This window comes from Psychrobacter sp. AOP7-C1-14 (assembly GCF_052376135.1).
GTDB lineage: Bacteria > Pseudomonadota > Gammaproteobacteria > Pseudomonadales > Moraxellaceae > Psychrobacter.
The window spans coordinates 1-57,671 of the sequence record NZ_JBQSVH010000020.1 but is presented as its reverse complement, the minus strand read 5'-3'; the positions used below and the strand labels follow the sequence as shown (position 1 = coordinate 57,671).

At 42.3% G+C, this 57,671-nt stretch carries 45 protein-coding genes and 1 tRNA gene (1 of these 46 running past the window's edge); 20 read left to right on the top strand and 26 right to left on the bottom strand.

What is annotated here, in order from left to right; translation table 11 throughout:
* The 11 genes from ACT3QN_RS11745 to ACT3QN_RS11695 all read right to left on the bottom strand — a co-directional run.
* Positions 1-1,772: the 5' portion of a YfjI family protein gene (locus ACT3QN_RS11745; protein ID WP_444529218.1), read on the bottom strand. 499 nt of this gene lie to the left of the window's left edge; 1,772 of the gene's 2,271 nt are visible here — the first part of the coding sequence; its start codon is at positions 1,770-1,772; its stop codon lies beyond the left edge, outside the window.
* Complete coding sequence (locus ACT3QN_RS11740) at positions 1,765-2,034, bottom strand: helix-turn-helix transcriptional regulator (protein ID WP_444529217.1); 270 nt, start codon at positions 2,032-2,034, stop codon at positions 1,765-1,767. Before ACT3QN_RS11740 ends, ACT3QN_RS11745 begins: the two co-directional genes overlap by 8 nt.
* A 112-nt stretch (positions 2,035-2,146) precedes the next feature.
* Positions 2,147-3,082: a hypothetical protein gene (locus ACT3QN_RS11735; protein ID WP_289057227.1), complete on the bottom strand. Its 936-nt coding sequence runs from the start codon at positions 3,080-3,082 to the stop codon at positions 2,147-2,149.
* Positions 3,083-3,098: 16 nt separating this feature from the next.
* Positions 3,099-4,295, bottom strand: coding sequence for a tyrosine-type recombinase/integrase (locus ACT3QN_RS11730; RefSeq protein ID WP_289057225.1), 1,197 nt, complete (start codon positions 4,293-4,295; stop codon positions 3,099-3,101).
* A gap of 149 nt (positions 4,296-4,444) precedes the next feature.
* Positions 4,445-4,521: transfer RNA gene (locus tag ACT3QN_RS11725), tRNA-Ile, on the bottom strand.
* A 94-nt stretch (positions 4,522-4,615) separates the two neighbouring features.
* Positions 4,616-5,428 carry a pteridine reductase gene (locus ACT3QN_RS11720; protein ID WP_444523509.1) on the bottom strand — a complete coding sequence of 271 codons (813 nt, stop codon included), beginning with the start codon at positions 5,426-5,428 and terminating at the stop codon, positions 4,616-4,618.
* A gap of 37 nt (positions 5,429-5,465) precedes the next feature.
* Positions 5,466-6,647 (bottom strand): tRNA nucleotidyltransferase, encoded by a 1,182-nt coding sequence (locus ACT3QN_RS11715; protein WP_444520865.1) that lies wholly within the window; start codon positions 6,645-6,647, stop codon positions 5,466-5,468.
* A 169-nt stretch (positions 6,648-6,816) separates the two neighbouring features.
* Positions 6,817-9,135 carry an NADP-dependent malic enzyme gene (locus ACT3QN_RS11710; RefSeq protein WP_444523510.1) on the bottom strand — a complete coding sequence of 773 codons (2,319 nt, stop codon included), beginning with the start codon at positions 9,133-9,135 and terminating at the stop codon, positions 6,817-6,819.
* A gap of 350 nt (positions 9,136-9,485) precedes the next feature.
* Positions 9,486-10,952 carry a protein adenylyltransferase SelO gene (locus tag ACT3QN_RS11705; protein ID WP_444523511.1) on the bottom strand — a complete coding sequence of 489 codons (1,467 nt, stop codon included), beginning with the start codon at positions 10,950-10,952 and terminating at the stop codon, positions 9,486-9,488.
* Between the two features lie 334 nt (positions 10,953-11,286).
* Entirely contained in the window at positions 11,287-12,465 is a 1,179-nt protein-coding gene (locus ACT3QN_RS11700; protein ID WP_444523544.1) for an acyl-CoA desaturase, read from the bottom strand.
* Positions 12,466-12,936: 471 nt separating this feature from the next.
* Complete coding sequence (locus ACT3QN_RS11695; protein WP_444523512.1) at positions 12,937-13,665, bottom strand: glycerophosphodiester phosphodiesterase; 729 nt, start codon at positions 13,663-13,665, stop codon at positions 12,937-12,939.
* Between the two features lie 333 nt (positions 13,666-13,998).
* Between ACT3QN_RS11695 and ACT3QN_RS11690 the strand changes: the two genes are divergently transcribed.
* On the top strand, positions 13,999-14,928 hold the full coding sequence (locus tag ACT3QN_RS11690; protein ID WP_444523513.1) for a hypothetical protein: 930 nt from the start codon (positions 13,999-14,001) through the stop codon (positions 14,926-14,928).
* A gap of 179 nt (positions 14,929-15,107) precedes the next feature.
* Here ACT3QN_RS11690 and ACT3QN_RS11685 read toward each other — a convergent pair whose 3' ends face one another.
* Entirely contained in the window at positions 15,108-15,704 is a 597-nt protein-coding gene (locus tag ACT3QN_RS11685) for a cob(I)yrinic acid a,c-diamide adenosyltransferase (protein WP_444523514.1), read from the bottom strand.
* A gap of 230 nt (positions 15,705-15,934) precedes the next feature.
* Between ACT3QN_RS11685 and cysS the strand changes: the two genes are divergently transcribed.
* The 5 genes from cysS (at position 15,935) to pdxH (ending at position 23,617) form a co-directional block, all read left to right on the top strand.
* On the top strand, positions 15,935-17,395 hold the full coding sequence (gene cysS, locus ACT3QN_RS11680; protein WP_444523515.1) for a cysteine--tRNA ligase: 1,461 nt from the start codon (positions 15,935-15,937) through the stop codon (positions 17,393-17,395).
* A gap of 164 nt (positions 17,396-17,559) precedes the next feature.
* Positions 17,560-19,554, top strand: a complete 1,995-nt coding sequence (locus tag ACT3QN_RS11675; protein ID WP_444523516.1) for a mechanosensitive ion channel family protein — start codon at positions 17,560-17,562, stop codon at positions 19,552-19,554.
* 267 nt (positions 19,555-19,821) lie between these two features.
* Positions 19,822-21,294, top strand: a complete 1,473-nt coding sequence (guaB, locus tag ACT3QN_RS11670; protein ID WP_444523517.1) for an IMP dehydrogenase — start codon at positions 19,822-19,824, stop codon at positions 21,292-21,294.
* A gap of 212 nt (positions 21,295-21,506) precedes the next feature.
* Entirely contained in the window at positions 21,507-22,874 is a 1,368-nt protein-coding gene (gene glmM / locus ACT3QN_RS11665) for a phosphoglucosamine mutase (RefSeq protein ID WP_444523518.1), read from the top strand.
* A 71-nt stretch (positions 22,875-22,945) separates the two neighbouring features.
* Entirely contained in the window at positions 22,946-23,617 is a 672-nt protein-coding gene (gene pdxH / locus ACT3QN_RS11660) for a pyridoxamine 5'-phosphate oxidase (protein WP_444523545.1), read from the top strand.
* A gap of 130 nt (positions 23,618-23,747) precedes the next feature.
* Here the strand turns inward: pdxH and ACT3QN_RS11655 are convergent, their stop codons facing one another.
* The 7 genes from ACT3QN_RS11655 to ACT3QN_RS11625 form a co-directional block, all read right to left on the bottom strand.
* Entirely contained in the window at positions 23,748-25,010 is a 1,263-nt protein-coding gene (locus ACT3QN_RS11655; RefSeq protein WP_444523519.1) for an HlyD family secretion protein, read from the bottom strand.
* Positions 25,011-25,095: 85 nt separating this feature from the next.
* Positions 25,096-26,784, bottom strand: a complete 1,689-nt coding sequence (locus tag ACT3QN_RS11650; protein WP_444523520.1) for an MFS transporter — start codon at positions 26,782-26,784, stop codon at positions 25,096-25,098.
* A 390-nt stretch (positions 26,785-27,174) separates the two neighbouring features.
* Complete coding sequence (locus tag ACT3QN_RS11645; RefSeq protein WP_444523521.1) at positions 27,175-27,804, bottom strand: glutathione S-transferase family protein; 630 nt, start codon at positions 27,802-27,804, stop codon at positions 27,175-27,177.
* A gap of 30 nt (positions 27,805-27,834) precedes the next feature.
* Positions 27,835-28,512, bottom strand: a complete 678-nt coding sequence (locus tag ACT3QN_RS11640) for a type 1 glutamine amidotransferase domain-containing protein (protein ID WP_444523522.1) — start codon at positions 28,510-28,512, stop codon at positions 27,835-27,837.
* A 255-nt stretch (positions 28,513-28,767) separates the two neighbouring features.
* Positions 28,768-29,817 carry an NADP-dependent oxidoreductase gene (locus tag ACT3QN_RS11635; RefSeq protein ID WP_444523523.1) on the bottom strand — a complete coding sequence of 350 codons (1,050 nt, stop codon included), beginning with the start codon at positions 29,815-29,817 and terminating at the stop codon, positions 28,768-28,770.
* Between the two features lie 168 nt (positions 29,818-29,985).
* Positions 29,986-31,197, bottom strand: a complete 1,212-nt coding sequence (locus tag ACT3QN_RS11630; RefSeq protein ID WP_444523524.1) for an iron-containing alcohol dehydrogenase — start codon at positions 31,195-31,197, stop codon at positions 29,986-29,988.
* Positions 31,198-31,556: 359 nt separating this feature from the next.
* Positions 31,557-32,156, bottom strand: a complete 600-nt coding sequence (locus ACT3QN_RS11625; RefSeq protein WP_444523525.1) for a TetR/AcrR family transcriptional regulator — start codon at positions 32,154-32,156, stop codon at positions 31,557-31,559.
* A 429-nt stretch (positions 32,157-32,585) separates the two neighbouring features.
* On the opposite strand from ACT3QN_RS11625, the gene ACT3QN_RS11620 reads away from it, so the two are divergent.
* Positions 32,586-34,064, top strand: a complete 1,479-nt coding sequence (locus tag ACT3QN_RS11620) for an aldehyde dehydrogenase family protein (RefSeq protein WP_444523526.1) — start codon at positions 32,586-32,588, stop codon at positions 34,062-34,064.
* A gap of 107 nt (positions 34,065-34,171) precedes the next feature.
* On the opposite strand, the gene ACT3QN_RS11615 is transcribed toward ACT3QN_RS11620, so the two are convergent.
* Complete coding sequence (locus tag ACT3QN_RS11615) at positions 34,172-34,420, bottom strand: hypothetical protein (RefSeq protein WP_444523527.1); 249 nt, start codon at positions 34,418-34,420, stop codon at positions 34,172-34,174.
* A 198-nt stretch (positions 34,421-34,618) separates the two neighbouring features.
* Here ACT3QN_RS11615 and ACT3QN_RS11610 point away from each other — a divergent pair, with 198 nt between their 5' ends.
* From ACT3QN_RS11610 to ACT3QN_RS11595, 4 genes are all read left to right on the top strand, one after another.
* Entirely contained in the window at positions 34,619-35,977 is a 1,359-nt protein-coding gene (locus tag ACT3QN_RS11610; protein ID WP_444523528.1) for a DASH family cryptochrome, read from the top strand.
* 97 nt (positions 35,978-36,074) lie between these two features.
* Complete coding sequence (locus ACT3QN_RS11605) at positions 36,075-36,512, top strand: DUF3429 domain-containing protein (RefSeq protein WP_444523529.1); 438 nt, start codon at positions 36,075-36,077, stop codon at positions 36,510-36,512.
* Between the two features lie 199 nt (positions 36,513-36,711).
* Complete coding sequence (locus ACT3QN_RS11600; RefSeq protein ID WP_444523530.1) at positions 36,712-37,959, top strand: NnrS family protein; 1,248 nt, start codon at positions 36,712-36,714, stop codon at positions 37,957-37,959.
* A gap of 99 nt (positions 37,960-38,058) precedes the next feature.
* Complete coding sequence (locus ACT3QN_RS11595; protein ID WP_444523531.1) at positions 38,059-38,574, top strand: Rrf2 family transcriptional regulator; 516 nt, start codon at positions 38,059-38,061, stop codon at positions 38,572-38,574.
* 110 nt (positions 38,575-38,684) lie between these two features.
* Here the strand turns inward: ACT3QN_RS11595 and ACT3QN_RS11590 are convergent, their stop codons facing one another.
* Positions 38,685-39,431, bottom strand: a complete 747-nt coding sequence (locus tag ACT3QN_RS11590) for a hypothetical protein (protein ID WP_444523532.1) — start codon at positions 39,429-39,431, stop codon at positions 38,685-38,687.
* Between the two features lie 206 nt (positions 39,432-39,637).
* Positions 39,638-40,567: a dienelactone hydrolase family protein gene (locus ACT3QN_RS11585; protein WP_444523546.1), complete on the bottom strand. Its 930-nt coding sequence runs from the start codon at positions 40,565-40,567 to the stop codon at positions 39,638-39,640.
* 525 nt (positions 40,568-41,092) lie between these two features.
* Here ACT3QN_RS11585 and ACT3QN_RS11580 point away from each other — a divergent pair.
* The 8 genes from ACT3QN_RS11580 (at position 41,093) to mmsB (ending at position 52,843) form a co-directional block, all read left to right on the top strand.
* Complete coding sequence (locus ACT3QN_RS11580) at positions 41,093-42,283, top strand: MFS transporter (protein WP_444520953.1); 1,191 nt, start codon at positions 41,093-41,095, stop codon at positions 42,281-42,283.
* Between the two features lie 183 nt (positions 42,284-42,466).
* A complete protein-coding gene (locus ACT3QN_RS11575; RefSeq protein ID WP_444523533.1) occupies positions 42,467-44,137 on the top strand; it encodes a fatty acid--CoA ligase in 1,671 nt (556 codons plus the stop codon).
* Between the two features lie 308 nt (positions 44,138-44,445).
* Positions 44,446-46,467 (top strand): propionate--CoA ligase, encoded by a 2,022-nt coding sequence (locus tag ACT3QN_RS11570; RefSeq protein WP_444523534.1) that lies wholly within the window; start codon positions 44,446-44,448, stop codon positions 46,465-46,467.
* Between the two features lie 342 nt (positions 46,468-46,809).
* Positions 46,810-48,294 (top strand): CoA-acylating methylmalonate-semialdehyde dehydrogenase, encoded by a 1,485-nt coding sequence (locus ACT3QN_RS11565; RefSeq protein ID WP_444523535.1) that lies wholly within the window; start codon positions 46,810-46,812, stop codon positions 48,292-48,294.
* A 219-nt stretch (positions 48,295-48,513) separates the two neighbouring features.
* Positions 48,514-49,674 (top strand): acyl-CoA dehydrogenase family protein, encoded by a 1,161-nt coding sequence (locus ACT3QN_RS11560; RefSeq protein WP_444523536.1) that lies wholly within the window; start codon positions 48,514-48,516, stop codon positions 49,672-49,674.
* A gap of 32 nt (positions 49,675-49,706) precedes the next feature.
* A complete protein-coding gene (locus ACT3QN_RS11555; RefSeq protein WP_444523537.1) occupies positions 49,707-50,489 on the top strand; it encodes an enoyl-CoA hydratase in 783 nt (260 codons plus the stop codon).
* A gap of 54 nt (positions 50,490-50,543) precedes the next feature.
* Positions 50,544-51,791 (top strand): enoyl-CoA hydratase/isomerase family protein, encoded by a 1,248-nt coding sequence (locus ACT3QN_RS11550; RefSeq protein WP_444523538.1) that lies wholly within the window; start codon positions 50,544-50,546, stop codon positions 51,789-51,791.
* 107 nt (positions 51,792-51,898) lie between these two features.
* On the top strand, positions 51,899-52,843 hold the full coding sequence (gene mmsB / locus ACT3QN_RS11545; protein WP_444523539.1) for a 3-hydroxyisobutyrate dehydrogenase: 945 nt from the start codon (positions 51,899-51,901) through the stop codon (positions 52,841-52,843).
* A gap of 159 nt (positions 52,844-53,002) precedes the next feature.
* On the opposite strand, the gene ACT3QN_RS11540 is transcribed toward mmsB, so the two are convergent.
* Positions 53,003-53,761 (bottom strand): IclR family transcriptional regulator, encoded by a 759-nt coding sequence (locus ACT3QN_RS11540; protein WP_444520896.1) that lies wholly within the window; start codon positions 53,759-53,761, stop codon positions 53,003-53,005.
* 595 nt (positions 53,762-54,356) lie between these two features.
* Between ACT3QN_RS11540 and ACT3QN_RS11535 the strand changes: the two genes are divergently transcribed.
* Entirely contained in the window at positions 54,357-55,205 is an 849-nt protein-coding gene (locus ACT3QN_RS11535; protein WP_444523540.1) for a hypothetical protein, read from the top strand.
* Between the two features lie 135 nt (positions 55,206-55,340).
* On the opposite strand, the gene ACT3QN_RS11530 is transcribed toward ACT3QN_RS11535, so the two are convergent.
* From ACT3QN_RS11530 to ACT3QN_RS11520, 3 genes are all read right to left on the bottom strand, one after another.
* Complete coding sequence (locus tag ACT3QN_RS11530; protein WP_444523541.1) at positions 55,341-56,159, bottom strand: 4'-phosphopantetheinyl transferase family protein; 819 nt, start codon at positions 56,157-56,159, stop codon at positions 55,341-55,343.
* 216 nt (positions 56,160-56,375) lie between these two features.
* A complete protein-coding gene (gene pal, locus ACT3QN_RS11525; protein WP_444523542.1) occupies positions 56,376-56,894 on the bottom strand; it encodes a peptidoglycan-associated lipoprotein Pal in 519 nt (172 codons plus the stop codon).
* Positions 56,895-57,035: 141 nt separating this feature from the next.
* Positions 57,036-57,644 (bottom strand): DUF6231 family protein, encoded by a 609-nt coding sequence (locus ACT3QN_RS11520; RefSeq protein WP_444523543.1) that lies wholly within the window; start codon positions 57,642-57,644, stop codon positions 57,036-57,038.
* Positions 57,645-57,671 lie beyond the last annotated feature (27 nt).

The window sequence follows — 57,671 nt, the reverse complement described above, 5'->3', positions numbered from 1 at the left end:
GCAGTGTTGTGGTCATACCATTGTAAAAAGTGTTCGGCTGCTTCTTTAGTAAAGCGGTAATGTGGCCTATTGCAAAATTGGTCAGGCTCACAAGCGCCATACCTTAGAAAGTCGCCTATAGTCATATTGTCTATATTCTCAAACAAGTCATATACTGATTGGCGTGTTCCTTTATCGACGGCTATATCTTTTTCTTTACGGCCTTTGATATGGTCAGGATAAACAGATAATTGAAAGCGTTGCATTAATCCATCGTTACCCAATCCCTTAATTGAGTTAGATAGATAGTGCTCTAATTTATCAGGTTGTATGCCACCTACTACCGATAAGCAATGATTTTCAATGAATATTGATCCTCTCATCACTCTATCCATTATCTTACTGCCTGTACCGTTATAGGCTTCTAAGTAGAAGTTTCTTGCTTGTTCATTTTGTTCACCTTTAAGCGCTGCCAGTAAGCCTGTCAGTTCGTCACGTTCTACCAGTAAGCCGTTATGGGTTTGGCTTAGTAGTTCGCCTAACTTTTGATAGGTACTATCATCAGTGATATAACGCTTTAGCATGGGCGTTGTTTCATCTGCTTCACTGGCTTCTGCTATGCTTTGAGCTTTAGCCTTTAAATCATCATCTGTTATAGGGTTTTCGGTGTCGTCTGCCTGTTTTGCCTGCTCTTTAGCGAGTTTTTTCAATTCTTCTCTAGCCGCTTTGGTCTTAAATTCGTTTACCTCTTTTTGGGTGGCAAACTCTTTTTTAAAATGTTCATACTGCTCTTTCGCTTTAAAGGTCAGGTTATGTAATGGCTTCACGCCAGCAGATAGAGCAGGGCTTTTCTTAGTTGATGGATTGCCAATAATAGCGCCCCATAGGTTGGGTATAGTTTCCCAATCATCTAGCATCTTAGGAAATATGCTTACCTTTGTGCCTATGGTACTGGCTAGTCCAATTACTAAAGGTACGCCTATATATTCATGTGGTGTGCTTAGCCTGTGGGCTTGGTTATCGGTATAACGCCATAAAGTCTCGGGTAGCATATCGCTGGTAATAGTTTTAACGGGTGGTAAGGTTTGGGTTATCGGTGTGGGCTGTGGGTGTCCTACGCCTTTAAGGTCAATAATGTCAGCATCAGCTATTAGATCGTTATAGCTTTCACCATAACTTAGGGCTTCATATATAGGCGTATGCTCACTGACAATAGCAGTTACGTTTAAACCTTCAAGCTGTTTTAGCTTGAGTTTATCGGCTGGTAAGGCGGTCACAATAACGGTTATGTGTCTTACTTGTTCAAACTCTTCTACCATCTGTTTAAATAGGCTCGGCACAATACTGGTTATAACGGTTACTGACACATCAGCACTTATATAAGCGGTATAGCAGTTTATGGCGTCGGTCAGGTTATCAGTAGCGATAATCACATCATCAAAACCCATAGCCCCTAATATGAAGGCGCTAGGTTGGGCTGTGTCTGCTATGAAGGGTGCTCCCTTACCATCTAGAGGTATGCTGGCAAGATTGACTGTTTGGGCTTTGCTATTGTACATTAATAGCCCCAGCGTACCAGCAGTGCCAAGTTGTATTTGCCCTTCTAGTTGTCCAGAAAAAATGGTAATATTACAGTGTAGTTTATAGATATCAGTATTTTCATGAGTATTGATTAGAGTTGCTAGAACTTCGTTATCTGCTACGTCTGCAAACGTAGCGGGTAAGAAGTCAGCCATATATTGAGATAAGCCTATGCCGCTAGCATAGGCTTTTTCTTTGATATATTTAGTCATTAGTCACCTCCTGACTATCAGAAGGATATAAGCTCTGGCGCTCTAGCCACTCTAGAACCTCAGAGTTTTTCCAAGCCACTATGGTTGGCGACAATCTAATACTAGCAGGGAATCTACCGTCTCGTGACCACTCATGAAGCGTAGTGCGTCCAAATGGCAAAAGTGGCAGGATGTTTTTAGCGCGTGACATGCCTTGAAGTGGCAATAGTTTTGCTAAATCTTTGTTCTTATGGGTTTTAGTGGGGGTGTCAGATTCTAACATTCTATGTCTCCATATGAGCCGTGACGGGATGTCACGGTATGGATAGAATGATAGTTATATAAGTTGTAGGAAGGTTGAAGGTTGAAAAGATAGATTGAACCTTCAATCTATTTTAATGTTTAGAATCATTAGTTGTAAAAAAGAATTCTGAAAATTCTTCTAGGCATTGTTTAATACGCTGATCAGGAGCTTCAAGCCCATAAGTATGTGCATGGTCAATTTGCAATTCATCAGTAAGTTTTTTAATTTCTCTTTTTATAGCTGATTTATTAGGTTTGTTACCATACTTAAACTGTGAGGATTTTTTAGAAAGCATGATAGCCATTACAGCAATTAATTTAGAGTCCTGGCTCCTAGTGCTTTTATTATTTTGTTCTACTATACTTAATGAAGAAATATTATCAGATATTTTGTGCTGAGTGTTTATTGCTTTGAATAAGCACTCAACGTTCAGTCTATCAAATAGCAATTTACAAGTTTCGTTTATATTTAATCTTGGAGTGTTAACTTGGTCAGAAGGGTACAGTTGATATCCCAAAAACTCATATTCATTGTTTTCTATGGGGTCATCAATAAACCGCTTTATATGAGCAACTGGTTTAGTAAATCCAAGCTCAACTTGTATTCCTTGTGGAGTATTCAGAATACACAAAGGCGATAATCTAAAAATGGCATGAGTTTTATTTTCTTCACGTGGTGGTTTAGTACAATAGCCGTGTTCAAACGTCTTAATGAGATTTTTTATAGAGCTTATAGTAGGACTATATTCATATAGGTGATAAAGTTCTTTCTTATTGCTACTAGATTCGGGTTTTTCTAGAGCATCAAGAAGAGTCTCAGTGATTTCAAATGAAGCGAGAGGTATGACGGATTCTACGATACCCGCTAATCCTTTATACTCTAAAAAAGGTACTAAATGATTATCTGAGACTAAGTGGAAAATAATTTCATTTAACTCTTCTGTATTATTTGTATCAATATCTAGATTTTCAGCCAATAATACCTCTAATTCACTTAGGGTATAAAATTCTTTAAGTTCGTTATTCATAACTCCTCTACTTCTGTTAGTTGTTAATTTTGTTATTAATAGCATTACGAATAAAATCAGCCCATTGATCCATCATGTCTCTACGATAGTCTAAATGCTGAGCGCCATTATAAGCTCGACTAATCTTGCTCTCTTGTTCATGTGCAAGCTGTAACTCAATCGCTTCGTGCATAAAACCCTGTTCATGAAGTGTTGTACTAGCTAATCCCCGAAAACCATGCCCCGTCATTTTGTATTTATAACCCATCTGATAAAGCGCGTTAATAAAAGCATTTTGACTATAAGGCTTGCGAGTGGATGGGTTATAGAATACATATTGATCAGAAAAATTTAGCTCTTTGATTTGCATTAATATATCTATAACTTGTGGAGCAAGAGGCACAATATGAGGCCTATCCATTTTCATTTTATCTGCAGGTATGCGCCAAACTTTATCGTTCCAGTCAATTTCTGCCCATTCCATGAATCTAAGCTCATTAGTACGCACGAACGTGTAGCATAGGAACCATAGACCTAGTTTGACTGGGATATGGCCAGTGTAGTTATCAATGTCACTTAAAAGCTGAGGTAACTCTTTTGATGTAATGCGGCTATGATTTTTCGTTTTATGTGGTTTAATAGCTCCCGATAAGTCTGCTGCAGGGTTTGATGTGGCCATGCCGGTGCGAATAGCATGTTTAAATATTTGTCCAACCTCTGCCATTATGCGGCGAGCCATTTCATTAGCGCCGCGTGCCTCGATACTTTTACCAATCGTCAAAATATCAGGCGATGTAATGTCGTCGATTAGTTTATGACCGATAACTGGCTTAACGTCACGTATGTAAGCTGAATAGTTGCGACTAAACGTACTTGGCGCTAAAAAGGTTTTACGGTCTGCATACCAAGTCTGTGCAATACTATCAAAAAGCCTCGAGCCATCTTGCTCAGCGCGCTTTTCTTTTTTCTTGTCTTTTGGGTTAATACCTTCACTAATAAGCTGCTTTATTTCTAGGTTACGCTGGCGTGCTTGTTGTAATGTAATTACTGGGTATTTACCTAAAGTGAGTGACTGCTGCTTTCCTTGCCAGCGATAAGCGCTGACCCAGACTTTGTTTCCAGTATGTCTTACCCACAGCTGCAGACCGTCACCATCACTGTGTTTATCGGGCCGGCTAGGGGTGCATTTTTCACTTGGAGTTAGTTTGTTAATTGTAGTATGAGTTAATGGCATGTTGGTATATCTCCGCATTGGTATAATCTATACCAACAAATATACCAATATTCTATATGGTTCGCCATACACCAAGGTATTCTTAAATACTGTGAAACCCCATAAAAAAAGGCTTGCCGCATCGCTGCGAACAAGCCTGATTCAAAATGTGGTGGGCCCAGTAGGACTTGAACCTACGACCAAAGGATTATGAGTCCTCTGCTCTAACCAACTGAGCTATGGGCCCTAACGTTAGACGCACAATGATACCTGATTTTTTTAATTTTTCAAGTAGAAAATGAGTAGTAATAAAGATATTTTTACTGACATGCTATTTTTTATCAAAACTGACTACCAGCTAAGGTCAGACTACGGCCTCCATCGATTGTAATGATCTCGCCAGTGACATAATTTGCCTGCACAAGATATAGCACACTATGAGCAATTTCGTCAGGTTGGCCTATGCGCCGCATGGGTATGGCATCGATGATATTTTGTTGTTGCTCGTTATCAATAGCTTGGTCGCTAGTAGGGTCAGGTAAAATATTGACCCCAGGTGCAACCCCGTTGACACGCACTTCTGGCGCCATCTCTAGCGCTAGCGACTGCACCATCATTCGATGAGCAGCCTTTGCCATGTTATAGACAGTATAATTGCTAAACGGCCTATCATGAGCATGTATGTCCAATAAACTGACAATACAGCCTTGTCGCTGCTTAAGATATGGCAGTAACGCTTGGCTTAGTAATAAAGGGGCTTTGGCATTGGTTAAAAATAACTCATCCCACTGTGCGCGATCGATACTACCGAGCGGGCTAGGGTAAAACCGCGAGGCATTATGCACCAGCACATCAAGCTGTCCAAATGACTCTATGATATTTTTAACAAGGCTGTCTAAAGCCGTCTCATCGTTGACTATCGTTAAGTCAGCCACGATAACTTTTGCACTATTAGCACGGATGTCGTTTAACTGATTAGCTAAGTTATCCGCATCTTGTTCACTACGGTGACAATGGATGATAACGCGGTAACCTTGACTATGAGCCGCTTTAACAATAGCCGCCCCAATGCGCCTAGCACTACCTGTGACCAGCATCACGGGCGTTTGGTTACTTGTGTTTTCTGCGTGGCAGACATTAGTTTTTTGGTTCATCGCAATACTACTTTTTTCTCTAGGGTGCTTGTCTATATCATTGTTGCGCTTGCAAGTGTTCAATCCTACTTTGGCGTAAGGCGGCACCAATGGCTGGACCTTTGAGGTCTGGATCAATATCGGACATACCGATAGCGTGGAAGCTATTGAGTGCGAGCATCATTTGACGATGCTGTGTGGCCAGTTGTAAGACATGACTGCATACCAGTAATTGAGAGAGCTTATCAGGTTCCTTATGCGCACCGCAGGTTTGGATTAGATCGATTTTTTCAGCTGCACTTATACTATTTATTGCGCTTAATTTTTCAGCCTGTTGAACGAATAAAGTCGCGAACTGCGTATGTGTTTTCGGGACTTTGGCTTTATTACCGATAGTATTAATACTTTTTATAGCAGTTGATAGGTTAAAAGTAGACTCAAAGTTTTCGCTATTAAATAATGATGGGATTAAGCTAGTCATTAGTAGTGCCCAACGCTGCGATAAACTCAGCTGCATCTGACCTGTAAAATATAACGCTGTCTGCACCGTTTCCCTTATATGAACATCATTCCAAGCATGATGCAAGGGCGCGAAATACTCTGTCAGTGCACCAATTTCAAATAGTTTTTGCCAATAGACTTGCGGTGATAGTTGCAGAGTTGCACGGCTTGATTCTTGCCAGATACGCTCTGCACTCAAATGAGAAAGCTCTTCTGAATCGACTAGCTGACGCATTAACACCAAAGTGTCATTCGCAATGGTAAAGCCCAAGTCGTAGTAACGGCTATAGAAGCGTACTGTTCGAAGTACACGTAATGGGTCTTCGCTGAAAGCAGTGGACACATGACGCAACGTCTTGCTTTTTAAGTCTTGTAGTCCGCCATAATAGTCGATGACTTGTCCGTTAATGGGAGTGTCATCGGTTAAGCTGGTAACTTCAATTGCCATCGCATTGATCGTTAAATCACGACGGCGCAAATCATCCTTTAGACTAACATCAGGACTGGCATGTACGCTAAAACCTTTGTAGCCTGAGCCTTGCTTGCGCTCTGTACGTGCTAATGCATACTCTTCATGACTGGTCGGATGCAAAAACACAGGGAAGTCTGCCCCAACTTGTTGAAACCCTGCATCAATCATCTCTGCAACCGTAGCACCAACGACGACGAAGTCCTTGTCCTTAATAGGACGCTTGAGTAGTCGATCGCGTACAGCACCGCCCACAAGATAAATTTGCATAGAAGCCTCTTATTATTTAGTTTTATATCATCAGCTCAATTTTTATGAGTCAAAAAAACAGCCAATGCTTTATAAGTTGCATTGACTGGTTTTAGTATAGCAGAAGGGCTCTGTCAATGGATGACAGAGCCCTTCTTAATCGTGCAGTCACACTATGTATGATATATGACTATTTTTCGTTTTCTAGGTCTTGAGCTTCAGTGACGGCCAGAGCGGTCATATTGACGATACCACGTGCTGTCGCTGATGGCGTCAAAATATGTACCGGCTTGTTAGTACCTAATAAGATAGGTCCAATAGAAGCACTGCTAGTAGCTGTTTTAAGCAAGTTGAAGGCGATGTTTGAAGCATCGAGTGTTGGTAGGATGAGCAGGTTTGCTGCACCTTTTAGTGGGCTTGATGGCATATGATTGAGACGAATACTCTCATTTAGCGCGGCATCACCTTGTATCTCACCATCGAACTCAAAGTCGACATTCATATCTGTTAGTAGCTGATATACCTTGCGCATTTTGACAGCGCTAACGCGATCTGAAGCACCAAAGTTAGAATGAGACACTAGCGCGACACGTGGAGTAATGCCAAAGCGACGTAATTGCTCAGCTGCTAAGACTGTCATTTCAGCCAATTGTTCAGCAGTTGGATCTTCGTGGATATAAGTATCCGCAATGAAAATATTACGATCTTGCATGAGTACAGCATTCATCGCATAAAAATCGTTCATATCTTCTTTTTTACCAATGACACTTTCAACATATTTTAAGTGCAATTGATAATGACCAAATGTACCACATACCATACCATCAGCCGCACCGTTTTCGACCAGTAAAGAACCAATCAAAGTCGTCTTACGGCGCACATCACGACGCGCAAGCTCAATACTCACACCGCGGCGTTTATTTTTCTCGTAGTAGCCCTGCCAGTAGTCTTTGTAGCGTGGATCATCATCAACGTTGACAATGGTAATATTCTCGCCATCTTTGAGACGCAAGCCCAGTTTTTCGATATTCGCTGCAATGACTGAAGGACGACCAACCAGAATAGGGTCTGCCAGTTTTTCATCAACAACCACTTGCACAGCAAGTAGGATATTGTTGTCTTCACCTTCACAGTAAACAATACGTTTTGGAGCAGATTTTGCACGAGCAAAGATTGGCTTCATGACAAACGCTGAGTTGTAAACAAACTCTGATAGACGCTGACGATATACTTGCATGTCATCGATAGGTAGAGTAGCAACGCCTGAATCCATTGCTGCTTTGGCGACAGCAGATGCAATTTCAATAATTAGGTTTGGCTCTAGAGGGCCTGGAATTAGGTAGTCACGCCCAAAACTTTGCATTTTTTCAATGTTTCTAGCGCTGGTCGTTGGCGTTGCTTCAACATGTGCCATCGCAGCGATTGCTTTTACGCAAGCGACTTTCATCTCTTCGTTGACAGTAGTCGCACCAACGTCTAATGCACCGCGGAAAATATATGGGAAGCATAGCGCGTTGTTTACTTGGTTTGGATAGTCTGAACGACCGGTTGCCATAATGACGTCTGGACGTACCGCATGTGCCAACTCTGGCATGATTTCAGGTGTTGGGTTAGCAAGTGCAAAGACGATGGGGTCTTTTGCCATACGGCGAACCATATCTTCTGATAGCGTACCTGGCATTGATAAGCCTAGGAACATATCAACATCGTCCATTACTTCTTCGATAGAAGTAGCCGTGGTATCACGAGCATAACGTTGTTTGGTTTCATCAAGGTTTTCACGGCTAGTACTGATGATACCGCGTGAGTCCGAAACAATGATGTTGTTCTTATTAACACCAAGTGCGCAAATAATATCTAAGCAAGAAATAGCTGCTGCACCTGCACCTGAACAAACAATTTTAATCTCTTCGATTTTTTTACCAGTAATCAACAAAGCGTTTAGCATCGCTGCGGCAACGATGATTGACGTACCATGTTGGTCATCATGGAATACAGGAATGTTCATGCGCTCACGTAGCACACGCTCAATTTTGAAACATTCTGGTGCTTTAATATCTTCTAGGTTGATACCACCAAAGGTAGGCTCAAGTGAGGCGACCGCTTCGATGAACTTATCTGGATCATTTTGAGCAATCTCAATATCAAAAACGTCGATACCTGCAAACTTCTTGAATAGGACGCCTTTACCTTCCATAACTGGTTTTGACGCCAATGGACCGATATTGCCCAGACCCAGTACAGCCGTACCGTTAGTGATCACACCAACTAAGTTGTTACGTGCTGTGTATTTAGAAGCAAGCTTTGGATCCTTTTGGATCTCAAGACAAGGTACCGCAACGCCTGGAGAGTAGGCAAGCGCTAAATCGCGTTGGTTGGCTAGCTGCTTAGTAGGGGTTACTGAAATTTTACCTGGGCGTGGAAACTCATGGTAATGTAGGGCAGCTTGTTCAAACTGCTCTTTTTCTGTACTGAGGTTATCCGTATTCGAAGTGGTATCGTCATTCATAATAATTGCCATGGTTGGAATAAATTGGAATAAATTAAATGGTGATAAAAAATAACGTCTAACCCTCTAAAAATCATTGAATGATAACAATTAAAAGGTACAAAGACGTTAAACGACTTATGACCACCAGAATCATGGTCTGCGATCGAAGATCAAATCAAAAAAGCAAACTGGCTAAAATATTCATTCTAGCACTATTGATAATTCACTGCCTAGTCAACAACAGCAAATTGTGCGAATAATATAATAAAATGATATCCGTTATTTATCTCGTTGATAATGCCAAAAAATGTGGTCAGATATCAACCTTAATTTCATAATGTTTCAAAATATTACAGAGTTGAAAGATGCTAAGACGAGCAGCTAATAGGCATCTGCGGTGTATCAGCTGCAGGTGCATTAGTATCTAAGTCGACTGCGATATCTTGTACGCTGTAAGGATTGGCCAATAATCGAAACACTCGATCAACTTCTTCAAACTGACCTTGCTCTGCGGCAGTAATTGCACGTTGCGCCATACTATTACGTAAGACATAGACAGGATTGTTGGTCTTCATGTCACTGATTACTTGCTCAAGTGGCAGTTGCTCAGTACTAGCAAGATAACGTGTTGACCAGTCTTGCCATACTTGCTGTGCATCACTGTTTAACTCAGTGGTCATGGTAGTCAGTAGCGTTTGCTCATAAGGGTGATCTGCTGGTGCGACTAAACCGAGTAGGGCGCGGAAGCTATTGGTATAATCGAGCAAGTTATCTTCTAATAGCGTCAACCATTCAAAGGCTAGGCTGAGACTCTCTTTTTGATGCGGTAGGCCAAGCTTGCGGCACAGACCTTGCTGATAGTGCTGCATAAAAGTTGCTTCGTAAGGTGCTAAACATTCAGAAAGCGTCTCACGAGAAACACCGTCTAAGCGCATAAAGTGTGGCAGCCAAACGTTTAAATTCCAATGTCCAATAGCAGGCTGGTTTTGATAGGCATAGCGACCAGTGTGGTCAGAGTGGTTATTAATCCATGCAGGGTTGAAGCGCTCCATAAAGCCAAACGGACCGAAATCCAACGTACTGCCTGTGATAGATAGATTATCTGTATTCATCACACCATGGGCAAAGCCAATCAATTGCCAATCAGCAATCATTCGCGCGGTACGCTCAACCACAGCAGTCAAAAACGCTGCTACAGATTGCTCATTATCGCGACACTCTGGGTAATAGGTATCAATCATATAATCGGTAAATTCACTGAGTAAATCAGGTGCAAAGCTAGCAATCCACTCCACATGACCGAGACGAATGTGACTGTCCGCCACACGCATCAACGCTGCACCTGCTTCGATACGCTCACGGCGCACTCTCGTATCAGATACCACAAACCCCAAAGCGTTAGACGAGGGGATGCCAAGCTGAGTCAGTGCATGACCACACAGGTACTCGCGAATGGTACTACGCAGGACTGCTCGTCCATCACCCATGCGTGAGTAGGGCGTCAAGCCAGCGCCTTTGAGGTGCAAGTCTTGTGGCTGTTCATCGTTGTCGAGTACTTGTGCCATCAGTAGACCGCGACCGTCGCCTAATTGCCCAGCCCATTGTCCAAATTGATGACCAGCATAGGCCATCGATAGCGGTTTAAAGTCAGCTGGCACGTATTGACCACCTAATATCTCAACCCAATTAGTCATCAACTCATCATCATTTGCCCAGCCTAATTGCTGAGCAACTTGAGTATTGAAGTGACCAGCACGAGGGTTGTCTAGTGGCATAGGTGGCTGCTCATGATAAAGGCGCGTGTCTAGGTTGACATAAGTGTTCTGATAACGCATACAGGCCGTTTCCATTAAAATATAAAAGTGAGAATGTCACTATAGCACAGCTCTCATATGGCATCGTTGCACTCTGTCCATCTCTTGTAATATCTAGCTAAAAATGGAGTTATCGGTCTCCGATAGGTTGAAGTTGAAGGACCAGATTGCCACCGTTCTTAGATTAGAGTTTACAACGCATTATCCTATATATTTGACCATTTACTATGATGATAGATTTATTAGAAATCGGCGTAATGACATAAATGATAAATTATGAGCAAAAAAATCCCCTTACCTAGGACAGATAAGGGGATGGAGAAGCTTCAAAATCATAAAGTAAATCAAAGATTGATTAAGCAGCTTTTTCGCTTGCACCAATAGAACGAAAAGCAGTCTTTAAGTTGCTGTTATGCTCAAGGATTTTTTGCTCAATCTTGGCATAGTCGTGCTTTAGCTTGTCATCAGCTTCATGCAAACGATCGGCGAACTCTGTCTTTTTAAGCTCAATAGTTTTGGCTTTAAGCGCCTGCCATTCTTCAACAGTTTGCGTAAAGGCATCATATTCGAACTTAATACGATCTTGGAAGCTCTTCATTGCATGAGGAATATCAATGCCACCTACTGTTGCTGTATCGATTTGCTGCTGAGCTTTCTTAAATTGCATTTGTACTTCTGCATGTTTGATAGTTGTATCATCCACTGTACGCAGCTCAGAAGCCAGACCAATTTTTGATAGACCAGCAATCAACCATTTGGTTGGATCATATTGCCACCATTTTACACCGTTACGATAATCGTATTGGAAGAAGTGATGGTAGTTATGATAACCCTCACCCCATGTAAAGATAGCCAAAAAGAAGTTGTCACGGGCCGTATTGGTATCAGTATAAGGGCGAGTACCAAGCATATGGCACAATGAATTGATAAAGAACGTAAAATGATGCGTCAATACTAGGCGCAATAGGCCTGCAATAACTAATGTGCCCCAGATATCACCAATCAACCAACCAATAGCGGCAACCATACCAACGTTCATAGCAACGACCCACAGGCCATAGTACTTGTGCTGAATCTGTAAGACTCTATCTTTAGTCAAGTCGGGAATATTTTTGTAATCGAACTTGCCGCTAGGGTAGTTACGTAGCATCCAACCAATATGACTGAACCAAAATCCGCGTTTCGCTGAATACGGATCATCCAAACGATCATCTACATGACGATGATGGACACGGTGGCCTGCAACCCAGTCAAACGCAGAGCCCTGTACCGCTAAGGTAGAACCTAACAACAAAAAATTTCTTACAATTGGATGAGCTTTGTACGCACGGTGTGCAAGCAAGCGATGATAGCCTGCTGTAATGCTCATACCAGTCCATACCATAAAGGCACCAAATACGCCCCAGACAGGTGCGCTTACTTCATGAGTGAATAAGTACCATGGCGTAATGATAGCAGCAGCAATTGGCGTCGCTACCAAAATAGTCGCTGGAATCCAGTTAATCGGTGCTTTGGTAAACTCAAACTCACGCATATCAATGCTTTGCTCTTTCGTCGAAAGATCTGCTTGCTCAGAAGCTTTAGCATAATTGCGTTTTGCAACAGGCTGCTCATCAAGAGCCATTTGCGCTTTTTTCTCATCAAAACGAGTTTTAAAACGCGTTACTTGAGTGCTGGCAGTCTTCACAATTGTGTCGCCAGATTTGATAGCGAAACGTAAGCCTTTAAGCGGTAAGCCAAGTGCTTTTTTTGCAATCATATAATATCCCTAACGGTATTAATTTAAGTCTCCATAGTACCTTAAAAAGCGTATAAAGTGAACACTTATACACTATAAAAATATTGCTAAATAACAATAACTTGTATGGATTATAGAATGTATCGGTCAAAAATACGAGTGACTTGTCAGGCATGAAGGAAAAGTGTAACAAAGAGGATAAATATGTAGGAAAGAGTAGGGTCATCGAAAAAATGATTAAATATCAAAAAACTACGGATAGATAGCTCAAGGCAACAGTAGATGACTTGGAAAATCTGTAATGATAACGTCGGTTTCCCATTTTATAAGCTGCTCAATGGTAGGAATATCATTAACCGTCCAAGCACTTACTGGTAATCCATAACGGTGACTATGTTTGATAACAGCTTGTGTTAAAAGAGGATGATAGATACCCAGCTGAATACAGCCGAGTTGCAACGCTGTATTAGTAGCGTTTGCTAATGCTTGTGAAGTTCGAATAAGCAGCCCACGAGGCATACGAGATAGTAATTTGTGACGCTGTAAGCGGTTATGTAGCTCTACATCGAAGCTCGTCAACACAACGGGTAAGCTAGCAAGAGGTGTATCAATGAATGCCTGCTGAAGTGCTCTGATCAGTACTGCATAATTGGTACGGCCATGCGTCTTAATCTCAAGCTCAATAACGTTAAATCCACTGAGCGCAGGCGCAATGCTTGCGAGCGTCATGATAGGTTGACCAAACTGCAACTGGCATTGAATTTCTGTCAGTTGTAACTGATCAAGACGCGATTGTCGACCGCACATCCGCTCTAGATCGTCGTCATGAAATACGATTAAGTGACCGTCCGCATTTAGCTGTATATCAAACTCTACGCCTGCCAAGCCTTTTTTCTTAAGGTTTTGAGAATGCTGAAAGCCTGAAAAAGTGTTTTCTAATGCCTCACCGCGCGCACCTCGGTGACCCAGTAACAACGTATCTCTAAAATTTATCATATGCACCATCTACTGATGTTTTTTTTATGCCCAATAATATAGCGTCATATAAGTAACGTCTAATGAAAACTGTAAAGCAATTTGTAATTTTTTAAATATGACCGTTTAGAACCAAACATTGCCAATGTTTGTTATGTTTTTGCAACCAAACGCAGGTTTTTTCCACTATGAGGGGCTCTATTTGTGTGTGCATGGGCTACAATAATGACCATTTGATGTAAACACCGTATAATGATGTGGTTTTCATGTCTATAGCAGCTAGCATTGAGATTTAAATATTGAACATTGTCAGTCAGTGGCGGTACGAACCTGTAAATTGGGAGTAGAGTTAGTATGAGCGTAGCAAGTATAAGTTTGAGCAAGTGGCATAAAGTCGCTGGGATTGGGTTGGTATGTGGTTTGGCGCTTGCAGGCTGTGACCGCTCAGATAAAGAAGATACTACTGAGCAGGCAGAGCTAACAGAACAAGAGACTGTCGATGCTGAAAATAACGTTGCGCCTGCAGTTACTTGTGATGACCCTATGGTACAAGATCGTCTTAAGTCAGCTCTAAAAAACACGCTCACTCAACAAGCACAGTCGTTAGCTGCCAATTATGCAAATGATGCTGAAATCAGTTTAGCAAATGGTGTGGTCAGCGAAAAAATAGATGGCGTTGTCATCGACATCCAAAACGCTGCTATCTTACAACAAGCCAATGATAACGGTATGACTACCTGCCAAGCCAGTGTTAGCATGACGTTGCCAAGCGAAGATTTGTATCAAGCCAGTCAGGTACAAGCCGCAAATAACCAGCCAAGCTTACAGTCGCGTTTAGCGCAAGACAACATTCGCATCAATAACAACATGCTTGTTGATGACGCTTTCACGTATATCGTCGGAACTCAAGGCGGTCAAGTGCGTACGCGCATTGCGGGTCAACCTGCTTTGCTTACTGTCGTGGCAGATGTGATGGCAGGTTCTGTATTTAAGGCTGCAATGGATGAACAGCGTGCTGCTGAGCGCCGCGCAGCACAACAGAACAATGATACGGATCAAACAGCACCAACCCGTCAGCCAAGAACCGTAACGCCAGTTGAGCCAATTCGTCCGATTGAACCTACGCCGCCGCCAACTATCAATAAGCCTGCTGAAAGTCAGAGCAGTTCGTCTGAAAATAACCAAGCAGCAGCTGAGTCTAGCAAGCCTGCCACACCAAAAGTAGTACCTAAAGATGAAACTATCGATATGGTTATCATTGAAGATGATAGTGCTACTTATTAATGTGCCACTGTAATAAGCGTTAGCAATTAACTAGTAGAACTAATTACTATCGTTGAATAGTAAAACCCCCGCGCCATCAATGTCGCGGGGGTTTTGTACGTTTATACTGATTAATAATAAACATAGTGGATTGACTATATTTAGTTTGTTTGGTTAAAGACTATAACGGGTTGACAGTATTATTGACTGTCAGTGAACGTTTTTAAAGCTTGACTGTCCCACAATACCTCAGAGACTTTTTCTGGATCCGTACAGAAGCGCGCAGCGACAAACAACCAATCAGATAAGCGATTAATAAAGCTCACTGCTGTATGACGAATCGCGTCTGGACGTTGTTGTTTCAATGATACGGCTTGGCGTTCAGCACGGCGACACACACTACGGGCTACGTGTAATTGACTCACTAGTATAGAACCTGTTGGCAAAATAAAGTCTTTTAGCGGCGGCAATGCCGTGTTCATCATATCTGTTTGCTGCTCTAACCATCCAATATGAGTGGTATTGACTCCTTCATACTCTGGCATGGCAAGCTCGCCACCTATATTGAATAGCAAGTGCTGAATGATGACCAAGGATTCAGAAAACGCTTTTTCTATAGATTGCCCTTTGTTATGCTTTAATTGCGCGCGTACTAGGCCAATGTGTGAGTTGAGCTCATCGACGTCACCCATGACACTAAATAGATTGTCCGCTTTACTAAGTCGGCTGCCATCAGCCATACCAGTGCTACCGTCATCTCCAGTACGTGTATATATTTTGCTCAAACGATTGCCCATCTTTACATCCTCAACATTTTTTATGATTGAATAGCGTTAGTTGCACGCTCATTGTAGTATTTTACGCCTGTTTTCGCTAAGATAATGGGTTACGTTTTATATCACGATATTTCTAGTCTGAATTTTTATTTTTTTGATTTATAGTCACAGTCGTTGATATGGCTTATTCATACACGTCGGCTGAGTTTTCACATTTCTCTATTTTATTTACGTTACAAGGCTTTTTTACTATGACCACACCACTTGCAGATGCGATGTCCCAACTTGCCATTTACGATTCATTGACTGGTAGCAAGCGTCAGTTTGTACCACTCAAAGCAGGGCAGGTTGGTATGTATGTGTGCGGTATGACCGTTTATGACTATTGTCATATTGGTCATGCGCGAGTGATGGTTGGCTTTGATATGGCCACTCGTTGGTTGGCGCGCTTGGGTTATGACGTGAACTACGTACGTAATATCACTGATATCGATGATAAAATCATTGCTCGTGCCGCTGAAAATGGTGAAGAGATTGCTACCTTGACGCAGCGCTTTATTGAAGCGATGCATGAAGACGCGACTGCGCTTGGTTGCGAGATGCCAAATGCTGAGCCACGCGCAACTGACCATATCGATGATATGCAGGACATGATTGAGACGTTAGTCACTGGCAATTATGCGTACGCAGGCGACAACGGTGATGTTTACTATGCTGTTGATAGCTTTGACGGTTATGGCAAATTATCTAAGCGTAATCTAGACGATATGCAGGCAGGCTCGCGAGTTGAGGTTGAGAATGATAAACGCAATCCATTTGACTTTGTATTATGGAAAGCCGCAAAACCTGATGAGCCGCAGTGGGCATCTCCATGGGGGCAAGGGCGACCAGGTTGGCATATTGAATGCTCAGCGATGTCGACTAAGTGCTTAGGTAGTACCTTTGATATTCATGGCGGTGGTCATGACTTACAGTTCCCGCATCATGAAAACGAAATCGCGCAGTCTGAAGCGGCGACTGGTTGTGAGTATGCACGCAACTGGATGCACGTTGGTTTTATCAATGTCGATGGCGAAAAAATGTCTAAATCATTGGGTAACTTTTTTACCATTCGCGATGTCATGGCAAAGTATTTGCCTGAGACAGTGCGTTTCTTCTTATTGTCGAGCCATTATCGCAGTCAAGTCAACTTCTCTGACAGCGCATTAGATGAAGCGCATAATAGCTTAAGTAGATTATACAATGCGTTGAAATTGGCTGAGCAGCAAAAAGGACAGTCAATCGTAATCAATGAAGACTTAGTGGCTGAAGCTTACAACAGCTCAGCTGGACAAGACTTCATTAAAGCGATGAATGATGACTTCAATAGTTCGACGGCTATCAGCGTACTATTTGGATTGGCTCGTGATATCAATAAAGCTATCAAAGTAGAAGACGTCGATACCGCATGGCAATTGGCACAGCAGCTAAAAGCATTAGCGCAGGTATTAAACATTTTACAGCAGCCAGTGCAGCAGTTTTTGCAAGCAGTGGTAGGTGAGCAAACGGAAAACGGTCTAACGGATGCCGTTATTGATAATTTGATCATTGAACGTGCAGATGCGAAAACCAATAAGAACTTTGCCCGTGCTGATGAAATACGTGAGCAACTAAAAGCTGCTGGCATTGAGCTAGAAGACAGCCGTGCTGGCACGACATGGCGCCGCGCTTAAGATAATTTTTATCTACTATTTACCGATCATAGGTATGACGGCTACAAATCTCATAATAAATTAAGTCAGCTTCAGGCTGGCTTTTTTTTGTTTACTGAATTAGGTTAAAGCAGCGTAGTTATATTTTTTGTACTTTCCTCTTGTAGACTGATGGCTCTGAAAACATGAATACTCTTAAAGACAACCCTGTGGATAATTATTGTACCATTGTACACTCAGATGATAATCATCAATTAAATACAAAGAAAAATTGCTTTCAAAATAATGCGCTAAAAGTATTAGTGGGTTTTCTTATTGTCATCATGAGTATGGTCTACGTACCTGCTAATGCGGCCAGTGCAGCAAATAGTGAGAGTGGACAGAGTGCGAGTGAGCCAGACAAACGAACGCCTAGTAAGCCCGATAACTTTGCTGAATATGTGGCTCAGCAAGTCAATACGATTAAAGATGAAAATATCAGTATTTCTGGTATTACTGAAGAGGTATTTGATCCTACTGAGCGTAACGCAGTAGAGCAGGCAGGGAGACTACAAGGCGATACGGCACTGACCGGAGAATATAGCGAGAGCTATTATATCGTTGATAAATTAAATGCTGGATTACCGCCTTTATCAGAGCCACCTAACTTAGAAACACCGCTTGCAACCTTAGAGTTTTTTCAGTCAGCATTAATGAAGCAGCAGTATGATTTGGCGGCTTATGCGCTAAACATGAACTTGATTGATGAGAAAAGCCAACGTAGCCGTGCGCTTGATCTTACAAAGCGTTTGGATTTTTTATTATCTGAAAGAGAGTTGTATGTATTCGACGATATGCCAGATCGTCCTGATGGCTTGATTGAACCACCACTTGGTAATAACAGTAGTGTAATGGGTATCGCCAGACGATCTATCCAACTCGGCTCTATCGATTATCGAGAGCGCCGCGTTCCTATTTATTTGCAGCGAGTACGAGTAGGGGAAGGAGCTCCTATATGGGTGTTTTCGGCGCAGACAGTAGGCAATATTGATAATCTTTATGAGCAGTATCACCCAGCCGAGTTCGAACGTTATTTACCCACTTGGTTAAAACTAGATGTTTTCGGGATTGCGCTATGGGAATTCTCAGCGCTTATCGTATTTTTCTTGCTGACCATAGGCGTGGGCTGGTTACTCAGTAAGGGCACTGAAAAAATCATTAACCATTATATCGATGATGAAAAATATAGCATGTATGTTGGCAGTACCAATGGTGTTGCAGATTTGGTCAGTAAGCTGACAGTACCACTAACCTTCACAATCAGTTTTTCACTTGTTTTTACTCTGGTTTCAGGTGGTTTTCCTTATTTAGATGCAGTCGCCTCATCTACTCGCCCACTTATCTGGATTGGGTTGGTATTTAGCACCATGTGGTTAGGTATTCGCATTATTAACTTTTTTGCCAATCGCTATCAAGACATGCAAATTGAGAATCTGGCTGCAGAGCATTTTGATAAAGAGCGCCGTCGCCGTACTTATGTATCGATATTTCGCCGTGTCTTTATCTTCGTAATGATTTTGGGCAGCTTTTGGATAGGCCTTAGTGAGTTTGCTAATATGGAAGGTCTAGGCAAGACCTTATTGACCTCAGCTGGTATTGCCGGTGTGGTGATTGGTATCGCTGCTCAGCCAATATTGGGCAACATCATCGCTGGGGTACAGGTGGCAGTGACGCAGCCAGTGCGGATTGGCGATAGCGTGATAATGGATGGCAATTTTAGTACAGTTGAAGACCTGCGTTACACTTATGCTGTTTTAAAAACATGGGATGAACGTCGATTAATCGTGCCGATGCGCGAACTGATTACTGAAAAGGTCGAAAACTGGTCGCATACAGAAGTACATCAAACCCGTCCTGTATTTTTATATATCGATTATGGTGCAGATATTGATGCTATTCGAGAGAAGTTTATATCGATGGTTAAAGAGAATGAGCTTTGGGATAACAAAACAGAACCTGAAATGTATGTGGTTGATGTAACTGAAAACACCATTCAACTACGCGGTGCCGTTTCATCGACTGGGCCTATAGAGGCATGGACACTGGCCTGTGAGATAAGAGAGCAAATGCTTGGTTATTTGTATACACAGCAAAACAAGTATTTGCCCACAGAGCGTTTTACTTTGACAAAAGGCGAATAGAAGTCAGTAACAACTATGCTCTTTGCGGGCTTCCAAACTGAGTTATTTATGGTTTGAGACAGGGCAGGTATCGATAAAGACTCATTTGTGCAAAATAATCTGACAAATATAGTGTGTCAGCGAGGCGCTTATTTGTTATAATGTGGCGTTATTTTTATAGGATAACTGAGTGGTAGCGATAAGTCAGCACTGTGGATGCAGTTGCAATGATTGATCCGCTTTACCCTGAGCTCCTACCCATCAAAATAACCACCACTAGGGGTCTGTATGTTGCGAATTGTCGATGAAGCCTTAACCTTTGATGACGTTTTATTATTACCAGCCTATTCTGAAGTTCTGCCAAAAACTGCTGATCTGTCTACTCGTTTGACCAAAAACATCACACTTAATCTTCCGCTAATCTCTGCGGCGATGGATACTGTGACTGAGTCTGAAATGGCTATTACTATGGCACAGCTTGGTGGCATGGGTATTTTGCATAAGAGCATGGACATCGAAAAGCAGGCCACACAAGTACGCCGTGTCAAAAAGTTTGAAGCGGGTACTGTGGTTGATCCTATCACTGTACACCCAGAGATGACCATTGGTGAGTTGCTGCGTTTGACGCAAGACAATAATATCTCAGGTGTGCCTGTGGTCGAAAAAGGCACAGATAATGTTGTGGGTATTGTTACTCATAGAGATTGGCGCTTTGAGACCAATCTGTCGTTGCCAGTTAGTCAGATTATGACGCCAAAAGAGCAGCTAGTCACTGTACACGAAGGTGAAAGTAACGAGAATATCAAAAGGTTGCTGCATGAGCACCGCATCGAAAAAGTTATCGTTATTGATGATAACTTCCGCCTACGTGGTTTGATTACGGTCAATGACTTTGCCAAAGCTGAAAACAATCCAAATGCTTGTAAAGATGAGCAAGGTCGTTTGCGTGTTGGTGCTGCTGTAGGTACTGGCGCAGACACGCAGGCACGCGTTGAAGCATTGATTGCTGCTGACGTTGACGTTATCGTTGTTGATACGGCACACGGTCACTCAAAAGGTGTGATTGACAAAGTTTCTTGGATTAAAAAGAACTACCCACACGTACAAGTAATCGGTGGTAACATCGCAACAGGTGAGGCTGCCATTGCTTTACGTGACGCAGGTGCTGATGCAGTAAAAGTTGGTATCGGCCCTGGTTCTATCTGTACCACGCGTATTATCGCAGGTATCGGTGTACCACAAATCTCAGCAATTGATAATGTCGCTAGCGCTTTGAAAGACAGCATTCCATTGATTGCTGATGGTGGTATTCGTTTCTCAGGTGATATGGCAAAAGCAATCGCTGCTGGTGCATCATGTATTATGGTTGGTTCACTCATGGCTGGTACTGAAGAAGCGCCAGGTGAAGTTGAACTGTTCCAAGGTCGCTACTATAAAGCTTATCGCGGTATGGGTAGTTTGGGTGCGATGTCAGGGTCAAATGGTTCATCAGACCGTTACTTCCAAGATGCAAAAGACGGCGTAGAGAAGCTGGTACCAGAAGGTATCGAAGGCCGTGTCCCTTATAAAGGACCAGTTGCTGGTATCGTTAATCAGTTGGTTGGTGGCTTACGTTCATCAATGGGCTATACTGGCTCTGCTACGATTGAAGATATGCGTACTAAGCCGCAATTTATCAAAGTAACTTCAGCAGGTATGAAAGAATCTCACGTCCATGATGTGCAAATCACTAAAGAAGCACCAAACTATCGAGTAAACTAGATCGTTTAGTGAAATACTTTTCTTTTATAGAATTGCATCTTATTTATGTTAGCTGAGACGTAAGGCTGCAGCGAGCTTAAGATACAAACAGCCAACAATGCTCTGTTATTGTTGGCTGTTTTTTTTGTAGAATACAGAAGCAGATTATTATAACAACAGTATTGCCTGCGTATACGTTTGGCCTTTTATTTTTTTGACTTGAGGAGCACACAATGAGCTATTTCGGCACTGATGGGATACGTGGTAAATTTGGCGAATTACCAATCACACCTGACTTTATTTTGAAATTAGGCTATGTGACAGGGCTCGTTCTCATAGAAAAAAATGAAAATCTTACGCGTAAGCCAAGTGTGGTGATTGGTAAAGATACGCGTTTGTCAGGCTATGTGATAGAAGGAGCATTACAAGCAGGTTTTAATGCGGCTGGTGTTGACGTTTATATGCTTGGCCCATTACCAACTCCAGCGATTGCGCATTTAACTCGTAGCTTTAATGCAGATGCTGGTGTGGTTATCTCCGCCTCGCACAATCCTTATTATGATAATGGTATCAAGTTTTTCTCAGGCGACGGCAAAAAAATAAGTGATGAGATGCAGGCCGCAATCAACGATAAATTGACGGCAATTATGAATGATGCTAGTAATGATGTTGCTATAATGCCTATTCTTGATCCTGCACATCTGGGTAAAAACAATCGCATCGATGACGCAAAAGGTCGCTATATTGAATTTTGCAAAGGCAGTTTTCCTTACCAATACGATCTTAGTCATTTGACAGTAGTGGTGGATTGCGCAAACGGTGCAGGTTATAGCGTTGCACCTAGAGTCATGCGTGAGCTCGGGGCCAATGTTATTGCCATCAATAACACGCCGGACGGCATCAATATTAATGCTGAGTGTGGCTCTACTCATCCTGAAAGCTTACAAAAGGCCGTACTTGAGCATGAAGCAGATGTCGGTATTGCGCTAGATGGTGATGGCGATCGTATCGTAATGGTTGATGAGACGGGTAAGCTAGTCGATGGTGATGGTATCTTATATGTGCTTGCTACCCAAGGTAAAACCAAAGCCGAAGGCGTCGTAGGTACGCTTATGAGTAACATGGGGTTAGAGTTGGCTCTAAAGAATGCAGATATTCAGTTTGCTCGCGCAAAGGTGGGTGACCGTTATGTGATGCAGGATTTAGAAGCAAATGGTTGGATATTAGGCGGCGAGCCATCTGGTCATATTCTTTGCTTAGACAAAAGTCGTACAGGGGACGCTATCATCGCTGGTTTGCAAGTACTGGCAGTTATGCAAGCTAGAGAGAGTGCGCTAAGTGAGCTTGTTGAAGGTTTTGAAGTGTTACCGCAAAAGCTAGTCAATGTGCGCTTATCTCAAATGCAAGATCCATTCAAACATGAGGAGTTGGTTGCGGCTTTTAACGAGGCACAGGCAACGCTCGAGGGACGAGGTCGTCTGTTGATACGTCAGTCAGGCACAGAGCCTATGATCCGTGTAATGGTAGAGTCAGATGATGAAATAGAGTGTGATGTCATGGCTAACGACTTAGCTGATCTTATCAAGTCGGTACTAGGCTAATATGATTTAAGACAATAACTGGTATTTACAATAACAACATTATAGTTTTCAAATGAGGAACTGCCATGAGTATGGATTTTACCGACCAACGCCTCTCATATGAGAAAGGTGAGCTTGACCAACAGTCAGTACCAGCGTCACCATTTGAGCTTTTTAAAGCTTGGATGAATGAAGCGCTAGCACAAAAAGTACAAGAGCCTTATGCAATGAGTTTAGCGACATGTGGCGCAGATAATAAGCCTAGCGTCCGGATTGTATTACTACGTGAGATTACTGAGACAGGTATTGTCTTTTATACCAATTATGAAAGCGCAAAAGGGCAGGATATAGCAGAAAATCCTAATGCCGAAGCATTATTCTTTTGGCATGAGCTTGAGCGTCAAGTTCGTATCAGCGGTAGTATCGCGAAAATTGATGCTGATAAGTCAGCTGCTTATTTTCAAAAACGTCCCCATGATAGCCAAGTAGGGGCTTGGGTCAGTCAACCGCAAAGTGGTGAAGTAGCCAGTCGTGAAGTCATGGAGCAAACGTTTGAACAGCTGCAAAATGCACATCCTGACAGTGCTACCGTGCCAACGCCAGAGTTCTGGGGTGGGTATGAGATTACGGTTGAAAGCATTGAGTTCTGGCAAGGTCGCGCCAATCGGATGCATGACCGAATTGCGTATACGCAGAGTAGTAGCGACGACAGTGAAAGCAATGAAGGCCATACAAACTGGACAACCAGGCGCTTATTGCCATAGTCATTGTAGTTTGAAGCTATAGATGATACAAAACTAAAAAAGCCGCTTTAAATACCATTTCTTTGGTATCTAGAGTGGCTTTTTTACGTTAGTTGTTTATTTTATTGGGTATTATTTTTTACTTAAAATTTTACTTAATATCAGTATCGACATCCACTGAGACTGACATGCCAGGACGTAAGCGTGCCAGTTCAGGCTGGTTTTGGTCTAGGTCGATGCGTACAGGAATACGTTGCGCAATTTTTATGTAGTTGCCTGTCGCAGGGTTGGCTGCAGCAGCACTAAACTCACTACCAGTCGCTGGTGAGATATTACTCACATGACCTGTAAATTTGGCACCGCCAAGTGCATCGACATGGATGGTTGCAGGCTCGCCGACTGCCATACTGGCTATTTGGGTTTCCTTAAAGTTTGCAATAATCCAAATGCCTTTTGGCACGATGTACATGAGCTGCGTACCAGCGCTGACATACTGACCTTCTTTGACACTGACTTGGCTTAGCTGGCCAGATTCAGGTGCAGTAATAATAGTATTGTCTAGATTGATTTGCGCTTGCTTGACGCCTGCCTCAGCATTTTTGATATTTGCGTCCAGCGACGAGCGACTACCGCTAGTCTTTTCACGGTTCTCTTGGGCGGCTTGCAAATTGGCTTCTGCTTGCTGTACACCTGCTCGTGCTTGAGCCAATTGCGCCTTGATATGAGCAACTTCTGCTTTTGATACTGCACCAATAGCATCTAAACCTTGATAGCGATTTACATCTTCAAGTGTGCTTTCTACGTTGATTTGGGCACTATACAAATCAGCTCTACGTGCTTCGATTTGTGCTTGGCTGGTTTGCGTGTCTTGTTCATTAGTAGAGCGGTTAGTGACTGCCACCTCTGTATTCGCTTGCGCTTGCTCGAGCTGCTGCTGAAAGGTTCGATCGTCTATTTTTATAAGTAGGTCGCCCGCTTTTACATTGGCGAAGTCTTGCACCGCGACTTTAGTCACATAGCCAGAAACTTGCGGGCTAATGATAGTCGTCTGACCTTTGACAAAGGCATTATTGGTTTGTTGTACCGTTGGGGTAAATGGTGGAAGCTTCCATGCATACAAAATCAATGCCACACCAATGACAATCAATATGACCAACAAACCTAAATTCAAATAAGATTTTTTTTTGGGCGACCAGCGAGTAGTATCTGATATTGGCTCTTTTGGTGGCATCGGTGTTTTATTGCTGTCTGAACTGTTTTTTGTATCGCCTTCTGTTGTCTCAGTTGCTGATTCCGAAGAAGTTACAGCAGACTTTTCTTTACTTGTGGCGGACGCTATAGGTGTGTCTGTTGCTGGAGCGCCAGTTGACGTCTGAGGTGTTTGATTAAGCTCATTTTGTTTTTCTTGGCTCATGACGTACTCCTAAGTTTTCAGTAAATATTCAAATGGACTGGCTATAAACGAATAGGGTGGAACATTATTAATATAATAAGCTAAGTTATTTCTGCTCACGCATTTTTGCAATGACCGCAAGCTCTTTAGCCAATGGATTGCGCTTGTGGTAACGGTTATAAAAATAATTGATCAGTAAAATGATCGTAACGAAAGTCGCAAAACTGGCCATCAAAAAAAACAAATCGCTATAAGCGGAGACAGTTGCTTGGCGCTGAATCCCCTGCAACACTTGGCCCATTGCAGTCACATTCGCTTGAGCGACGTCCGTCGTTTGGTTTGACAATATATTACGAGTATCAGCAATTTGAGCGCTGAATGCAGGGTCACCCAAATTCAATGAGCCGACCATATCTGCATAATGTACTTGCGTACGAATGGTTGTAAATGCCTGAATAGCGGCTGCACCTGCCAACCCACCAACTGTTTGGGAGATACCAAAGATAACTGAAAAACTAATGATATAAGCAGGGCCACTGGCAATAGCTCGCAAAAATCCTTCAAAAACCAAAGGTCCCATGAAATACACTGCGGCAAATGCAATCAAAAATTGGCTAATATAAAACATGTAAGGAGCGGAATTAATAGACACTCCGACGTCCATCCAAGAAGCTAAGGCAATCAGTGCCACTGCAAAAATAACAGGACGGCGCAAATCCATCGGATTGGTACTAAAAATACTAATCACCAAAGCCAACACACTAGCAGCCACTATGACAGCATAAAAAGTAACTAACTGATCGTTGCCGTAACCCAAATTGGCAAGTAGACCTGCAGCACCAACATTTTGTTCAGATAGCAAAATCCGCATGACTGCACCGGTAGTCATAAAGGCAATAATATTGCGACTACGCATCCAGCGGACTTGTAACATCGGGTTTTTTCGGTGAGTTTCAATCCATAGAGCGATGCTAATCCCAACGATAGCAATCATCAGTGGATAGACGAGCCAAGGCGTTGTCCACCATAAAACCCTACCTTGCACCAAAATAACAGCCAGTGCAGCCAAACCGCTCGCAAAAAAAGCAAAGCTTAAAAAATCGAGTTTCTCAAATACCTTTTCTGTATTACCTGGTGGTAGCTCTAATATATTAATCAGCCCAAAACAAATCAGTGCTAAGCCAAGTTGAAATAAAAATAAATTTTCAAGCTGACCATCGATAGCGAGGTAGGGCGAGATAATTCGTGATAATGGAATACCAAACTGCACCAAGCCAAAACCCAGTATCAAACCACTAGTACGCTTGACGGTTGGCATACCTTGTAGACAATAGAATAATCCTAATATGGTCATGCCACTTGCAACCATGCCGCTAAGTCCCCTTGCGACAATCTCTAGGTAATAGGGCTCAATTCTAATGTTAGGTGTGTCTAATAGATGACTACTGATCAGCCACTGTAAACTTGTAGCAGCTAACAAAAAGAATAAAGTGACCTTACTGAAGAGTGACATGCCAAATTGTTGGCGAATTTTGTATAGCAGAACGGTGATACAGGCGTTGGTCATGTTGTAACTGACAGATATCCAACCACCTTCAGCTGGCGTTAAGCCCAGTTGGCCCTGAATCTGAGTAAGGTTTGCGACGAGTAGACCGTTTTGGAAGCTGGCAGTGAGACCAACGAAAATGCCAATCAGTAAATAAAATAACTTACGGCGTGCAGGATGATCAGGGTTGGCAGGAGAGCCCACCATTATCGGTTGTTCATGGGGCTTAAACTGATATTCATTACTCATGGACGTACCATAATCTGTATAAGTAAATAGAATGGCATAGAACAGATTCCAGACACAAAATCAGGTCAGTACGATAAAAGTTCATAGCTTAGAAAGTAGGGAAGCTGCTAATGGAAATACTGGTCAAACTGGAAAGATAGCCCAAGAAATGCAGAGCGCATTTTATCATAACTTCTACAGCGCTTTTGTCATCACCGCGTAACTTATTGGCACTGCTGAATAAAAATACAATAGTGTCTTATGCAATATGACGAGTGGTACAACAGGCAAAAAGTGCTATACGTATAAAAAACAGCTCTGTATAGAGCTGTTTTTGTGTATCGAATAATTGTTCGATCAACTGGTACATAGTATTTTGACTAACACCGCAGTATCAATTAATGCCAAATACTAAATCGATTCATCATATTTTGCTTCTAGCTGCATCGCACGCTGATAGCTATCAAGACTAGCCAGCTTTTCAGCATACTGTTTGATATGCGGATAGGCGTCAAGTTTCTGACGCTTAGCAAGAATAATCAAGTCGAACGATAGCATAAAGTCGGCACCGCTTAGCTTATCACCTACGATAAACGATTTGCCTTCAACTGAGGTATCCAGATACTTAAATAATCTGGTTTTTTCTGTCTCGATATAACCGTTCAAAAACTCATTATCATTGATGCCTGCTTTGTTAGTAAACAACTCAAGCATTAATGGCAACATAAGCGAGCTTTCTGCAAAATCAATCCACTGAAGATAATAGCCATAGTCTGAGCTATCTGCATTAGGCCGCAGACGCTCTGGCGCAAATCGTTCAATCAATAGCTCAGTGATAGCACCTGATTCAGCATAAATCTGTCCATCCATTTCGATAACCGGAGACTTACCGAGGGGATGTACAGCCTTTAGAGAATCTGGTGCCAAATGAGTCTTGGCATTGCGCTGATGACTAACCACTTCATAAGCAACGCCTAGCTCTTCTAAGAGCCATAGCGTACGTAATGAGCGTGATTGATTAAGATGATGTAAGCGAATCATGGTATCGACCTTATTGTGTAGTGGGTTTGACTAACCTTTAAGCTTAGCCATTAGACGCTTAGCAGCTTCTTCTGATGATGCAGGGTTTTGACCTGTGACCAGTAAACCATCTTCAACAACAAAGGATTCCCAATCAGCTGCTTTTTCGTAGTTACCGCCATTGGCTTTCAGTGCATCTTCTACCAAGAACGGTACCACATCTGTTAGGCCAACTGCATCTTCTTCAGAATTAGTAAAACCAGTCACTTTTTTGCCTTTTACCAAGTACTCGCCATCGACTTTGACATTTTTAAGCGCTGCAGGAGAATGACAAACAAAAGCAACAGGCTTATCTTGCTTAACGAAAGTCTCAATCAGATTGATAGAGTTTTTATCTACTGCCAAGTCCCACAATGGGCCATGACCACCAGGATAAAATACTGAATCAAAATCTTCAGCATTCATGTCAGCAAGTTTTTTGGTATTAGCCAAATGCTCTTGAGCGTCTTTATCATCTTTAAAACGAGTCGTATCTTTAGTTTGCGTATCTTCTGTATCACTACTAGGATCTAGTGGTGGTTGACCGCCTGCTGGAGAGGCTAGAGTTACGTTAACGCCAGCATCTAGAAAAGCATAGTAAGGAGCAGCAAATTCTTCTAGCCAAAAACCAGTTTTCTTACCAGTATCGCCTAAACGGTCATGAGAAGTTAGTACCATTAAAATGTTCATAATTATCCTTATTTATTATTTATCTGTTAGTGACTATGTAGACAGCAATCATAATAGCCAATAGTCATAAGTTTTATGCTGCATCATTAGCTATTTTTACTTGATTGGCCTGAATGCAAATAATGACTGTTAGTATTATTCCTACTTTGTGAGCAACTTTCAGTAGTGATATTAGTAATTTATGTTGTTAAGTAGTTATTCACAATAATTGCTAACTATCAGTAGCAACTTAACTAGTGAATGCGTAACCAGTAACTACTTAACGTCAGATACTTTGATTACGGTTTTACCGAAGTTATCACCATTTAACATGCTGACAAATGCATCTGGGGCATTATCTAGACCGTCAGTAATGTGCTCTTTGGTTTTCACTTCATCTGACTCTACCCATTTGCTCATGGTTTCTAAGAACTCTGGGAAGTGGTCGCCGTACTCTTCAAAGATAATGAAACCTCTGACCGTTAGGCGCTGACTTAAGATAAGACCCATCAGCATACCTAGGCGATCTTTGCCATCAGGTAAATCAGTCGCATTGTACTGTGATACCAGACCACATACTGGAATACGAGCGTGGTCGTTAAGTAATGGCATCACTGCATCAAATACTTTGCCGCCAACGTTTTCATAGTAGATGTCAATACCATCTGGACATGCTGCTTTTAACTGCTCAGCAAAGTCATCAGCTTTGTGGTCGATACAGACATCAAAGCCCAGCTCATTGACCGCAAAGTCGCATTTCTCTTTTCCGCCTGCCACACCAACAGTACGCAGACCATACTGATTGCCCACTTGACCGACAGTGGCACCGACAGGTCCAGTTGCTGCTGCTACGACCAAGGTTTCGCCTTTTTGTGGTTTACCGATATCAGTCAAACCCATGTAGCCGGTGAACCCTGGCATGCCTAATACGCCTAAACCATAAGAAGGGTTAGACATATTTTTGTCTAGTTTCAGGACGCCTTCGCCATCACTGACGCTGTAGTCCTGCCAACCTGAGTTTGATACGACTAGGTCGCCTACTGCGAAATTATTGATATTTGACTCGACCACTTGCGCCACGGTACCACCCATAATGACGTCACCGACTTCTAATGGGTCCGCATAGCTTTTTGCATCACTCATACGTCCACGCATATATGGATCTAGTGACAGATAGACAGTGCGTAGCAGCATCTCGTCATCGTTTGGCGTTGGTATGTCGCTGGTTGCCATGTCGAAATTGTCAGCAGTAGGTTCGCCATTGGGACGGCTAGCTAATTTAATTTGACGGTTTGTTTGTTGATTCTGTTGTTTGTCGAAGCTCATTGTAGGACTCCTTTATATTTGTTAATTGTCATTATTATAGTGCGTTGATTATAGTAGTTACTTAGCGCTCGGCTAAGTAACTACTATAGATAGCATAACGATATGTACTTATTGTTACTGTCATGATTTTTCTTATAATTCTTCTGACAGTTCTTGCTATAGCGCTTATTAAGACGCTTTGCTAGTCACAGCACGCTGCAAGATACGACGTGACACTTCTAAGTCGTTGGTGCCATGTTCACCAAGCTTGACCATGTTATGTACTTCAAGCTGCTTGATGATTGGATCAATCGCTGATTCCGTCAAGTCGGCATCTTCTAGGCTAACTGGCAAGCCAAGCTCGCGGAAAAAGTTTTCAGTATAAACAATGGCCGTTTCGATAATGGCATCGTCGTCTAGATCGGCATCAGTGATGTTCCATACATTACGTGCATACTGAAGCAGTTTTTCTTTCTTGCTTTCTTTTAGCTCACGCATCACTGATGGCAATATGATCGTTAGCGTACGTGCATGATCGATAGCGTGTAATGATGTTAGCTCATGGCCAACCATGTGAGTTGTCCAATCTTGTGGTACACCAGTACCGATCAGACCATTCAATGCCATGGTCGCCGTCCACATAATATTTTTACGTGTTTCTAGATTTTCTGGATCTTGTTTAACGACTAAGCCTTCATCGATAAGAATTTTAAGCAAACTTTCAGCAAAGGCGTCTTGGACTTTTGCATTTACTGGGTAAGTCAGATATTGCTCCATTACATGAACAAATGCATCAGCTACACCATTCATGACCTGACGTTCAGGCAAAGTAAGCGTTTTGACTGGATCTAGAATTGAGAATTTAGGGAAAGCAAGTGGGTTACCAAATGGTAGTTTTGCTTGACGTTCGCTATAGTTGATGACGCCGCCTGAGTTCATCTCAGAACCTGTTGCTGGAATAGTCAATACAGCACCCAAGTCGATAGCAGAATCAATGTTTTTGCAATAACCAGTTAGGGCATCCCAAGCCTTATCACGTGAGACAGTACCATCTTCTTCAGTCAATGAAGAAACTAGAGCAACGAATTTACTGCCATCAATCACAGAACCACCACCAACTGCTAATAAGAAGTCGATGTTGTGCTCATTAACCATATCAGCGGCTTTGAGTAGCGTCGTGAATTCTGGGTTGGCTTCAATACCACCAAATTCAAACACGGTACGGTTACCGCTTGCTGACAAGGCGTTTTTTACTTCGTCTAGCGTACCAGTACGCTGAGCTGAACCACCACCATAAGTGATAAGGACACGTGCATCAGTAGGGACTAAGTCTGATAATTGCTCGATTTGACCTTCACCAAAAACGATACGAACTGGGTTGTAGTATTGGAAGTTGTTCATAAGATTCCTATTTAGTAATAAAAATTGATTAGTAAAAACGATTCAATTAAATTTTTTTGAAAAGGGATATTGTTTGATACCAATTAATGAATGATGAGCAATGCTCGTATAGACATTCATTCTTAATATTTGTGCGCATTGTACACCAATTAGACCAGTCGTCTAGTGATATTTACAAAACTATCGTATAACTGTTCAAGTGACATATAGATATTTTTAAGGAAATTGTTCGAGAAGAGAAAAGGGTAAGGCACACTGAATACTTAAGCAGCGTTTTAATAACTGCTATCTATGGGTATTCAATGTGCCTTAATATTGACGTTAGAAGTGTGGTCGTTATAAATTTGAACGACTAGCTATTAGCGTCCCATTTGGGTTGTGGTCATCTGCCAAATCTCTGCTAAAGGGGTGTTGGTTTGGCTAATCTTTGCAATCAAGCTTGCACCAAGCCACGCAAAATACCAACGCTTGGCCATACTCTCGGCTGAAAGGTTATCGTGGCGAGGTACAGATTCATCGAGCCAACCAGCCTTGATCTGTTTAGCGAGCCACATGGTTGTCTGCTGGTAGCCAGTATCGAGCGCTTTGCGCATGGTCTCTGACATATCGGCTACCTCTGCGCTGAGCTTAACCACCAAACATTTCTCGTGGTCACAGCCGTTCTGCTGGGTGTCATACCAGTTTTGAAAATAATCATATAGCTTCTGCTGCGCACTGACATCTTGTGCATCGATGACATCTAGCCGAGTCTTATATAAGCTAAAATAATGATTAATAATAGCTTCACCAAAGGCTTCCTTAGAAGCAAAGTAATGGTAAAAAGAGCCCTTTGGCACACCTGCCGTATCTAAAATCTGTTTTAGACCCACAGCGGTAAAACCTTTTTTGGCAATTAATTGGTAGCCAGTGGCTAGTAAATGAGCTTTAGTATCTGGTGTAGTTGCGTCTGTATTAGACATAAACAGGATTGTCTCCCTTGGTAGTTGCTTGTATTAGCATATGTATCGAATAGTCAGATGAATCGGTCAGCGGTCATTTGAACGTCATGTTGACGGCATATTGTAATAGGATATTTTTATATATGTTACGTTTTATCAACAATATTCACTGACAAAATAGTCTTGTTTTATTAAAAGCTATGGTAGCATTAGACCAGTCGTCTAGCAAGGTAGGTTTTGTTGTTATCCGTTACCGTTAGTATTTATTGCTAAAGATCATTTTTGATTCAAGCGTCTTTGTAGTTAACGACGACTAATTGATAGCTCGATAACGATTTCAGATTTACTACTTGTCAAATATTTTCTTATTGAGATATCGCCGACTTAATAATTTTATTTTAATAATTGAAAACCAGTACTTAACATAACAAATTACAAATAAGGATGATTATGTCAACCAATACTACTAATACATACAGTGACTTTCATTTACAGTTCATCGCTGGCGAATGGCAAACTGGTAAAGACGATAGCACCAACACGGATACCAACCCATATAACGGTGATACGCTCGTAGAGATTCAGCAAGCGAACAAAGATCAGTTGAACGAAGCCTACGACGCTGCGACCCAAGCCCAAGAAGCGTGGGCCAAGAAGACACCAGTAGAGCGTGCCGCAGTATTATATAAAGTCGTAAACATACTTGATCAGCGCCAAGAAGAAATTGTTGATTGGCTAATTAAAGAGTCGGGTAGTACGCGTATCAAAGCCATGGTCGAATTGAGTACAGCTCGTGCTATTACGTTAGAGGCCGCAACTTTCCCTAATCGTGTCCACGGTGAGATTCGTCCATCGAATACTCCTGGCAAAGAAAACTTCATTTATCGTGAGCCAATCGGTGTTGTCGCTGTCATTAGCCCATGGAACTTTCCGCTACATTTGACCCAGCGCTCTATCGCGCCAGCCTTAGCCCTTGGTAACGCAGTGGTACTCAAGCCTGCTAGTGATACGCCAGTGACAGGTGGTCTGCTATTGGCCAAAGTATTTGAAGAAGCAGGTCTACCAAAAGGTCTATTAAACGTCGTAGTTGGCTCAGGTAGTGAGATAGGTGATGCAATCGTTGAGCATAAAGCGCCAAGTTTAGTGTCGTTCACAGGTTCGACCTCAGTAGGCAAACACATCGGTGAGTTGGCAAATGGTGGTAAATACATCAAACAAGTGGCACTTGAGCTAGGCGGCAACAGCCCATTTGTTGTACTAAAAGATGCTGATATTGAGCAGGCAGTAAAAGCGGCTGCCTTTGGTAAATTCCTGCACCAAGGTCAGATCTGTATCGCTATTAATAGAGTGATTGTAGAAGATGAGATATATGATGACTTTGTAGAGCGTTTCTTAGCGCACGTCAAAACATTGAATGTCGGTGATCCTAATCAGCAAGATACTGCTGTTGGCCCAATCATCAATGAAAAACAAGTTAAATCGCTCAAAGAAAAAATCGCTAAAGCGCAGGAAGAAGGCGCGAAAATGATACTCAGTGGCGAGATTGAAGGTCAAGTAGTACCACCACATATCTTTACCGAAGTCACTCGCGAAATGGACTTATCACGCAATGAAGTGTTCGGACCATTGGTTGGTATCATCCGTGCTAAAGACGAAGACGATGCACTGTCGATCGCCAATGACTCCATGTATGGTTTGTCTAGTGCAGTGTTCACTGCTGATATGCAAAAAGGTCTACGTTTCGCTCGCGGTATCAGAGCTGGCATGACCCATATCAATGACATCTCAGTCAATGATGAAAGCAATACGCCATTTGGTGGTGAGAAAAACTCAGGCATCGGCCGCTTTAATGGTGAGTGGGTACTAGAAGAATTCACCAGAACACATTGGATCTCAATGCAAAATGAGCCACGTGACTATCTATTTTAATTGTTCTAAATGATAATATAATTAATAAAAAAGACCGCTTGGATAGCGGTCTTTTTTTGTGTGACATCAGGAAGTTTATAGAAATGTTATATCTGAAAAACAATCACTTATCTGGCATGAAAGCCAAGTAACCCTTCAATCTCTTCCATAGTCATACGTCTGACTAGTGCTTGCTCCTCTACTGACAAACGGTTGGTGTGTTCTTTTATCATCGTATGAATACTCCGTGATATCTCAGAGGTGGTCGCGTAATACATTTGAGGCTGTTCTTTTGTCAATCTCATCAAAAAACGATTAATAAGTTTACGTTTTTCATCTGATTTATTTTCTTCAGTCGTAGTATCATTTTGAGTCATGGTGTTCTCCTAGAGGTAAGCTGTTTAAGCAGTCAGACACATGAGAGCTAATGCTTATAAGTTATTTGTGGGGCTGAGCACATTACCTTACAAGTATTAGGTTGGCATTAAAGTGAATGCTAAGTGTTTTTTACACTGTATATAGTATTTAAAGATTAAAAATAATAAATCAGCGCTAAATAGCTAGAAGGATAGGGTATGTCAAATCAGTCAGTGAACAACTCAGAGCACAACAATGTCACATTGGTATTATTTCATAATGACTTGCGGGTAAAGGATAACGCAACTTTGCTAAAAGCATCTGAGATATCCACTGATGGAAAACTGCTATTGGTTTATGCTTCATCGTTGACAGATACATTAGACGATAAAGACCATCATGATGCCTATCGTTATGAAGCTATGGGTCAAGCTCGCCAACAGTTTCTACATGAGAGCCTGGCTGATTTAAATACATCGCTGATGAAGCTTGGTAATAGGTTGCTGTATTTACAAAAAAGCGATGAAGCATTGGATGCCTTTACTCAGTTGAGTAATTTAATAGAACAGCAACAAGTGACAGATATCTGCATCAGTCAAACGGCAGATTATAATCAAAACAAAGTATATGACCTTCTACAGGCGAAATATCCAGAGATACAATGGCATGTTCAAACAACAACGACCCTATTTGACGAGTTGCCGCTAGAGAGTTTGCCCAAAAGCTTTACGCAATTTCGTAAACAAATCGAAACTGATTATGATTTGCTGCATGCAGAAAAAGATATAACTATTTGTCCCATACTAGAATCACTGGTGCCATTGCCTGACAATATGCTGAGTAGGGACGAGTACTTTTTTGAATCGCAGTTGTCTAAGCAGACAGGGCTTGATAAATCATCACAGCAGCCATCTCGTTTTAGAGGTGGTGAGTCGAGCGGTCTCAAACACTTAAATGCTTATTTTGACTCTGATGCACCTAGCACTTATAAAACCACTCGAAATGCACTTGATGACTGGACACATTCTACGAAGTTTTCCGCTTGGCTTGCAAATGGTTCGCTGTCTGTAAGCACAGTATTGAACCGTCTACGTCGTTATGAGCGCGATATGATTGCAAATGATTCTACCTACTGGATATGGTTCGAGCTGCTGTGGCGTGAGTATTTTTATTGGTATGCTGTGACCCATCAGGAAAAGTTATTTTGGTTTAAAGGCATCAGTCAACATACACCTTCGACTCAATTGGACAAAAATCTTTTAGTACAATGGAAGAACGGTACAACGCCTTATCCTATCGTAAACGCATGTATGAACCAATTACGTATGACAGGCTATATGTCGAATCGTGGAAGACAACTGGTTGCAAGTTGCTTTATTCACGAGCTAGGCCTCGATTGGCGCTATGGCGCGGCTCACTTTGAGCAATATCTTATCGACTACGATGTTGCTAGTAATTGGGGCAATTGGCAATATCTGGCAGGCGTGGGTGCTGACCCAAGAGGATGCAGACAGTTTAATCTCGACAAGCAAACCCAGCAATATGATCCAAACGGTGAGTTTATCTGTCAATGGTAAGGTAATGTTCAAAAGAGCAATTAATGTATGTATGTTGAAGGCTTCCACTCAACAGATAACAACTATTATTAGACTAATTATAAGATAGGTTCAAACAATGAAAAAGCCAAGTCCTTATCTAACTTTTGCAGGTGCGATTCCGTTTATAGCCTGCGCGTTTTTGCTAACGATGGACGTTGTTACCGTGCCTGTACTTGGTTCAGTAGTCGGTATATTGAGTGCTTATGGTCTAGTGATTGCATCGTTTATGGCAGGTGCACATTGGGGCAATCATTTAGGATTGGCTGATGACAATGAATGGGCTATTAAGCTACCTATCTATAGCAATATCATTGCGCTTGGCCTTTGGCTCGGTTTTTTAATCTTATCAGCCAGTAGTTTTATTTGGTTATTAGTGATTGGCTTTATAAGCCTTTTAGTTATTGATTATGGACTTCATCGAGCGCGGATTATTAGTCACACATATTTTAAAGTGAGAAAGTATGTCACGGCGATAGTCGTCGTATCGTTAGTCGTTGCGGCATTGCAGTTGTAAATGAGAGTGACTTAATTATAGTTAAATATGAGCCAAGGTTCTTTCTAGGTTTTTGTGTTTTAAATATTAATCTCAGAAGCGCCCAAACTTGATGCACTTAGAAATATCTAATATTTTGATAGCTGTACTGCAAATTTATAACATCCATATTATATGAATGTTATAATCAAAGCATCTATACTCTTCTAAGAAGACGGCTATGCAATCTATCAAATTACCTAGCAAACCACCAAGCTCTCCGCATCCTATCCTTAATTTAAGCTTTCGCATATTTTTTAGTGCTGCGGCGCTATTTGCTGTCGTAACGATGTTGCTATGGGCGTTTGTGTTCACTGGTCACACGGATATCGATGTACAGGTTTTGAACCCGTTATACTGGCACGGCCATGAGATGGTGTATGGTTACACCTTGGCAGTGGTTGCAGGGTTTTTACTGACCGCGGTCAAGACATGGACAGGGGTAGTGATGCCGCACGGTTATAAACTGCTAGGTATCTTTATCTGTTGGTTGCTGGCGCGCCTAAGCTGGTTGTGTTTTGGGCTTGGTATAGCACTGACAGGTGATAGTATATCGTGGCTATATATAGCGGCTATTTTTGATATAGCGTTTGTCGTCTCGATGGCATATGTGATATGTCGAGCGGTATGGCAAGTTAAGCAGTATAAGCAAATGGGTATCTTGGCAAAACTGGCTCTGCTTAACTTTGGCAGTGGACTCTGCTATTGGGGCATTATCAATGCTGATATGAACACAACCAAGATAGGCATTTATCTGGGGTTCTATTTAATCATCGGCTTGGTACTAACGATTGGCCGCCGCGTGGTACCATTTTTTATTGAACGTGGTCTTAGTGTGGGTATAGAAACGTCAGAACCTATCAAGTTACGTAATAGTAAAGTACAAGATATCGCAAGCTTAGCGCTTTTCTTGGCCTTTTTTATTAGTGATATATTTTATCCAAATAAATATCTGCTGACGGTTACTGCGCTCGGTGTGGCAGTGATTAATATCATACGTCTAACAGGGTGGTATCATCACGGTATTTGGCAAAAGCCATTACTTTGGTCGTTGTATATTGCGTTTTTAGGCATGTGCTTAAGCTTCTTATTGTATGCATTACAGCCTTGGCTTGGTTATCCGCACAGCATCGCTATGCATGGATTGGCGATCGCTGGTGTTGGTATGATGACCTTAGCAATGATGACTAGAGTATCTTTGGGACATACGGGCCGCAGTATTCATCAACCGCCAAAAGCAGTAAGCGTTATGTACGGTTTAATGGTCTTAGTATTTATCAGCCGTGTCCTGCTACCATTAGTAGACATGAGTCATTACCTAGGATGGGTTATGATTGCGCAAAGTGCTTGGATTGCATGTTTCGTGCTATTTTGCATCAGTTATCTGCCCATGCTGGCACGTCCTCGGCCAGATAGATTATTTGGTTAAAATGTCCTAACGATATTATTTTCAAATACCATTACCAAAAACGTGACTTGCTTTGTTTGGCTTAATATATAAATTTTATGAAAATAGGAGCGCAAATATATGCGACTGACCAATTATAGTGACTACGCGCTACGTTCATTGATTTATTTAGCCGTGAGACCAGATCCATCACTGCTTGCTAATATTAGTGATATTGCTGAGAGCTATAGTATCTCCAAAAGTCATTTGACCAAGATTATTCATCAGTTGGGTCAACTCGGTTATATAGAAAGTGTGCGCGGCAAAAACGGTGGCATACGATTGGCACGTACGCCTAAAGATATCAATTTGGGCGTATTGATCAAGCAAATAGAGCCTGATTTTAATCTGGTAGAGTGCTTTGCCGTACCAGCGTCTCACAAAAACAGTGAGCAGGGCGCTCATCAGACGGATTTGCCAGTGACGTTCATTGAAGAAGAAAAGAATAAACCACTAGGCTGTGTGGTTAGTCCAGCCTGTCAGTTAAAAAGCGTATTTTTTGAAGCGCTCACTGCATTTATTACTGTGCTTGAGCGTTATACATTGGCCGATATTATTAATAATGAAGATGAGTTGGCTACTTTGCTGTTCAGATAATCATGTACTTTATAGATTCGTTGGCCGAAAAAAAGGTCGCTATATTAGTGATACAGTAATAGCGACCCATTTTTATGTTTATCAAACATATATGTCCAAGGCATTAAAAGTTAGGCATTTTCTAGTTTTGGACGTGCTTTCTTAACAGCTTTTAACAACGCTTTTTCAAACTCGCCTTCTTTGAACTGCACAAGATAAGAATGCGCAGCACAGAAATTGCGAACATCACGCCATTCATGGGCCAGATTGGTCGCCCAGTCGCAATATTTCGCGCCAGCATCTGGTTCATTTTTCAATGCTTTTTTGGTTGTGGGATGTAATATCAGCTCAGGTAGTACAGCTTCTAGTAACTTCGTTGGTGGACTCATAAAAGTATCATCTACGTGCAAGCTTTGACTGGCAGGATGATAGGCCAATAAAGAACCTGCATGAATCATCTCATTGGGTGAAATATAATAGACACCTTCCGACATTGAAAACTTAAGTTCAGGATAGCGTGCAGCGACTGCATCGCTCTCTACCAAGTCGTCTGCCCAATTGATTTCTGGTACTTTTTTATGATGACGGCTACTGCCATAAAATGTGGCTTGCGGAAAGTCTTTGGCCATTTGAGCACAGCTGACTGTATGAAAAGGATGTACGTTAAGGACAGCTTCGACATTTTGACCATTGTTGGTCAGTGCCATCACCTCATCTCGGACATCACCCGTTAGGGCGTAACTGTCCAAAAAGATAAATTTTCCTGACGGTAGCTTGACCAGCGAGCATTGAGTACCAATGTTTAGTACGCCACCGATACGGAATGATCCGCGTATGTTCCAAAATCCTGCACCTAAATCATGAATATAATCAGTCATAAATATTGCTCCTTAATGGTTTATTCAATTATTTTAATTATTCGTATATAACGCTCTACGATTATTAATTTTTATGGCAGTAAAGTCTGTAAGAAAAAAGATAGAAGCAATGTAAATGTGTAAAAATAAAAAAGCGTTGTTATTCAAATGTCATTATTAACAGTGAAGGCTATCAGTCTCTCCTTTTGTAAGTAGATCAAAATAGCTTATAAGCAATTTTCGTAATCATAGGCTGAGATACGAGAGTCATCTTTATAGTTTTCATTGCCACATAAAAATTTATCGAAACGGGTATCATCGTTAATATAACGTTGCATCCATGCGATAGCAGGCTTGCTCAATAGCTTCTCGTTAAAACGATGGCTGGCGCAGAAATGACTACCATTGTTAATCTCGACCTTCATTTTTGGACCGCCTGCTTTTTGATAAAAGGTGTTGGTATATTTTTTATTGGGGGCGATACGGTCATTTTCACAAGCAATGAATAGAGCAGGCGTATTCATCGCACCATAGTTTTTATCGTGATAAGGCGTTTGTGCAATGATAGCTTGCACCGTACTGCGCTTAGTTGCCAGTCGTAGCGCACCGCCGCCACCCATTGACCAGCCAATAGCACCCAAACGATTTGGATCGATCATATGACTTACTGTTTCATCATCGATGAGATGATCGAGAGCGGCGCTCAATTGTTCAGCACGGCTATCTGGATTGTCATAAATGGAGCTGGTATTAATGGTAATAACGACAAACCCCCAAGAGGCCAAACGCGGTCCCCACCATTTAATAGAAGACTCATAAGACACGTAACCTGGCACCACAGCGATACCACCTAGCAGACCACAGTTACCAGCATCCGTTGGGTAGTGTATGGTACCGCCACCAAAGCCATTGGCTGATTGGCGACTCACATGCTTGGTACTCACAGAAAATGGCCCATTATCACGCGTTTTTGTGAGCTCAGTATTAGTAATAGCATCATCTTTTATACAGTCTACTGCCGCTAGTGATTTCGTAGAGCTAAATATCGGTACGACTGGACTGAGACTTTTAATACTAGTTTCGGACACAGTGACTTCAGCCACAGCCATCGTAGAGAAAACGAATGTACACATCGCGATAATAAGTTTTAAAAGCATCAAGTTTTTTATCATAGTAAGTTTTATTCTAGAAAATTGTGTAGTCGTGCACGTCTCTAAGCTAGAAAGGCTGGACGTAGGTAGTCCTTGTTATTAATCGTTAAAGCAGTTACGGGCTTAGTAGGTACGTAACTGCTTTAACCATACTATCTTGTATATGCGATAAACGTAACGTCGATATTGACCTTGCGAGTCGAAAGCTGTCTTCACCGTCTCAAGTTGAAGCACGATTTATAGTCAAGTTTCTCTACAATAAGATCTAGCCTCAATAAAGCATTTATCAAACGGTAATAACACTTTTAAACCTGAGTATATTGGCGAATGTGCTAACATGATTTTCTTGTCGTTATGATGAGCATTTATCGTTTAATAACCGTGCTTTTACCTCATGTGCTGAGCACAAATACACGTTATACCTCTCTATCATCCACGCCAGTGACGGTTAATATTTACAGTCATGGTATAACCAATATAGTCAGATCCCCTGTGAATCATTCTAAAGATCAAATCCAAGATATAGCAGCTGTGCCACCTGTTCCCTCCAATCATTCAACATCATGGATATTGAAGCTTACAATAGGTCTGATAGGTATGTTTGCTTTTTTGCAAGTGTACTCTATTCAGGCGGTATTGCCGGTCATGATGGTGGACTTTGCTGCGACTGAAGTACAAGCCGGCATGATTGTTGGTGCCACTGTGTTGGCGATCGCCATTATGTCACCCTTTCTAGGTATGCTTTCAGATGCAGTCGGGCGCAAGCCCTTCATCGTTGGCGCTCTATTGTTTTTGGCGATACCAACAGCGCTCATTGCTCAGAGCTCTAGTATTGGCTGGGTCGGGTTGTGGCGCTTTATGCAAGGATTGTCTGTACCGGGTATTACGGTGGTGACAATTGCCTATATCGGTGAGGAGTTTGAGGGACGGGCAGTGACCGAACTGATGTCCTTTTATGTGTCAGGCTGCGTGTTTGGTGGCTTTATGGGGCGATTTTTGCTGGGGCATTTACATGAGCTTATAGGCTGGCGTGATGGCTACTACGTCATGACGGTGATGACCTTGCTAGGCGCGATATGGGTCGGCAAGATGCTACCATCGTCTCGTCATTTTGTGGCCAACCCTAATTTTCGCTCAGCGATACAGACGTTAGGCGAGCACCTAACCAATCGCTATGTCGTCACGTCTTGTTTGCTTGGTGCTTGCGTTCTATTTTCACTGGTAGGCTGTTTTACTTTTATCAATTTACATCTGGCAGATGAGCCGTATAAGCTAACGACTGGGGCACTTGCTAATATCTTCGCAGTGTATCTATTGGGCGTTGTTATCACGCCATTGTCTAGCACATTGCTACGTCGGTTTGGCTCAGCGCGTACGGTCCGTGTCGCCATTGTGGTGTCGATGATAGGCTTGTTATTGACCTTGGTCACGCCTTTGTGGGGGGTAGTAATAGGACTGGCAATTATGTCCTCAGGTGTGTTTGTTACCCAATCAGCGACCATCAGTTATATCGCAGTCAACGTAAAAAAAGGACGCTCATTGGCATCGGGTTTATATTATATGGGCTATTATACAGGTGGTACGCTAGGGGCGTGGCTGTGCGGCATGGCTTATGCACGAGGGCAGTGGAAATTGACAGTAGGATTCTTAGCACTTGTACAGGTATTGGCGTTATTAGTGGCATTTTTTGGCATGGTTAAAACAACAGTACATGCGAAGTGATTGACTGTCTTATGATACTTACTGTAAGACCGCTTTACACAGCGCTGCTTTTTTCTTACTATCAATAACGATGTTATTACATTATAAAAATTAGAATAGTGAGCGCAGTAGATTTTATACTGCTCTTAACTTGATTACTGTTATTTATCCCTTATAAGTACGACAAACAAGGAAGTCAAATCTATGTCAAACATTTATCACAGTGCACCATCTGCCTATGATTATCCATTATTGGTCAAGCAATTATTAAGCCGTGCCAAAACGGTATCGCAAGATCAAGAGATTGTTTATGCGGACAAAAAGCGCTTGACTTATAAAGAGCTGTTTGAGCGTATCAATCGCTTGGCCAATGTATTGGCGGATTTAAAGCTCGATGCAGGTGACGTGGTTGCCGTGATGGACTGGGACAGTCATCGCTATCTCGAGTCTTATTTTGCTGTGCCAATGTCAGAGTATGTTTTACAGACCGTTAATATTCGCCTATCACCCGAAAAGATTCTCTATACCATCAACCATGCAAAGCCTAAAGTGCTCATGCTCAACTCTGAGTTTGCACCATTGGTCAAAGACTATCAGTTTGAGAACTCAAGCATCGAGCATATTATCTGGCTTGATGATAACGGTGTTACAGCTGAAGGTATCTTTGGTAGCAATCAAAGCCGTGTCACAGGCGAGTATGAAGCGTTGCTAGAAGCTGCTAACAGCGACTTTAATTTTCCAGATTTTGATGAAAACACCATCGCGACGACTTTTTATACGTCTGGTACGACAGGTGATCCAAAAGGGGTTTTCTTTAGCCATCGTCAGCTAGTTCTCCATACACTAGCAGAAGCAGCAACTTTGGGTATGCTGCCTGATAAGCAGGGCGTGAGCTATGGTGATGTCTATATGCCGATGACGCCAATGTTCCATGTACATGCATGGGGCTTCCCATTTACAGCGACGATGGTGGGTCTAAAGCAAGTCTATCCGGGTCGCTATGCGCCTGACACGTTGATGGATTTGATTGTCAATGAAAAGGTCAGTATCACCCATTGTGTGCCAACGATTTTGCAAATGGTCCTCCAAGAAGCTCAAGATCGCGATGCCAGTTTCAATGGTCTAAAAATGATTATTGGTGGTTCAAGACTGACCGAAGGTCTAGCCAAAACAGCAATGGCACAAGGTATTGAAGTCTATACGGGCTATGGTATGTCAGAGACCGCTCCGCTTATTAGCTTGACAGGTTTTAGTCTCGATGAGCCTGAAATGACCGAAGAGGAAGACATTGCCCGTCGTTGTATGACGGGCAAGCCAGTACTTATGGTTGATGCTCAAGTATGGGGTGAAGGAAACAAGTCAGTAGGAACAGGACCAGAAAATACAGGTGAGTTGGTATTACGGGCGCCTTGGTTGACCCAAAGCTATCTTAAAAATGACGATGCTGGTAAAGAGCTGTGGGAAAATGGCTATATGCATACCCAAGATATTGCTTACCTACGTCCTGATGGCTACATCAAAATCACCGATCGCTTAAAAGACGTAATCAAATCAGGCGGTGAATGGATTTCATCACTAGAGATTGAAACCATTTTATCACTGCATCCGTCAGTAGCTGATGTGTCAGTGATTGGCGTGCGTGATAAGCAATGGGGTGAGCGTCCATTGGCTCTGGTTGTATTAAAGGCTGATGCTCAAAATACCAGTGCTGATGATATCAAAGCGATTGCAGAAAAAGCAGTAGAGCGCGGTATCATTCCTAAGTATGGGGTGCCAAGCCAGTTTAAGTTTGTTGATGAACTACCAAAAACCTCTGTTGGTAAACATGATAAAAAAGTCATGCGTGAAATGTATGCCAATCAAACTGAGATTTAGTTTTAGCTACATTTTCAAATATTTGTATTCGTTAAAATGTAGTGCGTATTACACGCTTAATAGTTGACCTTTCTGATAGGCTCTGCTACATTTTAAACCGATACGTATTGTATCGGTTTTTCAATTCTGGCAAGGATGACCAGTATTTATTAAGACATGGTTTTTATAGTTGAAGCATTTTAGAGTTGGTATTAGCTAGCAGTACGCAAATAGTGCAGTGTGCGAAGTGAATACCGTTATAACTTATTGAGTGCCTTGACTATAAAGTGCTACTGCCTCATTTCTCGTTTATGCTAAGGACAGCTACTATGAGCGACTATTCCCAATTCCCAGTTTCTACCCAAACGACAGACACACCACAATTCGCTGATATTTATCATGAGTCTATTACGGATCGAGAGCAGTTTTGGACGGAGCAGGCGAAGCGTATCTATTGGCACAAAGAGCCTGAGCAAATTTTAGATGACAGTAATCTGCCTTTTGCCAAATGGTTTGTCGGTGGCGAGACCAATCTTTGTTATAACTGTGTCGATCGTCATCTAGCAGACCGCGCAGAGCAAGATGCTTTTGTGTGGGTATCATCAGAGATTAACCAAGAATTGATAGAAACCTTTCCAGCGGTCGTTGATTCGTTTAAAGATTTAGGCAACAACGTCGAGTTTTATACGGACTATACCAAGCGTCGTCTGACCTATAATGACTTATATAAAGAAGTTAATTACTTTGCCGATGTGCTACAGCGTCACGGTATTGGTAAGGGTGACCGTGTCATTATCTATATGCCGATGATATTAGAAGCGGCTTATGCCATGCTGGCTTGTGCTCGTATTGGTGCGGTCCATTCAGTCGTGTTCGGTGGGTTTGCCGCCCACAACTTGGCTATCCGTATGGACGATGCTGAGGCTAAGATGGTCATTACAGTAGATGCAGGATTACGTGGCGGTAAAATCGTCAATTATAAAAATCTGGTCAATCAAGGCGTCGAGCAAGCGACTGTCAAGCCAGAGAATGTGCTAGTAGTCAACCGCGGTATATTACCATTCGAGCCAAAAGCGCTTGACGTTGATTATGCAACTGAGCGTCGTCAGAGCTGTGAGGCCAATGCGGTTGTAGAGCCAGTTTGGCTAGAGTCAAATACGCCATCTTACCTGCTTTATACTTCTGGGACTACTGGTACACCAAAAGGGGTGCAGCGTGATACAGGTGGTCATGCCGTAGCGCTAACGACATCGATGGACTATGTCTATGATGGACAGGCTGGCGAGACGTTCTGGGCGATATCTGATATTGGTTGGGCTGTTGGGCATTCTTATACGATCTATGCACCGTTACTAGCAGGTATGACCAGTGTTATGTATGAAGGCTTGCCGCATACGCCAAACCCTGGTATCTGGTGGCGTATTGTCGAAGCCAATAAAGTTAATATTTTATTCACCGCACCCACAGGCGTGCGCATGCTTAAAAAACAAGATGAAAGCTGGATGACACGCTATGATGTGTCTAGTGTGAAGTCATTCTTTTTAGCAGGTGAGCCGCTTGATGAGTCAACAGCCAATTGGTTGACTCAGCATCTCGGCGTACCAATTTTGGATCATTATTGGCAAACAGAGTCTGGGTGGCCAATCTTGAGTCATACACCAAAATTCGATCATAAGCCGCACAAGCAGGGATCACCTGGTTACCCGATGTATGGCTATGAAGCGCATGTCATCAATGAGGAAACGGGCGATCCTTGTCAAGCTGGCGAAAAAGGGTTGCTCGCCATTAAAGCGCCATTACCGCCTGGTTGTCTTACCACGGTATGGCGTAACGACGAGCGTTTTATCAGCAGCTATTTTGGTCTGTTTGACGGTCAGCAGTACTCAACCTCGGACTATGCAGTGACAGACGAAGAGGGCTATTTCTATATTTTAGGGCGTACCGATGACGTGATTAATGTCGCAGGACATCGAATAGGTACACAAGAGATTGAGGAGGCCATCAGTATGCATTCAGAGATGGCAGAGTGTGCTGTAGTAGGCATTCAAGATGAGCTAAAAGGCGAGCTACCTATAGCATTTTGTGTCCTAAAAGATCAGACACAAATTGAAACTACCGAAAACCGTTTCCGTATCGAGCAGCAAGTGATAGGCGCTGTCGTCAAATCTTTGGGCGGTATCGCCAGACCAGCCGCTATCTATTTCCCGCAGGCGCTACCCAAGACTCGCTCTGGCAAAATATTACGTCGCTCAATTCGTGCTCTAGCGGAAAACCAGCCAACAGGAGATATGTCAACGCTTGATAACCCAACCGCTATCGATGCGATCAAGCAAGCAATGAAAGACTATTGATTGGTATAAATTAGCACCATATAAACCAGTGATGGTATTAATTGCACTCGAAAGATAAATTAATTCCAAAAAGCTCATGAGCATTCATGGGCTTTTTTGTTTCTGTTATTTAGATAATTTTTGTAGAAACACGTGCCACTAAAATAAACTTAGATAAAATTTTGATAAAGCGCTTGACCGTAAAAATGGTTTATTGTTATAGTCAATAACGATACAAAATAAATCATTTTAAAATTTAGTTTTTAACAATGCTTTATAGATAAATACTCATCGCTTTTATTTTTCTCATGAATATCTAGGTGCCGTCACACGGTAGTCTCGCAAAAAAGATAAGGATATCTTATGCACCACGTTCAACAGCTAATCAATGGTCAGTTCGTACAATCAAATACTGATGAATGGATTGATATCAACGATCCAGCAACTCAAGAAGTCATCGCTAAAGTGCCACAAACCACCAATGATGAGATCAACCAAGCAGTTGCCGCCGCACAAACAGCGTTCGAAACATGGCGCAAGACACCAATCACCACGCGAGCGCGTATCTTTTTGAAGTATCAGTCTCTGATTCGTGATCACATGGATGAGTTGGCAGAAGTTTTGACCACAGAGCAAGGTAAGACAATTGCTGATGCACGCGGTGATGTGTTCCGCGGTTTAGAAGTGGTAGAGCATGCCGCTGGTATTGCCAATTTACAAATCGGCGATTTTGTAGAAAACGTGGCATCAGGTGTCGATACTTATAGTATTTGGCAGCCACTCGGTGTTTGTGCTGGTATCACACCGTTCAACTTTCCAGCGATGATTCCGTTATGGATGTTCCCAATGGCGATTGCTACGGGTAATACATTCATCCTAAAACCTTCTGAACAAGATCCGATGGTAACCATGCGCTTGGTCGAGCTTGCGATTGAAGCGGGCGTACCAGAAGGTGTGCTTAACGTGGTACATGGTGGCAAAGTAACTGTCGATGCTATCTGCGACCATCCAGATATCAAAGCTGTTTCTTTCGTGGGTTCTACTCATGTTGGTAAACATGTCTATGAGCGTGCAAGTCAGTCAGGTAAGCGTGCCCAGTGTATGATGGGTGCCAAAAACCACGGCGTTATCCTGCCAGATGCCAACAAAGAGCAAACGCTCAATCAGCTAGCAGGTGCAGCATTTGGTGCAGCTGGTCAACGCTGTATGGCGCTGTCGGTGGTCGTACTAGTAGGCGCAGCTGGTGAATGGATCGATGAGATCAAAGCAAAAGCAGAAAGTTTGGTTGTCTCAGCTGGCAAGCATGACAAAGACTTGGGACCGTTGATTTCGCCTGCCGCAAAAGCTCGTGTCGAGCACTTGATTGGGACTGGGGTAGAAGAGGGTGCAAGCTTAATTCTTGATGGTCGCGGAATTACCGTTGAAGGATATGAGCAGGGTAACTTTGTAGGCCCGACTATCTTTGATAATGTCACAAGCGACATGCAGATTTACCAACAAGAAATATTTGGCCCAGTACTCTGTATCATGCGTGCTAATAGCTTAGACGAAGCGATTGAATTATTGAACGCCAATCCACATGGTAATGGTACGGCGATCTTCACTCAGTCAGGGGCAGCCGCACATAAATTCCAACAAGACATTCAAGTCGGTCAAATCGGTATTAATCTACCAATCCCTGTGCCACTACCAATGTTCTCATTCTCAGGTTCACGCGGCAGTAAACTTGGTGATCTAGGTCCTTATGGTAAGCAAGCCGTACAGTTTTACACTCAGACAAAGACAGTGACTGCACGTTGGTTTGACGATGAAGCGAGCCGCGGTGTCAATACAACGATTTCAATTTAATCGTCAGCTCATTGTGTTTTCAGTATGATATTTTGTGTTTTAGGTATGACGATAATGTGACTTGCGGTACTATTGAGCGCAGTTTTATTATCGTTATACCACTATCATGTCGCGCTAAGGCCTTATAAAATCTTTGACCAGCATTTTTATTAGCGATTTGATTAACACTTATCTGAGGACTAAGCCCTCTATTTGATCTATAAGAACAAGGATGACCCTATGGATTTTTCATTGACCGATGACCAAGTCGCTTTTCGCCAAACGGCTCGTCAGTTCGCACAAAAAGAGTTAAAACCAAACGCAGCTGAATGGGATCGCAACTCACATTTCCCAGTAGATGTAATCAAAAAATCTGGTGAGCTTGGCTTTTTAGGGCTGTACGCCAATCCAGAATATGATGGTTTGGGCCTACCAAGACTGGACTCAGCGATGGTATTCGAAGAGCTTGCCTGGGGTGATACGGCTGTAGCAGCATATATGAGTATTCATAACATGGCCGCATGGATGATTGGTGAATATGGCAGCGATACGCTATGCAAAAAATATCTACCAAATATGGTCAGCGGTGAATGGCTTGGCAGCTATTGCCTAACAGAACCAAATGCAGGGTCTGATGCAGCCTCTTTACGTACCAAGGCTGAAAAGCAAGGCGAGCATTACGTACTAAACGGTGAAAAAACCTTTATCTCTGGTGCAGGTTCAACTGATGTATTGGTAGTCATGGCGCGTACTGGTGGTGCTGGTCCAAAAGGCGTGTCAGCGTTCGTGGTAGATGCTAATAGTGCTGGTATCGAATATGGCAAGAACGAGCACAAAATGGGTTGGAAAGCACAACCAACACGGACGATTAGTTTCAAAGACGTCAAAGTCCCAGTAGAAAATCTGATAGGTGAGGAAGGTCAAGGTTTTCGTATTGCGATGAAAGGACTTGATGGTGGCCGTATCAATATCGGTATTTGTGCGGTAGGTACGGCACAAGCGGCATTAGAGACAGCAACCAGTTATGTACAAGAGCGTAGCCAATTTGGTAGCCCGATTGCTAGTTTGCAATCGGTACAGTTTAAACTTGCTGACATGTTAACTCAGACCATCGCCGCGCGCCAAATGCTGTATCTAGCAGCTGATAAAGTCGACAACAACGATGGGCAAGCGTCTACCTATTGCGCAATGGCAAAACGTTTATCTACGGATCTTTGTTTTGATGTTGCTAATGAAGCACTACAACTACACGGCGGCTATGGTTATCTAAACGAGTATCCACTTGAGCGCCATGTACGAGATTTACGTGTCCATCAAATATTGGAAGGCACCAATGAGATCATGCGAGTGATTATTTCACGTCAAGTTATGCAGGATGAAGGATTAAATCAGCTACGCTAATTTATCTCGCTTTACTGAAACAAGGATGTTTTATGACAGATTATACAAATTTAAAGCTATCAATTGATGGCAACACCGCAACTCTAACGTTGAACAACCCACCTGCGCATACGTGGACGATGGACAGTTTGCATGCGCTTAAGCAGCTCATTGCAGACCTCAATGCCAACGACGATGTCTACGCCTTAATCGTGCACGGTGATGGTGAAAAGTTCTTCTCAGCTGGTGCAGATTTAAACAATTTCTCAGATGGTGATAAAGGCCGCGCCATAAGCATGGCAATTGCATTTGGTGAGGCATTTGAAGCGCTATCTACCTACCGCGGTGTGAGTATCGCTGTGATCAACGGCTATGCGATGGGCGGCGGGCTTGAGTGTGCGCTCGCCTGTGATATCCGTATTGCAGAAGAACACGCACAGATGGCATTGCCAGAGACAGGCGTAGGTTTATTGCCATGTGCTGGCGGTACTCAAAATTTACCTATGCTAGTAGGGGAAGGTTGGGCCAAGCGCATGATCCTGTGCGGTGAGCGGGTCGATGCAGAGACAGCATTGCGTATAGGTCTGGTCGAAGAGGTCGCATCAAAAGGTGAAGGGTTACAAATCGCTCAGGATTTAGCAAAAAAAGTCGCTAAGCAATCACCCGTCGCTGTCAGTTATTCTAAGAAACTTATTCAAGCGGCAAGAGACACCCCGCCTGCACAAAATCTCATACATGAGCGTGAAGCTTTCGTGAAATTGTTTGATACCAAGGATCAGCGCGAAGGTGTACAAGCTTTTTTAGAAAAGCGTAAACCTACTTGGCAGAACAAATAAACAGCAGTCAAAACGCTGAGCCATTTTTATCATTTAATTTTGTAGGTTACTTTTATGACAGCAGCTACACCAGCGACAAACGATACTAAACAAGAAGCGTCTGTATTGTTCAATACCGAGCCGACAGATTGCGGACACTTGGTTGGGGTTATGACCCTCAATACACCCAAATCGCTTAATGCGCTTAGCGTTGATATGTGTCAATTGCTCTCAGCGCAGCTAGAGCAGTGGCAAGCCGACGATCAAGTAGTCGCGCTTGTACTAAAAGGCGCAGGGGATAAAGCGTTCTGTGCAGGCGGCGATATTCGTAAGCTCTACGACAGTATGTCTACTGATGCACCAATACCTAACCCTTATGCTACTGAGTTTTTCAGTCATGAGTATCGTCTCTATCGTCAAATGCACTTTTATACAAAGCCACTGATACTTTGGGGTGACGGTATTATCATGGGCGGCGGTATGGGGCTGATGGCAGGATGTAGTCATCGTCTGGTCACTGAGCGCACACGTTTTGCCATGCCTGAAGTTACCATTGGACTGTTCCCTGATGCTTCTGGCAGTTGGTTTTTGCAGCGTATGCCTGCCAAGACAGGTTTATTTCTAGGGCTAACGGGAGCGATGTGTAATGGCAGCGATGCACTATTGGCCAATTTGGCAGAGTATGCCGTTGCCAGCCACGACTATGATGCCGTCATGCAGCGCCTCAAACAAAGCGACTGGAACACGGTAGATAACGCAAGCAGTTCAAACACATGCCATGATAATAGTGCGCATAGTATTGTCAGCCGTGCGTTGGCTGAGCTACCAGTAGCCGAACTACCTGATAGCAAGCTTGCAACATACTGGCAGCCTATTCAGCAACTGATGAATAGTGGTGGTCTGGCTGATATCGATGCGCTGCTACAAAGTGATGAAGCACTCGAACAGCTAAATCAAGACTTTGCAGCAGATAGCTGGACGCAGCGTGCAATCGCAACCTATCGTCATGGTTGCCCAGTAACGGCCGCATTAACCTATGCGCTGTATCAAAAAGTCGCTGACCTATCGATTGAACAGGTGCTGTATTTAGAAACCAATGTCGCAGTACATTGTGCAGCCAATCCTGATTTCAAAGAAGGCGTGCGAGCATTATTGATTGATAAAGATAGAAGCCCTAAGTGGTCGCGCTCATTAGCAGACTGTCTCAGTATAGAAGGGCAAACGTATATCGATAAACACTTTGTCAATCCTTATCCGAAAGGCGAGCATCCTTTGAGCGATTGGTTAGGTAGGGAGGCACTAGGCAGTCAAAGTGTTCGCTAACTGCCTACAAGAAATTTATAACGTAAGGTACAAGCAAGATTCACTAATAAAGACTACTAAATAATAGGTAGCAATAGCTACATTACAAATCATCAAGGAGTGATGAGATGGGTACAAAGGGTACAAGTACAATGAATAATGATAGCACTAAACCAAATATCGCCTTCATTGGTCTTGGTAACATGGGTGCGCCAATGGCAGAGAACTTATTAAAGGCAGGTTATACACTCTCTGTTTTTGATTTGTCTGATGCAGCTACTAATCGTTTGCAACAAGCAGGGGCTAGCGTTGCAGAAAGTCCCAAAGATGCTGCAAGCAATGCTCAAGTTGTGATTAGTATGTTACCTGCAGGTCAGCATGTGCATTCTGTATATCTAGGCGATAGTGGTGCTAATGGTTTATTGGCAGAACTGCCAAAAGGTACGCTTGTGATTGACAGTAGTACGATTGCGGCGGCTGATGCAAGGACGGTGGCAGAGGCAGCAAGTAAGCTTGGTATTGAATTTTTAGATGCGCCAGTCTCTGGTGGTACGGGCGGAGCGATTGCTGGTAGTTTAACCTTTATTGTCGGTGGCGACGATGATGCTTTTGCCAAAGCTGAGCCGATACTAGCAGTAATGGGGAAAAATATCTTTCATGCTGGCGCGCATGGTGCAGGACAAGTCGCAAAAATTTGCAACAACATGCTGTTAGGTATCTTGATGGCAGGGACGGCAGAAGCGATCAATCTAGGAGTTAAGAATGGCTTAGATCCCAAAGTGCTATCAGATATCATGCTACAAAGCTCGGGTCGTAATTGGACTCTGGAAGTCTATAATCCTTACCCGCAAGTAATGGAAAACGTTCCTTCTAGTAATGGTTATCAAGGCGGCTTTATGAGCAAGCTCATGCAAAAAGATCTGAACCTTGCGATGCAGACAGCCCAAAATACTGAAGTAGAAACGCCAATGGGTGCTAAAGCAACAGAGTTGTATGCCTCACATATGATAGAGAATGGTGACAAAGACTTTTCTAGTATTATTGGACGTCATGACGCCTCATTATTGTCTTAGACATAACGCTCCTAATTATCATATCCCTTAGTTATAGCAAGATTAAGTATTTTCAGTGTCACTAGTAGTGACGCTAATTAAGAAAATGCATTTGCCAATAAGAAAAAGGTCTACGCTAAAACCATAGCGTAGACCTTTTTTGATGACCAATCTTCTGGGTTAGCTTTGAAGGTCGTAGACGAGCGCCTGAATATCTTGTGCCGCTTTTTGCAGGCGTGGTACATGAGTCAGAAGATCGTCTAGTGACACCCGTATGGTTGGTGCATGTAGATAGAGAGAAGCCAAATAGCGTGATTTTTTGTCTAGTATAGGCACAGCCACTGCGACCATTTCAGAGATAAACTCTTCATTGTCAATGCCGATACCAGTATCAGCGATACGATCAAGCTCGGCATTTAATGCATCGATATCCGTAATAGTATTCTTGGTAAACTTATCTAGTGGTAACCCTTGTAGTATTTTCATACGGCTAGTCGTAGATAATTGGCTCAAATAGAGCTTACCAGTTGCTGTACACCACATGGGCGACTTTGCACCGACAGGAAGATAAATCTGTAGTGGTAAGGTAGTCTGAGCACGGTTGGTATAAATCATATCCATATGATAGGGAATACCAATACCGCAAGTTTCCTTTAGTTCGTCAACCAGTTTTTGCAAAATCATTTGCCGCTCGTTGAAGAACAGCCGTTGTTGCCATAGCTCAACGCTCAAATTGCGTACGCGTTTACCAGGAATAATGCCACCACCAATTTCAACCGTCAAAAACCCATCATCAACCAAGTTTTGAATCAATCTATGGATGGTTGGTTTAGGAATATCTAACTCTTGTGAGAGCTCAAGTGGGGAAAGCGGTTTTGAAGCATAGGACACTGCCTCTATGATTTCTAATACACGGGTAATCGACGATACTTTAGGCATATTATATATAGCTCAGTTGGAGTAAAGAAAGAAAGCAGACAACATCACAGCATTTTCATAAACTAAGACAAACAGTGACAATACTGACGTTCTATAACAAATCTATTATGACAACTAATTTAGCATAATATTTGCTTGAGGCAAGCGTTAGTCTCATCATCTGAGACAATTTATATCGTTTTATTTACTGGTGTGCATTTTTTACATAAGTAACAATAGAAACGTCAATTCACAAGACACAATGTTCTGTAAGAATAAGCTATATAACTGTCATTGAATCATAAAGCGTTCTAGATAATCATATGAACATATTTTGCAATACCTTTACATAAACATTAAGCAGGCTAATTATCATGTTTACGCTGTTTGGTTACTTTAAGGACGTTATGTAACATAAAGGCGAATTTTTGCAGATTGTTGTAGCAATTATTACAGTACCTATGCAATCTTTACATAACGGCAAATAAAAATAGCAACAGTAGGGGTGACTTTTTAAGTCAGAATTGTTTTAATCACCTCAACAAAATGATGGTTTAAAAAAGCACAATCATCGTTTTCTATGGGCGGGTTTATTTTACACTTTAGGAGAACAATCATGAAATTAGTTAAATTGACGGCAATCTCTGCTGCTGTTTTAGGTTCAACTGCTGCAATGGCTGCTGAGCCAGTTGTCGTTGTCGACAACAACGCTGCAGTTGCATATGAAGCTGAGCCAGTGGCTGTAGCATATGAAGCAGAAACTGAAGCAAACACTACTAACACCGGTGTTATCGGTAAAACTGCAAGTGCTGTTAGCAGTACTACTGGTGCGGTACTTGGTGGTACCAAGACTTTGTTCCAAACTGCTATCAACCCAGCATCAGTTAGCGCTGAAGTTGGTACTTTAGGTTATGGTGCTAATATTGGTTGGTCAATGAATGAAAACACTGAATTACAAGCTGGTTGGGCAGGTGGTGATGCCGCTGACCTTTTTGGCGGTGATTTTGATGCAGATGACGTAAACTATGATGTTGATACTGATTTCAGCAACCCGTACCTAGGTGTGCAATTACGCCCTGCTAGCAACTGGTTCACAGTAGGTGCTGGTATCATCGTTCCTGATAACGATATTGATGTACGTGCAAACTCTGAAGATGGTAACTACAGAATTGATGATGTTGACTATAGTGAAGCTGACGTAGGTACTCTACAAGGTAGTATCGAACATCGCAATAAGTTAGCTCCTTATGCAACTGTGGGTTTCCGTCCTAACATCACAAATAACTTCGGTGTGTTTGGTGAAGTTGGTGCCGCTTATATGGGTAAAACAGATGCCAATGTAACGGCTACTGGTAATACTCCTGAAGCAACTGCTGCTGCAGAAGCTGCTCAGCAAGAGCTAGAAGATAAAGATTGGTTAGAGTGGTTCCCAATCGTTAAAGTTGGTGCTACTTACCGTTTCTAATCTAATCACAGTTTAAATACTGTCATTAGTAGAAAACAAAAAACGATCCTATTTAGGGTCGTTTTTTTATGCTTAAAATAAAGTATGGAAAGATATCATAAAAAGCAGGACTAAACTTTATTCACAAAATTTTGCTTAAAAAATGACAACAGTTTGCTGAGATTGTAACGCGGTAATACGGTAGGTAGATTGGCAATTCGTATCCTCAATAGCACTGAGTATAGAAGGAGAGTTAATCTCTTTGTTATTTTCAATTAAGCTAGGGATAAGGTAAGAATAATCCATACCCAAGCCTTGAGCTAGGGTATATTGGTTCACTTTGATAAAGCTTTCTTTTATTTGCCATAACAGTTTGGCAGTGCGTTCACGTTGAACTGTAGGTAGTTCCTGTAATATGGCCAGCTCGCTCTCTGAGTAGAAGCGCTTAACTACCTGCCATGCAATATTATTGCTCTCTATATCGATACCAGCAGGACGCTGAAGACTAATAACGACAGCTATGTTGCTGTTTAAATACGTAAAATTTGTCTGATTTGATTCTGTGGTTTGCTTTGTACTATTAGCTCCTGTATGGCTAAAGCATACATAGTGCTGACTGTTAACGAGTCGATAGGGAAAGCTTGATTCATCCAAGGTATCATTGATTTCTAGCTTCTTAAGCAGCTCTTTTAATAGTTGCCTGACGCCTTGTCGCTGCTGCTGACGTTGTTTACGTGCTAGTGCAGGTACCGACTGTCGTGATGTTACTGTCTTTGCCACATGATAGTGCCAATTTAGGTTACTGAACTTGATGATGTCTGTATACGCCGTATTACACTGCAATGGCCATAAGGACTTACTCCACAAACTTCTAGTCACTAAATGACTTATCAGCTCGCTCACTTGAGCTGTCACACACCATGTCGTGGTATCGAGTTGGGTATATTTTATTTGGGTAAGGTTAGAAGTCAGCATATATTACTAGTCATCGAAAACGATTATTATAGAATTGAATATATAAGAATGTGTAAGTTTGAAATCTATATATTTGATACATAGATAGTCATACAATAGCTATATTTAAATAGTTTATATCTAATTAACCTACTAAAAATATCGAAAGCCCAGCAATATATTATTACTGGGCTTTTGTTAAACTACCGAGCGCTATAAATAACGCTAAATCACAATTTAGTAGGACAGCTCAGCGCGGCGGTTTTGTGCATACGCGTCTTCAGTGTTACCAGCTGCTGCAGGGCGCTCTTCACCATAGCTAATGACACGGATATTGTTTGCAGCAACACCTTGAGCAGCAAGGTAGTTACGTGCAGCTTGTGCGCGTCGTTCACCTAGTGCCATATTATATTCACGGCTACCGCGTTCATCAGTATGACCTGCAACAACAACCCCAGCTGTTGGATTTGATTTTAGCAAGTTCACGTGTTGGTTAAGGACGCTCGCTGATTGAGCAGTGATTTCGCTGCTATCAAAGGCAAAGTAGACCACTGCTTGGATATTTTCAGCGCCAGTGATGACAGCGTTTGAGTTATCAACGATAACGGCACCATTATAGCCAACTTGTCCACCTGGGATACCTAGCGGAGCAACCACCACTTCTGAAGTAGTACGCTTGGTAGCACAACCAGTGGTAAAGGCAACAGCGCTTGATAGCACAGCAAGAACAGCGATCTTAGAAAAACTGATTGACATGACGAGCTCCTAAAATTTTAATTAAATTTGTTTTTTTAAACTGCTTCCGATAAACCTTAGGCAATCTCTATCTATAATATACTAAATGTTAATTTGTGTAAGTATTTTTACTGTAAGTTTAGAGAGATAAAATAGAGTATCTTACCAGCGGTGTTTACCCCAGTTTTCAGGGTTGGCCCAGTAATCAGCATTGAGCCAATTTGGTAATTGTTTATAGTCATATAAATTAAATTGCCAAAGCGTTGCAGTGGTAGTTGAGGAAGTGATTGATTGAATATCATCTATATTTAGAGATGGCTCATTTAAAATATCAAATGGCGTAAAGCCGTAAGGTTTTAGGTCTATCGAGCTATCTAGGGCAATCAGCAAATGTGCTGCATACAGGTCACGATAGCGCATCAATAATGGCAGGTAGTGTTGAGTCAGCTCTTCTGACAAAGTTGGTAGCCAAAAGCAAGCAAGCTCATAACGGTCGAGTATATTTTGTTTAACAAGCTCTGATAACGTTGATAAATGGCTTGCATTCAAACTCGTCTCAGTATCCTTCTTAGTAGATGTGATCTTATCAAGTTGTGCTTGTAGTTCTAACAAACCTGCATTGTTATGTGTTACCCACAATGCATCATTCTTATCTTTGCTATGGTCAGGTGTCAGGTCTGTCTGAGTGATCAACGAAGGTAGTAGCGCGTCAACATACTCTACAAGTAAAGGTAGGGTAATGTCTGCGCGTTTCACCGTATTTTTTGTCATATAATAGGCCGTTAGTTAATTGATTGG

Coding starts and splice junctions, on each gene's coding strand:
- ACT3QN_RS11590 (WP_444523532.1), bottom strand. CDS start 39,431: ATGACTGATTATATTCATGATTTAGGTGCAGGATTTTGGAACATACGC.
- ACT3QN_RS11685 (WP_444523514.1), bottom strand. CDS start 15,704: ATGGGCAATCGTTTGAGCAAAATATATACACGTACTGGAGATGACGGT.
- ACT3QN_RS11565 (WP_444523535.1), top strand. CDS start 46,810: ATGCACCACGTTCAACAGCTAATCAATGGTCAGTTCGTACAATCAAAT.
- ACT3QN_RS11720 (WP_444523509.1), bottom strand. CDS start 5,428: ATGAACCAAAAAACTAATGTCTGCCACGCAGAAAACACAAGTAACCAA.
- ACT3QN_RS11540 (WP_444520896.1), bottom strand. CDS start 53,761: ATGCCTAAAGTATCGTCGATTACCCGTGTATTAGAAATCATAGAGGCA.
- ACT3QN_RS11615 (WP_444523527.1), bottom strand. CDS start 34,420: ATGACTCAAAATGATACTACGACTGAAGAAAATAAATCAGATGAAAAA.
- cysS (WP_444523515.1), top strand. CDS start 15,935: ATGACCACACCACTTGCAGATGCGATGTCCCAACTTGCCATTTACGAT.
- ACT3QN_RS11585 (WP_444523546.1), bottom strand. CDS start 40,567: ATGCTTTTAAAACTTATTATCGCGATGTGTACATTCGTTTTCTCTACG.
- ACT3QN_RS11595 (WP_444523531.1), top strand. CDS start 38,059: ATGCGACTGACCAATTATAGTGACTACGCGCTACGTTCATTGATTTAT.
- pdxH (WP_444523545.1), top strand. CDS start 22,946: ATGGATTTTACCGACCAACGCCTCTCATATGAGAAAGGTGAGCTTGAC.
- ACT3QN_RS11575 (WP_444523533.1), top strand. CDS start 42,467: ATGTCAAACATTTATCACAGTGCACCATCTGCCTATGATTATCCATTA.
- ACT3QN_RS11675 (WP_444523516.1), top strand. CDS start 17,560: ATGAATACTCTTAAAGACAACCCTGTGGATAATTATTGTACCATTGTA.
- ACT3QN_RS11600 (WP_444523530.1), top strand. CDS start 36,712: ATGCAATCTATCAAATTACCTAGCAAACCACCAAGCTCTCCGCATCCT.
- ACT3QN_RS11530 (WP_444523541.1), bottom strand. CDS start 56,159: ATGCTGACTTCTAACCTTACCCAAATAAAATATACCCAACTCGATACC.
- ACT3QN_RS11695 (WP_444523512.1), bottom strand. CDS start 13,665: ATGATAAATTTTAGAGATACGTTGTTACTGGGTCACCGAGGTGCGCGC.
- guaB (WP_444523517.1), top strand. CDS start 19,822: ATGTTGCGAATTGTCGATGAAGCCTTAACCTTTGATGACGTTTTATTA.
- ACT3QN_RS11535 (WP_444523540.1), top strand. CDS start 54,357: ATGAAATTAGTTAAATTGACGGCAATCTCTGCTGCTGTTTTAGGTTCA.
- ACT3QN_RS11560 (WP_444523536.1), top strand. CDS start 48,514: ATGGATTTTTCATTGACCGATGACCAAGTCGCTTTTCGCCAAACGGCT.
- ACT3QN_RS11640 (WP_444523522.1), bottom strand. CDS start 28,512: ATGAACATTTTAATGGTACTAACTTCTCATGACCGTTTAGGCGATACT.
- ACT3QN_RS11705 (WP_444523511.1), bottom strand. CDS start 10,952: ATGCGTTATCAGAACACTTATGTCAACCTAGACACGCGCCTTTATCAT.
- ACT3QN_RS11620 (WP_444523526.1), top strand. CDS start 32,586: ATGTCAACCAATACTACTAATACATACAGTGACTTTCATTTACAGTTC.
- ACT3QN_RS11570 (WP_444523534.1), top strand. CDS start 44,446: ATGAGCGACTATTCCCAATTCCCAGTTTCTACCCAAACGACAGACACA.
- ACT3QN_RS11740 (WP_444529217.1), bottom strand. CDS start 2,034: ATGTTAGAATCTGACACCCCCACTAAAACCCATAAGAACAAAGATTTA.
- ACT3QN_RS11610 (WP_444523528.1), top strand. CDS start 34,619: ATGTCAAATCAGTCAGTGAACAACTCAGAGCACAACAATGTCACATTG.
- ACT3QN_RS11630 (WP_444523524.1), bottom strand. CDS start 31,197: ATGAACAACTTCCAATACTACAACCCAGTTCGTATCGTTTTTGGTGAA.
- glmM (WP_444523518.1), top strand. CDS start 21,507: ATGAGCTATTTCGGCACTGATGGGATACGTGGTAAATTTGGCGAATTA.
- ACT3QN_RS11550 (WP_444523538.1), top strand. CDS start 50,544: ATGACAGCAGCTACACCAGCGACAAACGATACTAAACAAGAAGCGTCT.
- ACT3QN_RS11645 (WP_444523521.1), bottom strand. CDS start 27,804: ATGATTCGCTTACATCATCTTAATCAATCACGCTCATTACGTACGCTA.
- ACT3QN_RS11635 (WP_444523523.1), bottom strand. CDS start 29,817: ATGAGCTTCGACAAACAACAGAATCAACAAACAAACCGTCAAATTAAA.
- ACT3QN_RS11730 (WP_289057225.1), bottom strand. CDS start 4,295: ATGCCATTAACTCATACTACAATTAACAAACTAACTCCAAGTGAAAAA.
- ACT3QN_RS11520 (WP_444523543.1), bottom strand. CDS start 57,644: ATGACAAAAAATACGGTGAAACGCGCAGACATTACCCTACCTTTACTT.
- ACT3QN_RS11715 (WP_444520865.1), bottom strand. CDS start 6,647: ATGCAAATTTATCTTGTGGGCGGTGCTGTACGCGATCGACTACTCAAG.
- ACT3QN_RS11735 (WP_289057227.1), bottom strand. CDS start 3,082: ATGAATAACGAACTTAAAGAATTTTATACCCTAAGTGAATTAGAGGTA.
- ACT3QN_RS11710 (WP_444523510.1), bottom strand. CDS start 9,135: ATGAATGACGATACCACTTCGAATACGGATAACCTCAGTACAGAAAAA.
- mmsB (WP_444523539.1), top strand. CDS start 51,899: ATGGGTACAAAGGGTACAAGTACAATGAATAATGATAGCACTAAACCA.
- ACT3QN_RS11655 (WP_444523519.1), bottom strand. CDS start 25,010: ATGAGCCAAGAAAAACAAAATGAGCTTAATCAAACACCTCAGACGTCA.
- ACT3QN_RS11700 (WP_444523544.1), bottom strand. CDS start 12,465: ATGCGTGAGTTTGAGTTTACCAAAGCACCGATTAACTGGATTCCAGCG.
- ACT3QN_RS11555 (WP_444523537.1), top strand. CDS start 49,707: ATGACAGATTATACAAATTTAAAGCTATCAATTGATGGCAACACCGCA.
- pal (WP_444523542.1), bottom strand. CDS start 56,894: ATGTCAATCAGTTTTTCTAAGATCGCTGTTCTTGCTGTGCTATCAAGC.
- ACT3QN_RS11605 (WP_444523529.1), top strand. CDS start 36,075: ATGAAAAAGCCAAGTCCTTATCTAACTTTTGCAGGTGCGATTCCGTTT.
- ACT3QN_RS11650 (WP_444523520.1), bottom strand. CDS start 26,784: ATGAGTAATGAATATCAGTTTAAGCCCCATGAACAACCGATAATGGTG.
- ACT3QN_RS11625 (WP_444523525.1), bottom strand. CDS start 32,156: ATGTCTAATACAGACGCAACTACACCAGATACTAAAGCTCATTTACTA.
- ACT3QN_RS11690 (WP_444523513.1), top strand. CDS start 13,999: ATGAGCGTAGCAAGTATAAGTTTGAGCAAGTGGCATAAAGTCGCTGGG.